53 protein-coding genes (1 of these 53 only partly in view) are annotated in these 55,893 nt (G+C 75.2%); 24 read left to right on the top strand and 29 right to left on the bottom strand.

The features are described from left to right. Positions 1–674, top strand: a 674-nt coding sequence (locus tag amrb99_RS32965) for an SMC family ATPase (protein ID WP_190863544.1), incomplete at its 5' end; no start/stop codon positions are given. Between the two features lie 45 nt (positions 675–719). Here the strand turns inward: amrb99_RS32965 and amrb99_RS32970 are convergent. Both amrb99_RS32970 and amrb99_RS32975 read right to left on the bottom strand, forming a co-directional pair. Then, a complete protein-coding gene (locus tag amrb99_RS32970) occupies positions 720–1,511 on the bottom strand; it encodes an SAM-dependent methyltransferase (protein WP_190863546.1) in 792 nt (263 codons plus the stop codon). Between the two features lie 166 nt (positions 1,512–1,677). Further along, positions 1,678–2,046 carry a PH domain-containing protein gene (locus amrb99_RS32975; RefSeq protein WP_190863549.1) on the bottom strand — a complete coding sequence of 123 codons (369 nt, stop codon included), beginning with the start codon at positions 2,044–2,046 and terminating at the stop codon, positions 1,678–1,680. 259 nt (positions 2,047–2,305) lie between these two features. Here amrb99_RS32975 and amrb99_RS32980 point away from each other — a divergent pair, with 259 nt between their 5' ends. The 5 genes from amrb99_RS32980 to amrb99_RS32995 all read left to right on the top strand — a co-directional run bounded on the left by amrb99_RS32980 (position 2,306) and on the right by amrb99_RS32995 (position 5,324). After that, positions 2,306–2,503, top strand: coding sequence for a hypothetical protein (locus amrb99_RS32980; protein WP_347256956.1), 198 nt, complete (start codon positions 2,306–2,308; stop codon positions 2,501–2,503). Positions 2,504–2,536: 33 nt separating this feature from the next. Continuing rightward, the gene (locus amrb99_RS32985; protein WP_190863554.1) at positions 2,537–2,767 is read left to right on the top strand and encodes a hypothetical protein; all 231 of its coding nucleotides are present in this window, start codon (positions 2,537–2,539) and stop codon (positions 2,765–2,767) included. A gap of 119 nt (positions 2,768–2,886) precedes the next feature. Beyond that, on the top strand, positions 2,887–3,546 hold the full coding sequence (locus tag amrb99_RS32990) for an alpha/beta hydrolase (protein ID WP_206700198.1): 660 nt from the start codon (positions 2,887–2,889) through the stop codon (positions 3,544–3,546). 24 nt (positions 3,547–3,570) lie between these two features. Next, complete coding sequence (locus tag amrb99_RS50235) at positions 3,571–3,744, top strand: hypothetical protein (protein WP_206700199.1); 174 nt, start codon at positions 3,571–3,573, stop codon at positions 3,742–3,744. 158 nt (positions 3,745–3,902) lie between these two features. Further along, on the top strand, positions 3,903–5,324 hold the full coding sequence (locus amrb99_RS32995; protein ID WP_190863556.1) for an amidase: 1,422 nt from the start codon (positions 3,903–3,905) through the stop codon (positions 5,322–5,324). A 28-nt stretch (positions 5,325–5,352) separates the two neighbouring features. On the opposite strand, the gene amrb99_RS33000 is transcribed toward amrb99_RS32995, so the two are convergent. Continuing rightward, a complete protein-coding gene (locus amrb99_RS33000) occupies positions 5,353–6,540 on the bottom strand; it encodes an ROK family transcriptional regulator (RefSeq protein WP_190863558.1) in 1,188 nt (395 codons plus the stop codon). A gap of 193 nt (positions 6,541–6,733) precedes the next feature. Between amrb99_RS33000 and amrb99_RS33005 the strand changes: the two genes are divergently transcribed. Then, positions 6,734–10,246 carry an alpha-N-acetylglucosaminidase TIM-barrel domain-containing protein gene (locus amrb99_RS33005; RefSeq protein ID WP_190863560.1) on the top strand — a complete coding sequence of 1,171 codons (3,513 nt, stop codon included), beginning with the start codon at positions 6,734–6,736 and terminating at the stop codon, positions 10,244–10,246. Positions 10,247–10,340: 94 nt separating this feature from the next. Here amrb99_RS33005 and amrb99_RS33010 read toward each other — a convergent pair whose 3' ends face one another. The 6 genes from amrb99_RS33010 to amrb99_RS33035 form a co-directional block, all read right to left on the bottom strand. After that, on the bottom strand, positions 10,341–10,661 hold the full coding sequence (locus amrb99_RS33010; protein WP_190863563.1) for a co-chaperone GroES: 321 nt from the start codon (positions 10,659–10,661) through the stop codon (positions 10,341–10,343). 10 nt (positions 10,662–10,671) lie between these two features. After that, positions 10,672–11,580 (bottom strand): NAD-dependent epimerase/dehydratase family protein, encoded by a 909-nt coding sequence (locus amrb99_RS33015; protein WP_190863565.1) that lies wholly within the window; start codon positions 11,578–11,580, stop codon positions 10,672–10,674. A 72-nt stretch (positions 11,581–11,652) separates the two neighbouring features. Further along, the gene (locus amrb99_RS33020) at positions 11,653–12,474 is read right to left on the bottom strand and encodes a serine protease (protein WP_190863567.1); all 822 of its coding nucleotides are present in this window, start codon (positions 12,472–12,474) and stop codon (positions 11,653–11,655) included. A 17-nt stretch (positions 12,475–12,491) separates the two neighbouring features. Then, complete coding sequence (locus tag amrb99_RS33025; protein ID WP_190863569.1) at positions 12,492–13,448, bottom strand: DMT family transporter; 957 nt, start codon at positions 13,446–13,448, stop codon at positions 12,492–12,494. 122 nt (positions 13,449–13,570) lie between these two features. Further along, positions 13,571–14,338 carry an SDR family oxidoreductase gene (locus amrb99_RS33030; RefSeq protein ID WP_190863571.1) on the bottom strand — a complete coding sequence of 256 codons (768 nt, stop codon included), beginning with the start codon at positions 14,336–14,338 and terminating at the stop codon, positions 13,571–13,573. A 22-nt stretch (positions 14,339–14,360) separates the two neighbouring features. Continuing rightward, positions 14,361–15,818, bottom strand: coding sequence for an NAD(P)/FAD-dependent oxidoreductase (locus amrb99_RS33035; RefSeq protein WP_190863573.1), 1,458 nt, complete (start codon positions 15,816–15,818; stop codon positions 14,361–14,363). A gap of 113 nt (positions 15,819–15,931) precedes the next feature. Between amrb99_RS33035 and amrb99_RS33040 the strand changes: the two genes are divergently transcribed. Genes amrb99_RS33040 through amrb99_RS33055 form a run of 4 tightly spaced genes read left to right on the top strand, consistent with a single transcriptional unit; the run spans position 15,932 to position 22,702 of the window. Continuing rightward, positions 15,932–18,424 (top strand): DUF4132 domain-containing protein, encoded by a 2,493-nt coding sequence (locus amrb99_RS33040; protein WP_190863575.1) that lies wholly within the window; start codon positions 15,932–15,934, stop codon positions 18,422–18,424. A 50-nt stretch (positions 18,425–18,474) separates the two neighbouring features. After that, positions 18,475–19,986: a DUF4132 domain-containing protein gene (locus tag amrb99_RS33045; RefSeq protein WP_190863577.1), complete on the top strand. Its 1,512-nt coding sequence runs from the start codon at positions 18,475–18,477 to the stop codon at positions 19,984–19,986. Then, positions 19,986–22,313, top strand: a complete 2,328-nt coding sequence (locus amrb99_RS33050; protein WP_190863579.1) for a DUF4132 domain-containing protein — start codon at positions 19,986–19,988, stop codon at positions 22,311–22,313. The genes amrb99_RS33045 and amrb99_RS33050 overlap by 1 nt, the downstream gene beginning before the upstream one ends. Further along, positions 22,310–22,702, top strand: coding sequence for a hypothetical protein (locus amrb99_RS33055; RefSeq protein WP_190863581.1), 393 nt, complete (start codon positions 22,310–22,312; stop codon positions 22,700–22,702). The genes amrb99_RS33050 and amrb99_RS33055 overlap by 4 nt, the downstream gene beginning before the upstream one ends. Before the next feature lie 57 nt (positions 22,703–22,759). On the opposite strand, the gene amrb99_RS33060 is transcribed toward amrb99_RS33055, so the two are convergent. After that, positions 22,760–23,422, bottom strand: coding sequence for a response regulator transcription factor (locus amrb99_RS33060; protein WP_190863583.1), 663 nt, complete (start codon positions 23,420–23,422; stop codon positions 22,760–22,762). 90 nt (positions 23,423–23,512) lie between these two features. Between amrb99_RS33060 and amrb99_RS33065 the strand changes: the two genes are divergently transcribed. Beyond that, complete coding sequence (locus tag amrb99_RS33065) at positions 23,513–24,385, top strand: aldo/keto reductase (RefSeq protein WP_190863585.1); 873 nt, start codon at positions 23,513–23,515, stop codon at positions 24,383–24,385. On the opposite strand, the gene amrb99_RS33070 is transcribed toward amrb99_RS33065, so the two are convergent. Next, complete coding sequence (locus tag amrb99_RS33070; protein WP_190863588.1) at positions 24,382–24,813, bottom strand: hypothetical protein; 432 nt, start codon at positions 24,811–24,813, stop codon at positions 24,382–24,384. The two genes, amrb99_RS33065 and amrb99_RS33070, sit on opposite strands and share 4 nt — an antisense overlap. Positions 24,814–24,953: 140 nt before the next feature. Between amrb99_RS33070 and amrb99_RS33075 the strand changes: the two genes are divergently transcribed. Together amrb99_RS33075 and amrb99_RS33080 are read left to right on the top strand one after the other, a co-directional pair. After that, on the top strand, positions 24,954–25,511 hold the full coding sequence (locus amrb99_RS33075; RefSeq protein ID WP_241756161.1) for a PadR family transcriptional regulator: 558 nt from the start codon (positions 24,954–24,956) through the stop codon (positions 25,509–25,511). 24 nt (positions 25,512–25,535) lie between these two features. Then, positions 25,536–26,645 (top strand): P1 family peptidase, encoded by a 1,110-nt coding sequence (locus amrb99_RS33080; RefSeq protein WP_190863590.1) that lies wholly within the window; start codon positions 25,536–25,538, stop codon positions 26,643–26,645. Positions 26,646–26,687: 42 nt separating this feature from the next. Here amrb99_RS33080 and amrb99_RS33085 read toward each other — a convergent pair whose 3' ends face one another. Further along, positions 26,688–27,674 (bottom strand): diacylglycerol kinase family protein, encoded by a 987-nt coding sequence (locus amrb99_RS33085; protein WP_190863592.1) that lies wholly within the window; start codon positions 27,672–27,674, stop codon positions 26,688–26,690. Positions 27,675–27,837: 163 nt separating this feature from the next. Between amrb99_RS33085 and amrb99_RS33090 the strand changes: the two genes are divergently transcribed. Together amrb99_RS33090 and amrb99_RS33095 are read left to right on the top strand one after the other, a co-directional pair. Next, on the top strand, positions 27,838–28,767 hold the full coding sequence (locus tag amrb99_RS33090) for an alpha/beta hydrolase family protein (RefSeq protein ID WP_190863594.1): 930 nt from the start codon (positions 27,838–27,840) through the stop codon (positions 28,765–28,767). 42 nt (positions 28,768–28,809) lie between these two features. Continuing rightward, the gene (locus tag amrb99_RS33095; protein ID WP_190863596.1) at positions 28,810–29,697 is read left to right on the top strand and encodes an amidohydrolase family protein; all 888 of its coding nucleotides are present in this window, start codon (positions 28,810–28,812) and stop codon (positions 29,695–29,697) included. A gap of 41 nt (positions 29,698–29,738) precedes the next feature. Here amrb99_RS33095 and amrb99_RS33100 read toward each other — a convergent pair whose 3' ends face one another. Genes amrb99_RS33100 through amrb99_RS33110 form a run of 3 tightly spaced genes read right to left on the bottom strand, consistent with a single transcriptional unit; the run spans position 29,739 to position 32,325 of the window. Then, positions 29,739–30,791 (bottom strand): cation diffusion facilitator family transporter, encoded by a 1,053-nt coding sequence (locus amrb99_RS33100; RefSeq protein WP_190863598.1) that lies wholly within the window; start codon positions 30,789–30,791, stop codon positions 29,739–29,741. Next, the gene (locus amrb99_RS33105) at positions 30,788–31,177 is read right to left on the bottom strand and encodes a metalloregulator ArsR/SmtB family transcription factor (RefSeq protein ID WP_190863600.1); all 390 of its coding nucleotides are present in this window, start codon (positions 31,175–31,177) and stop codon (positions 30,788–30,790) included. Before amrb99_RS33105 ends, amrb99_RS33100 begins: the two co-directional genes overlap by 4 nt. 23 nt (positions 31,178–31,200) lie before the next feature. Further along, the gene (locus amrb99_RS33110; RefSeq protein ID WP_190863602.1) at positions 31,201–32,325 is read right to left on the bottom strand and encodes a DUF6777 domain-containing protein; all 1,125 of its coding nucleotides are present in this window, start codon (positions 32,323–32,325) and stop codon (positions 31,201–31,203) included. 132 nt (positions 32,326–32,457) lie between these two features. Here amrb99_RS33110 and amrb99_RS51630 point away from each other — a divergent pair, with 132 nt between their 5' ends. Further along, the gene (locus amrb99_RS51630) at positions 32,458–34,371 is read left to right on the top strand and encodes a serine/threonine-protein kinase (protein WP_241756162.1); all 1,914 of its coding nucleotides are present in this window, start codon (positions 32,458–32,460) and stop codon (positions 34,369–34,371) included. Here the strand turns inward: amrb99_RS51630 and amrb99_RS33120 are convergent, their stop codons facing one another. The 7 genes from amrb99_RS33120 to amrb99_RS33150 all read right to left on the bottom strand — a co-directional run bounded on the left by amrb99_RS33120 (position 34,372) and on the right by amrb99_RS33150 (position 43,639). Continuing rightward, entirely contained in the window at positions 34,372–35,514 is a 1,143-nt protein-coding gene (locus amrb99_RS33120) for a VWA domain-containing protein (RefSeq protein WP_190863682.1), read from the bottom strand. It abuts the gene before it with no gap. 77 nt (positions 35,515–35,591) lie between these two features. Next, entirely contained in the window at positions 35,592–37,877 is a 2,286-nt protein-coding gene (locus tag amrb99_RS33125) for a DUF5682 family protein (protein WP_190863605.1), read from the bottom strand. Continuing rightward, the gene (locus amrb99_RS33130) at positions 37,874–38,983 is read right to left on the bottom strand and encodes an AAA family ATPase (protein ID WP_347256957.1); all 1,110 of its coding nucleotides are present in this window, start codon (positions 38,981–38,983) and stop codon (positions 37,874–37,876) included. Before amrb99_RS33130 ends, amrb99_RS33125 begins: the two co-directional genes overlap by 4 nt. Continuing rightward, the gene (locus tag amrb99_RS33135) at positions 38,980–40,566 is read right to left on the bottom strand and encodes a DUF5691 domain-containing protein (protein WP_190863607.1); all 1,587 of its coding nucleotides are present in this window, start codon (positions 40,564–40,566) and stop codon (positions 38,980–38,982) included. Before amrb99_RS33135 ends, amrb99_RS33130 begins: the two co-directional genes overlap by 4 nt. Next, entirely contained in the window at positions 40,563–41,861 is a 1,299-nt protein-coding gene (locus amrb99_RS33140) for an SWIM zinc finger family protein (protein WP_190863610.1), read from the bottom strand. The genes amrb99_RS33135 and amrb99_RS33140 overlap by 4 nt, the downstream gene beginning before the upstream one ends. Positions 41,862–41,961: 100 nt before the next feature. After that, complete coding sequence (locus amrb99_RS33145; RefSeq protein ID WP_347256958.1) at positions 41,962–42,714, bottom strand: M50 family metallopeptidase; 753 nt, start codon at positions 42,712–42,714, stop codon at positions 41,962–41,964. Positions 42,715–42,997: 283 nt separating this feature from the next. Continuing rightward, positions 42,998–43,639 (bottom strand): hypothetical protein, encoded by a 642-nt coding sequence (locus amrb99_RS33150; RefSeq protein ID WP_190863614.1) that lies wholly within the window; start codon positions 43,637–43,639, stop codon positions 42,998–43,000. Positions 43,640–43,657: 18 nt separating this feature from the next. Here amrb99_RS33150 and amrb99_RS33155 point away from each other — a divergent pair, with 18 nt between their 5' ends. The 4 genes from amrb99_RS33155 to amrb99_RS33170 all read left to right on the top strand — a co-directional run bounded on the left by amrb99_RS33155 (position 43,658) and on the right by amrb99_RS33170 (position 47,804). Beyond that, positions 43,658–43,852 (top strand): hypothetical protein, encoded by a 195-nt coding sequence (locus amrb99_RS33155; RefSeq protein ID WP_190863616.1) that lies wholly within the window; start codon positions 43,658–43,660, stop codon positions 43,850–43,852. Further along, complete coding sequence (locus amrb99_RS33160) at positions 43,849–44,781, top strand: pyridoxal-phosphate dependent enzyme (protein ID WP_190863619.1); 933 nt, start codon at positions 43,849–43,851, stop codon at positions 44,779–44,781. Before amrb99_RS33155 ends, amrb99_RS33160 begins: the two co-directional genes overlap by 4 nt. A gap of 244 nt (positions 44,782–45,025) precedes the next feature. Further along, positions 45,026–46,528 (top strand): hypothetical protein, encoded by a 1,503-nt coding sequence (locus tag amrb99_RS33165; RefSeq protein WP_190863621.1) that lies wholly within the window; start codon positions 45,026–45,028, stop codon positions 46,526–46,528. Positions 46,529–46,661: 133 nt separating this feature from the next. Further along, positions 46,662–47,804, top strand: coding sequence for a CaiB/BaiF CoA-transferase family protein (locus tag amrb99_RS33170; RefSeq protein ID WP_190863623.1), 1,143 nt, complete (start codon positions 46,662–46,664; stop codon positions 47,802–47,804). Between the two features lie 45 nt (positions 47,805–47,849). Here the strand turns inward: amrb99_RS33170 and amrb99_RS33175 are convergent, their stop codons facing one another. Together amrb99_RS33175 and amrb99_RS33180 are read right to left on the bottom strand one after the other, a co-directional pair. Further along, positions 47,850–48,230, bottom strand: a complete 381-nt coding sequence (locus amrb99_RS33175; RefSeq protein WP_190863625.1) for a cupin — start codon at positions 48,228–48,230, stop codon at positions 47,850–47,852. Continuing rightward, entirely contained in the window at positions 48,227–49,663 is a 1,437-nt protein-coding gene (locus amrb99_RS33180) for an MFS transporter (protein ID WP_190863627.1), read from the bottom strand. The genes amrb99_RS33175 and amrb99_RS33180 overlap by 4 nt, the downstream gene beginning before the upstream one ends. A gap of 54 nt (positions 49,664–49,717) precedes the next feature. Between amrb99_RS33180 and amrb99_RS33185 the strand changes: the two genes are divergently transcribed. Continuing rightward, complete coding sequence (locus tag amrb99_RS33185) at positions 49,718–50,377, top strand: TetR/AcrR family transcriptional regulator (protein WP_190863629.1); 660 nt, start codon at positions 49,718–49,720, stop codon at positions 50,375–50,377. 290 nt (positions 50,378–50,667) lie between these two features. After that, positions 50,668–51,525 carry an alpha/beta fold hydrolase gene (locus amrb99_RS33190; protein WP_190863631.1) on the top strand — a complete coding sequence of 286 codons (858 nt, stop codon included), beginning with the start codon at positions 50,668–50,670 and terminating at the stop codon, positions 51,523–51,525. A 73-nt stretch (positions 51,526–51,598) separates the two neighbouring features. On the opposite strand, the gene amrb99_RS33195 is transcribed toward amrb99_RS33190, so the two are convergent. After that, a complete protein-coding gene (locus amrb99_RS33195) occupies positions 51,599–52,738 on the bottom strand; it encodes an acyl-CoA dehydrogenase family protein (RefSeq protein ID WP_241756163.1) in 1,140 nt (379 codons plus the stop codon). Between the two features lie 84 nt (positions 52,739–52,822). Beyond that, the gene (locus tag amrb99_RS33200) at positions 52,823–53,473 is read right to left on the bottom strand and encodes a TetR family transcriptional regulator C-terminal domain-containing protein (protein WP_190863636.1); all 651 of its coding nucleotides are present in this window, start codon (positions 53,471–53,473) and stop codon (positions 52,823–52,825) included. 40 nt (positions 53,474–53,513) lie between these two features. On the opposite strand from amrb99_RS33200, the gene amrb99_RS33205 reads away from it, so the two are divergent. Continuing rightward, the gene (locus amrb99_RS33205) at positions 53,514–53,663 is read left to right on the top strand and encodes a hypothetical protein (RefSeq protein WP_190863639.1); all 150 of its coding nucleotides are present in this window, start codon (positions 53,514–53,516) and stop codon (positions 53,661–53,663) included. Here amrb99_RS33205 and amrb99_RS33210 read toward each other — a convergent pair. From amrb99_RS33210 to amrb99_RS33220, 3 genes are all read right to left on the bottom strand, one after another. Next, the gene (locus amrb99_RS33210; RefSeq protein WP_190863641.1) at positions 53,660–54,913 is read right to left on the bottom strand and encodes an aminotransferase class III-fold pyridoxal phosphate-dependent enzyme; all 1,254 of its coding nucleotides are present in this window, start codon (positions 54,911–54,913) and stop codon (positions 53,660–53,662) included. The genes amrb99_RS33205 and amrb99_RS33210 overlap by 4 nt on opposite strands. Positions 54,914–54,984: 71 nt before the next feature. After that, a complete protein-coding gene (locus amrb99_RS33215) occupies positions 54,985–55,644 on the bottom strand; it encodes a GntR family transcriptional regulator (RefSeq protein WP_190863643.1) in 660 nt (219 codons plus the stop codon). 16 nt (positions 55,645–55,660) lie between these two features. Then, positions 55,661–55,893: the final stretch of a maleate cis-trans isomerase gene (locus amrb99_RS33220; protein WP_190863646.1), read on the bottom strand. 550 nt of this gene lie beyond the right edge of the window; only the last 233 of its 783 coding nucleotides appear in the window; its start codon lies beyond the right edge, outside the window — the gene reads right to left on this strand; the stop codon is at positions 55,661–55,663.

Consider the following 55,893-nt stretch of genomic DNA (forward strand, 5'->3'; position numbering starts at 1 on the left):
CCCGGACCGGCGCGGCGTCCGCCGCCGACCGGGCCCGGCACCGCTGCGAGCGGCTCGCGCGGCTGCGCGCCGACCTCGGCGCCGCCGTCCGCGACTGGCGCCCGGCGGCGGACCGGTACCGGACCGCCGAGCGGCTCGCCGGGCTCACCTCGGGCAAGCACGCCGCGAACCGGCGCTCGATGTCGCTGTCGGCGTACGTGCTCGCCGCGCGGCTGGAGCAGGTCGTGGCCGCCGCGAACGAGCGGCTCGGCCGGATGTCGGGCGGCCGCTACGCGCTCGTCCACACCACCGACAAGGCGGCGGGCGACCGCAGCCACGGCGCGGGCGGGCTCGGGCTGCGCGTCGCCGACGCGTGGACGGGCCTGGAACGCGACCCGGTGACGCTGTCGGGCGGCGAGTCGTTCATCAGCTCGCTGTCGCTGGCGCTCGGCCTCGCCGACGTCGTCACCGCGGAGGCGGGCGGCGCGGAGATCGGCACGCTGTTCGTCGACGAGGGCTTCGGCACCCTCGACGAGGACACCCTCGACGAGGTGATGGACGTGCTGGACGGCCTGCGCGACGGCGGCCGCGCCGTCGGCATCGTCAGCCATGTCGCGGAGCTGCGGGCCCGGATCCCGGCGCAGCTCCGCGTCACCAAGGAGCGCACCGGCTCCACCGCCCGCATCGTCGTCTGAACCGCCGGCCGCCGCCTGGCTCAAGGCCTGCGGCGGCCGCCGGAGTCAGGGCTTGCGGCCGACGCCCGCCACCAGCCAGCCCGTCGCGGGCTCGTGCGGGCGGTCGGGGCGCCACTCCGGCGCGGGGACGAGACCGGGGTCGACCAGGTCCAGGCCGTCGAAGAACGCGGCGATCCGGGACCGGGGCCGCGCGGTGAACACCAGCCCGTTCTCGGTGAGGATCCGGTCCTGCAGGGCGCGCTCGCAGGACGTCATCGCGTCGTCGGCGAAGTCGCAGATCGCCAGGTGCGAGCCCGGCGCCATCGCGTCGGTGAACGCGCGGACGATGCCCTCCGGGTCCTCCTCGTCGAGGATCGCGTCGAGCGTCGCGGTCATCAGCACGCCGATCGGGCGGCTCAGGTCGATGAGCGCGGTGACCTCCGCGTCGGCGAGGATCGCGTGCGGCTTGCGCGCGTCGCCGTGCACCGCCGTCGCGTTCGGCACGGCGTGCAGCAGCGCCTGGTAGTGGACGACGGCGACGCGGTCGATGTCGATGTACACGACACGGCCGGCGGCGTCGCGGGCGTGCACGACCTCGTGCACGTTGCCCTTGCCGGGCAGGCCGCAGCCCACGTCGAGGAACTGGCGGACGCCCTCGTCCAGCATGTGGCGGACGGCGCGGCGCAGGAACTTGCGGTTCTCGCGGGGCAGCAGCCGGGCGGCCTGGAAGGAGCCGAACGCCTCGATGGCGACGGCGCGGTCGGCGCAGTAGTTGTCCTTGCCGCCGAGAGAGTAGTCGTAGATGCGGTTGAGGGCGGCGCCGGAGAAGCCGGGGCCGGGGGAAGGACGCTCTGTCATGGTGTCCCCTCGACTGGGAGCGGGGGTGGGTCGAGGAGCCTCCAGTCTAGTGGATCGCGATCACCGTACGCAGGTCCGACGTCGCGGAAAGCCACCATCGATCCGGGCGGCGGAGGCCGGCGCGCGGCCCGGGCGGGACCGGGCACCGGCTCCGGCGCGGAGGCGGTCAGCGGGAGATGAAGTCCAGGATCACGTTGTGCACGTGGTGGCTCTTGTCGGCGCCGCGGAACTCGACCTCGTAGGAGATCGTCCCGACGTTGATCGCGATCGAGCCGGAGGAGAAGTAGGGCCCCGCCCACGACCTGTTGCTGACCACGCTGACCGAGGTGATCTTGGAGTACGGGATGCTGGTGATCGCGTACTTCTTGCCCGCGAAGCTCTTGTCCTGGATGATCACCCGCCGGTCGGTGAGGCCGACGAACCCGGTGCCGGTGCCGATCGCGTCGTAGACCGCGATGACCTGCTCGCCGGGCAGCAGCCCGCTCTCGATCTGCTTGAGCTGGCCCGACCTGTCGTGCTCGACGTCGTCGCCCATGTCCGTCCTCCGTGCTCGTGGGTGGTCCGACACGTTTCGACGAGCGTAGACCGCCGCCCGTTCCCGCCGCCCGCCGTTCCCCGCGCCCGCGCGGCCGCTCGCCGTCCGGTCCGCCGCATGCCCGGAACGGTGCGGAAGGCGGCACATTCCGGACCAGGGCGTTAGGTCCGGTTCCGAGTGGGCACACCACACACACCCCCGGCCGCCGATCATGACCCGACCAGGAGAGCGCGGCGGCCCCGTCCCCCCGGAGGCAGCCGTGCGCGTCGGAACCGCCATCGTCCTGATCTGGCTGGTCATCGGTGCCATCGCCGCCGGCCAGCGGCACTACTACGACGACCGGAAGGCCAGCTGCGCCAAGGTCGGCACGGTCCTCGTGACGATCGTGGCCGGCCCGCTCAACTACGTGGGAGCGAACCCGAAGGTCCACTGCAAGACGCCTCAGCCGAGCAAGTGATCCGGCGCGCCCGCCGGCCCCGCCGCGATCTCCATGGTCACGAGGCGTCTCCGCGACGGCGTCACCGACGCCGCTCCGGCCCTGCTGGCGGAGTGCGCGCGGGTGAACGCGCGGGGCGTGACGATGGTGAGCGAGATGGCGTTCGACCCGAGCGCCCGGCCGCTGCTGGAGAACGTCCCGCTCACCACCCGGCTCCGCCTCTACGAGGTGTCGACGCCCGCGCTGCGCAGCGACGCCGGTGGGCGCCGATCGGCACCGCCCTGAGCACCGGGATGCGGGTGTCCCTCCGCAACGACTCGCCGGTCACCCCCGCGAACCCGCTGCACAACGTCGCCGTCGCCGCGACCCCCTGGGGTGACGGCGGCCGGAGTAAGGTGCGCGCCATGAGCGGGTATCGCAGGACGACCGTCGCCGTCCCCGGCGGCGACCTCACCGTGGGGATCTGGGGCGAGGGGACGCCGTCGGTCCTCGCCGTCCACGGCATCACCGGGTCGCACCTGGCGTGGGGCCCGGCCGCCGGCCGGTTCGCCGCCGCGGGCGGCGCCCTCGCCGCCGTCGACCTGCGCGGCCGCGGCCGCAGCGGCGCGCTGCCCGGCCCGTACGGCATGGCCGCGCACGCCCGCGACTGCGCGGCCGTCCTCGACGCGCTCGGGATGGACCGGGCGGTCGTCGCCGGGCACTCGATGGGCGGGTTCGTCTCCCTGGTCCTCGGCGACCTGTATCCGGACCGGGTGGAGCGGATCGTGCTGGTCGACGGCGGGCCGCCGCTGCCCGTCGCGCCGGGCAGGACGCCCGCGGAGCAGGTCGCGGACACCATCGGCCCCGCCGCCGCCCGGCTGCGGATGCGGTTCGCCGACCTGGAGGCCAACCGCGACTTCTGGCGCGCGCACCCCGCCTTCACGGTCTGGACGCCCGCGATCGAGGCGTACGTCGACTACGACATGACCGGCGAGGAGCCGGAGCTGCGCAGCCGGGTCTCGCTGGACGCGGTCACCGAGGACTCCACCGACCTGCTCACCGGGGACGCGCTCGCGGGCGCGTGACGGCGGCTGCGCCGTCCGACGGAGATGCTGCGGGCCGGGCGCGGGATGCTCGACCAGCCGGTGCCGCTGTACCCCGATCCCGCGCCGATCGCCGAGCGGATCCCCGTCCGCACGATTGACGACGCCAACCACTACACGATCCTGCTCGCCGACGGCCCGGCCGCCGAGGTCGCCGCGGCCCTGCCCCGTCCCGCCTGAACCGGCCCGCCTGATCCGGCCCGCCTGATCCGGCCCGCGCGATCCCGGTGGCGCCGGGTTCCGCGATGACCCTCCTGACATACCGACCGGTCGGTATTAGGGTGGCGATGATCGTGGCATCGCGGGGCGGACGCCTCCGCCGTCGAGGGAAGGCGCGCATGACGGAACCGCACGAGCTCACCGCACTCGACCAGGCCGCGGCGGTACGGGCGGGCGAGGTCTCCCCGGCGGAACTGGTCCGCCACTACCTGGACCGCGTCGAGCGCCTGAACGATCGCTACGGCGCGTTCATCACCGTCACCGCCGACCAGGCGATCGCGCGGGCCGAGGCGCTCGCGAACGGAGCGGCGGCGAGCGGGCACACCACGCCGCTGTTCGGAGTGCCCACCGCGATCAAGGACCTGACGCCGACCGCCGGCGTCCGCACCACCTACGGCTCCCGGGCCTACGCCGACCACGTCCCGGACCGCGACGCGCACCTCGTGACGCTGCTGCGCCGCGGCGGCATGATCAGCCTCGGCAAGACCAACACCCCCGAGTTCGGGCTCTGCTGCTACACCGACAACGACCTGGCGGGCCCGGCGCGCAACCCGTGGGACCGCGCACGCGCCGCGGGCGGCTCCAGCGGCGGCGCGGCCGCCGCCGTGGCGCTCGGCCTCGCGCCGGTCGCGCACGGGAGCGACGGCGGGGGCTCCATCCGGATCCCCGCGAGCTCCTGCGGGCTCTTCGGGCTCAAGACGTCCCGGGGCCGGATCAGCGCGGGACCGGACGGCGCCGACGTGAGCGGCCTCGCCGTCCAGGGCCCGCTGGCGCGCACCGTCCGGGACGCCGCCGCGATGCTCGACGTGATGGCGGCGCCGATGCCCGGCGACCCGCACTGGGCGCCGCCGCTCCCGGACGGCGAGACCTTCCTCGGCCACGCCGGCCGCGAGCCCGGACGGCTGCGCATCGGCCGCTATGCCCGGCCCGCCGTGCCGGGCGTCGACGTCGACCCGGCCTGCGTCGAGGCGTGGGAGCACGCCTCGCGCGTGCTGGAGGCACTCGGGCACGACGTCGAGGACATCCCCACGCCCTTCGGCCCCGAGGTCTCCGACCTCTTCGTCACCGTCTGGAGCGTGCAGTCGCTCGGCCCCGCCGTCGCACCGGGCGCGGAGGAGGCGCTGCGCCCCGTGACCCGCGCCTGGCGCGCGTACGGGCGCCGGATGGACGGCGCCGCCTTCGCCGCCGCGATCGGCGGGATGCAGCGCGCCGCCCGCGCGTCCATCGAGGCCACGGCCCGCTACGACGCCGTCCTGACGCCCACGCTGGCGGCGCTGCCGCAGCCGGTGGAGTTCTTCGACGAGAAGGACACCGAGCCGCTCGACAACCTGCGCAGGCAGAGCGCGTTCAGCGCGTTCACCAGCGTCTACAACATGACCGGCCAGCCCGTCGCCAACCTGCCGCTGCACCGCACCGGCGCCGGCCTGCCGGTCGGCGTCAGCCTGGTCGGGCGCCCGGCGGGAGAGGCGGCGCTGCTCGCGCTCTGCGCCCAGGTCGAGGCGGCCGACCCGTGGATCCGGCACCGCCCGCCCGAGTGGTGACGCCCGGCGTCCCGCGCGCCGCGGCCGGTCAGACGGGGAGCCGCCCCCAGACCTCGTCGAGCGCGAGCCGCAGGGCGCCGGTGAGGACGGTGTCCTCGGCCAGGCCGGAGAACTCGACGGCGGGCGGGGTGAGGGTCAGCCCGCCGAGGTGCCGGGTGATGGCCGTCAGCAGCACCGACCCGGCGCGGGCGACGCCGCCGCCGATCACGACGGCGTCGGGGGCCAGCACGAGTACGGCCGGGGCGATGGCGTGCGCGAAGGACGCGGCCACCTCGTCGACGACCTCGACGGCCGCCTCGTCGCCGCCGGCGGCCGCGGCGAAGACGGCCGCCGCGTCGAGCCCGTCGGCCCGGAGGGCGGTGCCGGGGCGGTAGCGGGCGGCCCGGCGGGCCCGCTCGGTGATGGCCTCCGCGCCGATGGCCCGCTCCAGGGGCCCCCGGCCGTCGCCGGTGTCGGGGACGTCGCCGGGCGGCCGGATGAAGCCGATCTCGCCGGCGGACCCGGTGCCGCGGTGCAGCCGGCCGCCGATCACGACGCCGGCGCCGAGCCGCTCGCCCCACTGCACGGCGAGCAGGGTGCCGGCCCCGCTGCGCTCCCCGGCGACGGCCAGCGCCGCGAGGTTCGCGTCGTTCTCCACCTGGACGGGGCAGCCGAAGCGGCCCCGGAGGTGCTCGGACAGGTTCACCGACGTCCAGCCCGGGACGCTGGGCGCCAGCAGGATCCGGCCGGACGCGGGGTCGACGATGCCGGGCGTGGCGACGACAACGGCGGCGATCTCGTCCGCGCCGAGCCCGGCCTCGGCGAGGGCGCGCGCGACCGCCTCGTCGACGACGCCGAGCAGCCGTCCGGCCCCGGTGTGGTCGACGGGGAGGCGGACGGCGGCGAGGCGGTGGGCGGCCAGGTCGTCGATCCCGGCGCTGACGGTGTGCGGGCCGACGTCGAGGCCCAGCACGGGGGCGGCGCGGCCGCGCAGCGAGACGCGGACCGCGGGGCGGCCGCCCTGCGGGGAGGCCGCGGCCGGGTCGTGCTGCTGCAGCCACCCCTCCTCGACCAGGTCGTCCACCGCCTGGCCCACGGTGGGGCGGGTGAGGCCGGTCAGCCTGACCAGCTCGGCCAGCCGCACGGGCTCGGGCGCGCAGTCGCGCACCGCGCGCAGCACGGCGGCGGTGTTGAGGCGGCGCAGCACCGGGGTCCCGACCGCCCGTTCGTCTCCCATCGCCCCTCCGAAAGATCGTCCGGACCCCTTGACCGGAGGGCCCCGCGCATCGATTATGAACTTCGTCTGGTATTGCAAGGACTTTAACAAACCCCCGCGCGGTGGAGGTTCCGCCATGGTGTTGGGCCGTAGACCGGACAGACGACAGGCAAGACCACGGGGCAGACGACGAGACGCCGGGCGGCGCTCACGGGTGCTCGCCGTCGCGGTGGCGGCGGCACTCGCGGTGCCGTTCGCCGGGGCGGTGCCGCCGGCGGCCGCCCGGACCGGCCCCGCCGGGGCACCGGCCGCGGCCCCGCGGACCGGACCCGCGGCGCAGGCGCTGGAGCGGATCCTCGGCCGGCAGCGGGCCGCGCAGGTCACCCTCCAGACGATCGGGAAGGGCGCCGGCGCCGATCGGTTCCGCATCTCCGCCGCCGGCGGCCGGCTGGTGATCGCCGGGACGTCCCCGGCGGTCCAGCTCACCGGCTTCGGCTGGTACCTGCGCAAGGTCGCGCACGCCGACTACGCGATCGGCGGGGCGCAGCTCGACCTGCCCGCCCGGCTGCCGCTGCCGGCCGCGCCGATCGAGGAGGACGCCTCCGTCGCGCACCGGTTCGCGCTCAACGACACCAACGAGGGCTACGCCGGCGCGTACCTGAGCTGGGACGAGTGGCAGCGCCGCATCGACGCCCTCGCGCTGCACGGCGTCAACGAGGTGCTGGTGTACGAGGGCCAGGAGGCCGTCTACCAGCGGGCCTTCCAGCGGTTCGGCTACAGCGCCGAGGACATGCGCAAGTGGATCCCGCAGCCAGCGCACCAGGCGTGGTGGCTGCTGCAGAACATGTGCTGCACCGGCTCGCCGATCTCCCAGCAGCTGATCGACCGGCGCGCGGCGCTCGCCCGGCGCATCGTCGACCGGCTCCGCGAGCTCGGCATCACGCCCGTCCTGCCCGGCTACTACGGCACCGTTCCGACGGACTTCGAGACCCGCAACCCGGGCGCGAACACCGTCCCGCAGGGTACGTGGAACGGTCTAGAGCGTCCCGACTGGCTCGACCCGACCGGGCCCGAGTTCGGGAAGGTCGCGGCGGCGTTCTACCAGGCGCAGACCCAGCTCTACGGCCAGAGCACCATGTACAAGATGGATCTGCTGCACGAGGGCGGCAGGGCCGGGTCGGTGCCGGTGGGGCCCGCGTCGAAGGCCGTCCAGGACGCGCTCGAAGCCGCCCACCCGGGCGCGCTCTGGGTCATCCTCGGCTGGCAGAGCAACCCCCGCAAGGAGACCCTCGAAGCCGTCGACCGGTCCCGGATGTTCATCGTGGACGGCATCACGGAGCAGCCGAGCGTCACCGACCGCGAGACCGACTTCCTCGGCACCCAGTACGCCTTCGGCACGATCTGGAACTTCGGCGGCCACCAGAACTTCGGCGCCGGGCTCACCGTGTGGAACGCCAAGTTCCACGCCATGCGCACCAAGCCGGGCAGCGCGCTGAACGGCATCGCGCTGATGCCCGAGGCCATCGACAACAACCCCGCCGCGGTGGCGTTCTTCACCGACATGCCGTGGGAGGACGGGCCGGTCGACATGGACGCCTGGCTCTCCGAGTACGCCGCCGCCCGCTACGGCGCGGCCGACCCGCACGCCGTCGCGGCCTGGCGGATCATCGGCCGCACCGCCTACGCGTGGCCGGCGGGCAAGGACACCCGGCACGTGACCGCTCTGTTCGACGACCAGCCGAGCCTGAACGACACCGGCACGGCCCTCCAGTACGACCCCGCCGAGTTCGAGCGGGCGCTGCGCGAGCTGCTGCAGGTCGACCCGCGGCTGCGGCGCTCCGAGGCGTACCGCTACGACCTCGTCGACGTCGCCCGGCAGGTCCTCGCCAACCGCAGCAGGTCGCTCCTGCCGAAGATCCGCGCCGCCTACCAGGACGGCGACCGGGCCGCCTTCGACCGGCTCACCGACCGGTGGACGGCGGAGATCGGGCTCATGGACCAGGTCCTCGGCACCGACCCGAACTTCCTGCTCGGCACCTGGCAGAGCGAGGCCGCCCGCCAGGCGGCGGACCGGAAGGAGGCCGCGGCCCTCGACTACGACCTCAAGTCGCTCGTCACGCTGTGGCAGACCGAGAGCCCCGGCCTGCAGGACTACGCGCGCCGCGAGGTCAACGGCCTGGTCGGTGGCTACTACGGCGAGCGCTGGACGATGTTCTTCGACGAGCTGAAGCGCGCGATGAGGACCGGTGCGCAGCCCAAGGAGATCGACTGGCGCGCCGTCGCCGAGAACTGGGCCCACGCCGGAACCCGCTACCCCGACCGTCCGCACGGCGACGCCTACCGGCTGGCCGCGCGGATCGCCGAGGAGCCCGCGGGCGCGCTGGCCCTCGCCTCCGACCGGAAGGGGATCACCGCGGGCGGCACCGTCCGCGTCACCGCGACCTACACCAACGAGTCGACGCTGAGCGCCGCGAGCGGCGTCCGGTTCGCGCTGTCGGCACCGTCCGGCTACACCGTCCGCGAGGCGGCCGCCCCGTCCGGAGCGGGCGATGTCGCACCCGGAGCCACCGCCACCTCGACGTGGACCGTGACGGCCCCCGCCGACGCCAAGCCGGGCGCGCTGCCCGGCCTGGACGCGACCGTGTCGTGGCGCAGCGGCAAGGGCGGGACCGAGCAGGCGAACGCGCACTCCCTGCTGATGGTCGGCGGAAGCACGATCGGCGCGCCCTACAAGACGACGGCCTCCGCGCCCGCCGAGTACGCGCAGGATGGCGGGACGATCGGGATCGCCGCCGGCGGCGAAGACGTCTGGGGCGCCACCAACGAGCTCGCCACCGTCTACACCGAAGGCGGGCTCGCCTCGGGGCACGCGGTGTCCACGAAGGTGACGCAGTTGGACGGCGCCTCGCCGTACTCCCGCGCCGGGCTGGTGGCCGCCGCCGACCTGACCAAGGCCGGCTCCGGCGGTTACGCCGACATCGCCGTCACACCCGAGCACGGCTGCGTCTTCTCCTACGACGCCGACGGCGACGGCAGGCTCGACCATGTCACCGAGGTCGGCGGGTTCACCGCCGGCGACGTCCGGGTGCGGCTGCGCAGGGACGGCGACCGGATGACCGGCTCGTGCAGCTCCGACGGCGAGAACTGGACCGTCGTCGGCTCCGGCGCGGTGTCCGGCGCGTCCGGCGCCGAGGACGTCGGCATGTTCGTCAGCGCGGTGAACCGGCACACCGGCCAGGAGGCGATCGCCCGCTTCGACGGCGGCGTCACCGCCGCGCCGGACACCTCGCGCGACGGGTCGGGCGACCAGCTGCAGAGCCTGCGCAAGCCGGTGACGGCGCTGTCGTCGGAGTCCGGGCGGCCGCCGGAGGCCGCCAACGACGGCAGCCGCGCCAACTCGCCGTACTGGGGAGGGCAGCTGACCTACGGCGAGACGTGGTGGCGCGTCGACCTCGGCGCCGTCAACGCGGTGTCCCGCGTCAACGTCCGCAACTACGTCGACGGGACCCGCTACTACACCTACCGGCTGGAGGGCAGCCTCGACGGCGAGCACTGGTTCACCCTCGGCGGCCGCAACGGCCCCGCCCCCGCCACCGACGCGGGCGACACGATGAACACCGAGGCGAAGGCCCGCTACATCCGCGTCGTCGGCCTCGGCAACACCGCCAACTTCACCTTCCACCTCACGGAGGTCAGCGTGTACGGCACGCCCGTCGCGAAGACCTGACCGCCCGACCGGAGGGCGGGGCGCGGGACGGCCGGACCGTCCCGCGCCCCGCCCTCGCCGGTACGGGCCGCTCGCCGTTACGGGCCGCTCGGCGTCAGAGGTAGAGGCCGGTGCCGTGCTCGGGGCGCTCGCTGGCGACCGCGTGCAGGTCGCGCTCCCGCATCACCAGGTAGTTCTCGCCCTGGATCTCGACCTCGTACTGGTCGCCGGGGTGGAACAGGACGCGGTCGCCCACCTTGACCGTGCGGACATGGTGGCCGACCCCGCACACCTCGCCCCACACCAGCCGGTTGGCCTGCTCGACGGTCGCCGGGATCACGATGCCGCCGGTGCTGCGGCGCTCGCCGGCGTCCTTCTCGACCTTGATCATGACACGGTCGTGCAGCATCTGGACTTCGAACTTCGGGTCGGACACGCTGGAGAGTTTATCCGTCCCCGCGGGTGAGGGCGGACCACGAGCCCCGGATGATCTCCCGGAGGCCCGACCGCTCCGGCCGCCAGCCGAGTTCGGCGCGGATCGCGGCGGAGTCGCAGACCAGCACCGGCGGCTCCGGCTGCGGCGGCCGCCGCAGCGTCGGGACGGGCCGCCCCGTCACCTCCTCGACCGCCGAGACGACCTCGTGGACGGCCGTGCCCGCGCCGCCGCCGACGTTGTACACGCGGTCCTCGCCGAGGGCGACCGCCTCCAGCGCGGCGACGTAGGCAGTGGCGAGATCGTCCACGTGCAGGAACTCGCGGACGGCCAGCCCGTCGCCGTTGATCTCCAGCCGGGGCGCGCGGCCCGCCGCCACCGCGAGCGCCTTGGGGATCAGCCGGGTCTCGTCCGGGTCGATCCGGCCGTCCACCGAGCCCGCGACGTTGAACGTCCGCAGCACCACCGCGCCGATCGCGCCCGTCCGGGCGTGGTACCGGACGGCCTGCTCGGCGGCCAGCTTCGACGCCCCGTACGGGTTGGACGGCGCGGTGGCCTCCGTCTCGGGGATCGGCTGCCGCTCGGGCGTCCCGTACACGGCGGCGGTCGACCCGAACACCACGCGCGCCCCGGCGGCGGCGTGCAGGACGTTGACCGTGCCCTGCACGTTGGCGGTGAAGAAGCGCAGCGGTTCCTGGAACGACTCGCGGACGCGGGTGAGCGCCGCGAGATGGCACATCCCGTCGTACGGTCCGGATGGCAGCGAACCCGGGTCGAGGACGTCGCCGCGGACGGGCCGCACCCCGTCCGGGAGCGCGGCGTCCCGCCGGGTCAGCCCGTCGACGTCGTGCCCGGCGGCCGCCAGCCGCCGCGCCACCGCGTACCCGATGTAACCCGCCGCCCCCGTCACCAATACGCGCATGCGTCACAGCATCGCCGCAGGCGGGGTCGCGGCGCCAACCGCTGCCCGCTTCCGGCCGGGCGCCGCGCGCGGCTAGGGCAGGTCGGTGACGCGCGTGTAGACGCCGGGATAGCCGGGCTTGGCGCAGCCGTAGGCCCAGGAGGTGAGGGCGACGACGCGGCCGCCCACCAGCAGCGGGCCGCCGCTGTCGAACTGGCAGGTGTCGGCCTTCGGCGACCCGGCGCACGCCATGTCGGACGCGTCGTAGGAGCCGCCGTACGCCTTCTTGCAGGCGTCGTCGCCGGGCAGCGGCACCTGCGCGGAGCGCAGCCGGGTGTTGAACCAGTCGGACTCGGACGTGGTGCCCCAGCCGGCGACCACGCCGCTCGTGGCGGACCCGGGGGAGCCGAGCGGGACGGTCGGCCGGTCCACCCGCCGCGAGAGGGTGAGGACGGCGACGTCGTGGTGGCTGACCGTCTCGCCCTTGAAGGACGTCTCGCTGTACTTCGGGTGCAGCTTCACGGACGTGACGGACACGCTCTCGCCGCCGCCGCCGGACAGGTCGTCGCGGCCGAAGGTGACCTTGAGCAGGCCGGGGACGCCGCGCAGCACCGACACGCAGTGCCCGGCGGTGAGGAGCCGGTCCGGCTCGATGAGGACGCCGCCGCAGAACTGGCCCGCCGGGCGCACGAAGAAGACCGGCGAGCCGACGGCGGCGAGCCACGGGTAGGAGGCGGCGGAGGCGGGCGCGCCGCCGACCACGGCGGACGCGGGGGAGGCGGCGAGGGGCAGGAGGGCGGCGCCGAGGGCGGCCGCGGCGAGCGCGGCCGAGCCGAGGGCCCTGCCCGGCACCCGTCTCCGGGCGGGCGCCCGGCGGGGCGCCGCCCCCGGAGACGACGGGAGGAAGGGGGCCATTCCGGCAATGTAAGGGATCAGGGGAGGGCGCGCACGCCCTTCCGGCGCGGAGCCCGCGCCGGCAGCGGCCCGGTGGCGCCCGGATCCTCGTACCGCGGGAAGGTCACCAGCGCGACCAGCGCCAGGACGAACCCGCCGGCGCGCAGCAGGAACGGCAGCGCGTCCCGGGGCCACTCCTCACCGAACAGGACGGTGCTGCTGACGATGAGGTAGGTGCGGCCGATGACGGTCAGCACCACCGCGACGATCGCGACGCGGCAGCGCTGCAGGGCGATCTGCAGCTGCCCGAGCGCGATCGCGGCCAGCCCGAGCGTCAGGTACGGGTAGGCCGACTCCAGGACGGCGCGCAGGCTGCCGGTGTCGGCGTAGACGAGCGAGATGCCGCGGATGCCGGCCTCGGCGAGCCCCGCGCAGGCGCCCGCGCCGATGCCGTAGGCGACCCCGGCGAGCTTGCGGGCGTGCCGGCCGCCGGCGCGCCGGTCCCCGACCAGCCACACCAGCCCCGCGATGATCACGGCGGGCGCGCAGATCGCGAGCATCGTCCAGGGGGACTCGAGCGTGCCGACGAGCGTGGCATGCGCCGCCGGGGACCCGTCACCGGTGGCCGACAGCCCGATCAGCACGGTCGCCAGCACGAACAGCGCGACGCTCGCCCACTCCCGGACGCCGAGCCGCTCGCCGAGGAACCACACGGCGTAGCCGACGAGGAACACCAGGCTGACCGCGAAGATCGGCTGCGCCACGGCGAGCGGCATCTGCTGGAACGCCACCACCTCGTAGCCGAGGCCGAGGAACAGCAGCAGCCCGCCGCCCAGCCACACCGGATCGGTGAGCATGAGCCGGGCGACGCGGAACGGGCGGCTCCCCCTCAGCGGCTCCATCCGGCGCGCGGAGACACGGAAGACGAGGAAGGCGATGTAGTAGACGGTGGTCGCGATCAGAGCGAGGGCGGCGTAACCCAGGTCGTGACCCATCGGGGTCCTCTCGGCGGATTGGGGGCGGGCGGAACCGGGGTTCCGCGCGCCTGAGAACCGCCGGGAGTCCAACATGCCCCGTCGGACTCCGCGTGACAAGACCGTGACGCTTGACTACTTGATCAATCGTAGTGACGGCCCGTGTCGGACGAGAGCCGCGCGACCAGCCCGCGGGGCACCAGCCGGCTGAGCCCCACGATCGCCTTGTACTGCGCGCCGGGCACGCTGATCTGCAGGCCGCGCCGCAGGTCGCGCAGCGCCGCGTCGACGACGTCGGCGTCCTTCAGCCACATGAACTCCGGCAGCCCGGACATGTCCATGCTCGCCCGCTGGTGGAACTCGGTGTGCGTGAAGCCGGGGCACAGCGCCATCACCCGGACGCGGCCCCGCGAGCGGCCCCGGATGTCGGCGGCCACGCCCTGGGAGAAGTTGACCACCCACGCCTTGGACGCGCCGTAGGTGCCGCGCGTCGCGAACGCGGCGACCGACGCGACGTTGACGATCCCGCCCCGGTCGCGCTCCAGCATCCCGGGCAGCGCCGCGTGGGTCAGCCGCAGGACGGCCTCGCAGTGCACCTTCAGCATCGTGATCTCGTCCGCCACCGGCACGTCGAGGAACACGCCGTTGTGGCCGAACCCGGCGTTGTTGACCAGCAGGTCGACGCCCTCGCGGGCGCGCTCCTCGGCGGCGGCGAGGCCCGCCTCGGTGGCCAGGTCGGCGGTCAGCGTCTCGGCGCGCACCCCGTACCGCTCGCGCAGCCCGGCGGCGGCCCGCTCCAGCCGCTCGGTGTCGCGGGCCAGCAGCACCAGGTCGAACCCGTCGGAGGCGAGGCGGCGGGCGAACGCGGCGCCGATGCCCGCGGTCGCGCCCGTGATGAAGGCGGTCGGCATGGCTCCGAGCCTAGCCTGCCGCCTACCGGGCGGTAGCCCTCCGTGCGGTGAAGTGGCGGGGATCGGGGCGGCGGGTCGCGTTGCGGTAGGCGAAGGTGAACCCGGGCCAGTTGTTGACGACCCGGCCGTCCTCGGTCATGTACCAGCTCTGGCAGCCCGCCTCCCACACCGTCGTCCGCATCCGCTCCCGCATCTCGCGGGTGAACGCCTCCTGCACGTCGGGCTTCACGTCGATCCAGTCCAGGCCGTGGCGGCGGAGCGCCTCGACGCAGCCCAGCACGTACCGGAACTGCGACTCCAGCATGTAGATGATCGAGTTGTGGCCCAGGTTGGTGTACGGCCCGTACAGCAGGAACAGGTTGGGGAAGCCGCTGACGGTGATGCCGAGATGCGCCTGCGCGCCGTCCCGCCACGCCTCGTTCAGCTCCCGCCCGTCCCGTCCGACGATCTTCATCGGGGACAGGAAGTCGGTGGACCGGAACCCCGTCGCGTAGACGATCACGTCCACGTCGTGGTGCTCGCCCGCGGTCGCGACGCCGGACGGCGTGACGCGCTCGATCGGATCGGTGACCAGCCGGACGTTCGGCCTGTTCAGCGCCGGATAGTAGGTGTCGGACAGCAGGATCCGCTTGCATCCCATCCGGTACCCCGGGACGAGCCGGTCGCGCAGTGCCGGGTCGGCGACCTGCTCCTCCAGGTGCTTGCGGAAGCCCTTCTCCATCAGCCCCATCAGCTTCGGGTACTTGACGAAGCCGAGGGCGCGCGACTCGAACATCGCGTAGATCCGGGCGCGGCTCAGCGCGTACGCGCCGGGCACCGTCCGCAGGACGGCCTTCTCCCACGCCCGGTACGGCCGGTCCGGCTTCTCGATCACGTAGGGCGCGGACCGCTGGAACAGCCGCAGCTCCGCCGCCTCCGTCGCGATCTCCGGGACGATCTGGATCGCGCTCGCGCCCGTCCCGACCACCGCGACCCGCTTGCCGCGCAGGTCCGTGCCGTGGTCCCAGCGGGAGGAGTGGAAGCTCGCGCCGGCGAACGACTCGCGGCCCTCGATCGGCGGCAGCGCGGGCCGGTTCAGCTGCCCGCACGCCGACACCAGCACCCGCGCGTCGAGCTCGCCGGTCGTCGTGGAGACCCGCCACAGCGCGGCGTCCTCGTCGAACCGCGCCTCGGTCACCTCGGTGCCGAACCGGATCCGGCCGACCAGGCCGTACTTGCGGGCGCAGTGCCACAGGTAGTCGAGGATCTCCGGCTGCGGCGGGAACCGGCGCGTCCAGTCCGTCTTGCGCTCGAACGAGAACGAGTACAGGTGGGACGGGACGTCGCAGGCGGCGCCGGGGTAGGTGTTGTCGCGCCAGGTCCCGCCGAGGCCGTCCGCCCTCTCCAGGATCACCACGTCGTGGACGCCGGCCTCCCGGAGCCGGATCGCCATGCCGATCCCGCCGAACCCGCTTCCGATGATCACCACGCTGTGCGCCATGGGCCGTCCCGAATCTCGTTCTGTCCCGTTGTCCCGAGCGTAGGTGACCGGAAGGTCACTGACCAGATGCCCGCTCGCCGGTTTTGTCGGTCGCCCCTGCCACCCTCACGGCCATGCTCTACGACACCCTCGTGGCGGCGGCGCGCAGGGGCGACGCCCTCGACGACGTCCGCCTCGCCGCCCTGGCCCGCGGCCGCGCCCTCGTCGACCTGCTCGACCGGGCGCGAAGGAACACCTGGGACATCACGAAGGCCCCGGAGGACTACGCGGCGTACGCCGCCGAGGAGATGGCCGTCCGGGTCGACTCCGACCGGTGGCTGGAAGGCTGCGCGGGGGCCGACGCCCGGGCCGCGCTGCTGACCCTCATGCTGGCCGCCTGCCACGACGACTCGCCGCTGTGGCGCCATCAGCGCGACATGTCCCGTCTGGCGGCGCGGACGGGCGGCTGGGCGGCCGCCGAGGTCGAGGTCCTGCTCGAATGCGCCGCCGAGCGTCGCGACGGGTCGTGGTTCGCCGAGACCCTGAAGATCGCGCTCACCGCCGCGGACGCGCTCGACGCCGGAGGGCGCCGGGCCGTGGCACCGCGGCTCCGCCTCGCCCATGACGCCTTCATGGGGAGCTACGTCGGATCGCACGAGCGCCCGGCGATCGCCAAGCGGCTGCGCGCGCTCTTGGCCGACGTCGGCGACTCCCTCCCGGCCGGTCTGGTCCCGAAGCACGACGCGTGGGCGGCGCCGCTGCGTGAGCATGTACGGAAAGCGATGGGCGGTGATGTGGCGTCGTTCATCCGGCACCTGGACGGGCTGTCGGCGCCGCGCCCGTCGCAGAAGTGGCGGCGGACGTGCGTCTTGCTCGCGGACGCGGCGGACGCGAGGACCGTCGTGGCCGAGTGCCTGCGCCTCCTCGCCCGGGACGAGCCCCTGTGCAGCCGGGAGCACGGCGGCCACGCCGGATGGGTCGGCGACCAGTACCACTACCACTACGTCGTCCACCAGAACCACGGGGATCTGGCGCGGGGCGTCGTCTGGGCGGCGACGCTGACCGGCGGTGCGGAGACGGTGCCGTTCCTGGGGGCGCTGGCGCTGCGCACGGGGTCGCACGGCGGCGACGTCGCGCAGGATCTCAAGCTCGCGGGGGCGGCGATCAACGCGCTGGGCGCCGTCGAGGACGCCTCGGCGCTGGCGGAGCTGGGGCGCCTCCAGCTGAAGATCAAGGACCGGGCGCTGCGCAAGCAGATCGGCGCCGCGCTCCTGACCGCCGCCGAACGGCAGGGGATCACGCCCGAGCAGCTGGTCGAGCGCAGCGTCCCCGACCACGGGCTCGGCCCGGACGGCGCGCTGGAGCGCGCGCTCGGGGAGCACGTCGCGCGGATCGCGATCGAGGACGCGGCGACCGTCCGGCTCACGTTCACCGGCGCGGACGGGCGCGCGTCCAGGACGGCCCCGGCGGCGGTCAAGGACGGGTTCGCCGGCGAGCTGAAGGAGCTGAAGGCGCTCGCCAAGGAGATCCGGGCGACGCTGTCGGGGGAGCGGGCGCGCGTCGAGGCGATCATGTCGGACGGCGCGCGGTCCTGGCCGTTCGCCGAGTGGCGGGAGCACTACCGCGACCACCCGGTCACCGGGGCCGTCGCGCGCGGCCTGATCTGGGAGTTCCAGAGCGAGGACGGCACCTGGCGCGCCGCGATGGAGACCCCGGGCGGCGGGGCGGCGAACGTCCGGCTGTGGCATCCGGCGCGCGCCGCGCTGGACGAGGTCCGCTCGTGGCGGGAGCGGGTCATGGACGCCCGGGTCCGGCAGCCGTTCAAGCAGGCGTTCCGGGAGATCTACCTGCTCACCCCGGCGGAGGAGGAGACCGGGACGTACTCCAACCGGTTCGCGGCGCACATCGTGCACTACCGGCGCCTGTACGCGCTGTTCAAGGAACGGGGCTGGCAGAGCAACTTCCTCGGTTCCTACGACGGCGGTTACTCCGGGGAGGCGCGGGGCGAGTTCGGCGGCGGCACATGGCGGGCGTGCTTCTACCACGAGCCGGCCGAGGAGGGGTTCGACTACGCACCCGAGTACGCCGCGACCGACCAGGTGCGGTTCGAGCGCAGGCAGGGCCGCCGCTGGGAGGAGGCGCCGCTGTCCGAGGTCCCGCCGCTGGTGTTCAGCGAGGCGATGCGGGACGTGGACCTGTTCGTGGGCGTCACCTCGATCGCCGCCGACCCGGCCTGGACCGACCGGGGCGAGGACCGGTACGCCGCCTACTGGCGCGCGGCGACGTTCGGCGAGCTGACCGCGAGCGCGGAGGTGCGGCGGGCGGCGCTGGAGCGGATCCTGCCCCGCACGAGGATCGCCGGCCGGTGCTCCCTGGACGGGCGGTACTTGGTCGTCCGCGGCGACCTGCGCACCTACAAGATCCATCTGGGCTCGGCGAACATCCTGATGGAGCCGGACGGCGCGTACCTGTGCATCGTGCGGGGCGGCCGCACGACGGGCGGCACGGTGTTCCTGCCGTTCGAGGACGAGCGGCTCTCGCTGATCCTCAGCAAGGCGTTCCTGCTGGCCGCCGACGCGCGGATCACCGACGAGACGATCCTCCGCCAGCTGTCACCGTCGCGATGATCCTTACCGAATGGCCCGGCTCGGGCGGAACGATCTGCCAAGATCACGACATGTTCGACGACCTCCGTGCGCACCTCGCCGCGCTCGACGGCCCGTGGCCCGCGAGGAAGCGGCCCGCCGGGAAGCGGCCAGCGACGGCGTGGGCCGGACCCGCGGCGGCCCCGCCCCCCGACGACGGCGCGTCCGGCGTCCCCGAGCCCACCGGCGTCCCCGAGCCGGCCGGCGCACCCGACGTGCCCGCGCACGGCCTCGGCGGCGACGGTTCCCTCGCCCGCGACGTCGGCGGCTACCAGGCCGTCCTCACGATCGAGGACCCGCTGACCGTGCGGCTGGCCTACGTCGGCGCGGACGGGTACCCGCTGCCGACCGTCCCCGGGGCGCTGAAGGTCCCGCACGCCGCGGAGATCAGGGAGCTGAAGGCGCTCGCGAAGGGCGTGCGCGGCACCCTCGCGGACGAGCGGGCCCGCGCCGAGGAGCTGATGGCGGCGGACGAGCGGTCCTGGCGGCACGGCGCGTGGCGGCGCGAGTGGCTCGACCACCCGGTGAGCGGCGCCGTCGCCCGCGGCCTGATCTGGGAGTTCCAGGACCCGGACGGGGTCTGGCACGCGGCGACGCCGGGCGAGAGCGTGCTGGTGACGGTGGACGGCCGGGCGCTGCCCGCGCCCGCCGACGGCGCGCGGGTGCGGCTGTGGCATCCGGCGCGGGCGCGGCCCGGCGTCGTGCGGGCCTGGCGGGACTTCGTGGTCGACAACCGGATGGTGCAGGCGTTCAAGCAGGCGTTCCGGGAGGTGTGCGTCCTCGCCCCCGACGAGGAGGGGGCGCTGCGGTCCGACCGGTTCGCGGGGCACATCGTCCGGTACGCGCGGCTGCGGGAGCTGTTCCGGGAGCGCGGCTGGCGGCCCGACCACCGCGGCCGCCTGCACGGCGGCGCCCCGCCGGCGGCGCGGCGCGTCCTCGGCGGCGGGTGGCGGGCGGTGCTGCGCTACGACCCGGCGGAGGCGGCGGGCCAGGGCGACCATGTCGTCACCGGGCATGTGCGGTTCGAGCGCCGGGACCGCCGGCACTGGAGCCGCGCGGGGCTCGCCGACGCGCCGCCGCTGGTGTTCAGCGAGGCGATGCGCGACGTCGGCCTGTTCGTGGACGCGGCGTCGATCGCCGCGGACCCGGACTGGCCGGACGGCGAGGACCGCCACCACCTGCACTACCGGCGGGAGGCGGCGTTCGGCCGGCCGGGCGCGGCGGCGGAGGCGCGGCGGGCGGCGCTGGAGCGGATCCTGCCGCGCACGAGGATCGCCGACCGGTGCGCGCTGGGCGACCGGTTCCTCGACGTCCGGGGCGAGCTGCGCACCTACCGGATCCATCTCGGCACCGCGCACGTGCGGATGGAGCCGGAGGGGACGCTGCTGAGGGTCGTGCCGTCGCGCCGCAAGGGGCAGTCCGGGCTGTTCCTGCCGTTCGAGGACGAGCGGCTGTCGCTGATCCTCACCAAGGCGGTGCTGCTCGCCGCCGACCACAAGATCGCGGACGAGCCGCTGCTGCGGCGGATCAGGACGGGGCTCTGATGGACGGAACGGCGGCGCGGCTGCTGCGCGCCTTGACCGACCCGGCGCCGGAGGAGCAGGGGTTCCACGACTGGTGGGCCGACGTCTCCCGGGTCTCCGACGAGGATCTCGGCACGCTGCTGCCCGCCGCGTACACGGCGGGGAACGGACAGGTGTCGTCGGGCGCCCGGTTCGCGGTCGAGGACGAGGGCAGGGAGCGGCAGCCGAGGTACACCCCGGACGCGTGCCGCCGGATGTTCGACGCGCTCGTCCAGGGCCTGGAGCAGCGCAAATGGGCGGACGTGCGGCTCGGAGCCGGGGCGCTGCTGCGCTGCACCGGGCCATGGCCGGACGTCGCCGGTCAGGCGCGCACGCTCGTTCGCTTCCTCCTGGACGAGGGGCGGCTCGACCAGCCGTACGCGCTGCTGGCGGTCGCCGGTCTCGCCGGACCCGGCCTGCTGCGCGAGGTCGCGGACCGGCTGGCGGACGGCGGCGGCCCGATCGCGCGCGACGAGATCGACGTCATCGCCGGGCTCGGCGCGCAGGAGCGCGTGGTCGTCGCCGAGTTCACCGCCGACGATTCCTACACCGGCCCGCCGACCGCGGAGGACGCCGCCGGGAGAGCGGCCGGGATCCCCGCCTACGCCGCGTTCGCGCGCCGCGCGCTGGAGGCGGCGGCCGAGCGGGCCCGCGCCGTCCAGGACGGGACCGTCCCCTACCGCGCCGACAAGGCGTTCGCGTCCGGCGAGGTGAAGGCGCTCGGGCACGCCGCCCGGATCGCGCTGCTGCGGGACGAGCCGTGGCTGCCCGCGCTGCTCGACCGCCTGCTGCCGGACGTGTCCGTCGCGCCGACGCTGGCGAAGACGCTGCCGTCGCAGGCGCTGCTGTACGAGATCGTCCGCGCCGCGCAGGACTTCCCCATTCCCGAGCTCGTCACCACGATCCGGACGGTCCGCGGCTCCGTCCGGCACGCCGGGGTGCCCAAGCAGCTCGACAAGATGCTGAAGCGGGTCGAGGCGGCGCTAGCGGAGCGGGCCGACGTCGCGCTCCGCCTCCCGGACCTCGGCTTCGGCCCGGACGGCGCGTACCGCCGCGACCTCGGCGCGCACACCGCCGTCATCACCGCCGGCGAGAAGGCCGTGCTGGTCTTCGAGAAGGACGGCAAGGCGCTGAAGGGCGTCCCCGCGGCCGTCCGCCGCGACCACAAGGCCGAGGTCAAGGAGCTGCGCGAGCTCGCCAAGCGGGTCGACGCGCACCTGACCACCCTCGTCCGGGCGCTGGAGGCCGGGTACACGGCCGGTGCCGTCCACGGGTTCGGCCGGTGGCGGGACGGCCTGGCCCAGCACCCGGTCGCCGGCCCGACCGTCCGGCGGCTGATCTGGGAGATCGAGGAGGCGCCGGGGGAGTGGCGGGCGGTGCTGCCCGAGACGGGCGGCGTCCCGGACGCGCCGGACGCGGCGGGCGTCCGGCTGTGGCACCCGCTCCGCTCCGCCCCGGACGAGGTGCGGGCCTGGCGCGACCTGCTCGTCGAGCGGCGGATCCGGCAGCCCTTCAAGCAGGCGTTCCGCGAGGTGTACCTGCTCACGCCCGCCGAGGAGCGGACGGGCGCGTACTCCCACCGGTTCGCCGCGCATCTCGTCCACTACCGCAGGATGTTCGCGCTGTTCCGGGCGCGCGGCTGGACGAGCCGCCTGCTCGGTCCGTGGGACGGCGGCTACGAGGACGAGGCGGTGCGGGTGCTCGGCGCGGGGGAGTGGCGGGCGCGGTTCGCGCACGTCCTCGCCGACTGGCAGGACGAGCTGGTGCTGGCCGGCACCGACCGGGTGTCGTTCGAGCGCCGGGTCGACGGCGCGTGGCGTGAGGCGCTGCTGCGGGAGGTCCCGCCGCTGGTGTTCAGCGAGGCGATGCGGGACGTGGACCTGTTCGTCGGCGTCACCTCGATCGCCGCCGACCCGGAGTGGAGCGGCGACGGCGAGCCGCGCCGGTACTGGGAGCGGTCCGGGTTCGGGGAGCTGACCGAGAGCGCCGCCGCCCGCCGCGACGCGCTGGAGCGCATCCTGCCCCGCACGAGGATCGCCGGCCGCTGCTCCCTGGACGGCCGATTCCTCGTCGTCCGCGGCGACCTGCGCACCTACAGGATCCACCTGGGGTCGGCGAACATCCTCATGGAGCCGGACGACGCCTACCTGTGCATCGTCCCGGGCGGCCGCGCGGCCGGCGGCACGGTGTTCCTGCCGTTCGAGGACGGCCGGCTGTCGCTGATCCTCAGCAAGGCGTTCCTGCTCGCCGACGACGGCGGCATCACCGACGAGTCCATCCTCGCCCAGATCAAGGGAGGCGCCCGATGACCGCCGTGACGTTCCGCGACGAGACCGCGACCGGCACGCCCGTCGCCGCGTTCGAGGTCGGCGGGCTGCCCGCGCGGATGACCGTCCGCGAGCTGATCCGGCTCCGGGTCCGCGAGGAGGTCGCCCGGTTCAACGCCCGCCCGTCCACCCGGTTCAACGGCCTGGTCCGCCCGGACGACGCCGAGACCGAGCTGAACGGCTACCGGATGCGGGACCGCCGCCCCATCGACTGGGAGCGGCAGGCGGAGATCGCCGAGCGGGCGTTCCTCGGCAACGGGTTCTTCGTGCTGGCCGGGGACCGCCAGGTCGAGGACCTGGACGAGGAGATCGACCTCACCGGCGACCCCGACCTGGTGTTCATCAAGCTGGTCCCGCTGGTCGGCGGCTGACCCGCCCGGCACCGCCGTCCGGGGGGGCGTCGGAGGCCGCAGGGTCGCCCGGGGGCGTCAGAGCAGGCCGAGCTCGTGGGCGCGCAGCCCCGCCTGGAACCGGGACCCGGCATCCAGCAGGGTGAGGATCTCGGCGACGCGGCGCCGGTAGGTGCGCAGCGACATGCCGAGCTGCCGGGCGGCGGCCTCGTCCTTCAGGCCGCCGGCGAGCAGCCGCAGGATCCGCCGGCTCTCCTCGCTCAGCGCGGGCGGCCGCTCGCGCCGGTAGTCGGCGAGGTCGGCGGAGGTCTCCCAGGTCGCCCAGAACAGCGACACCACGCCCTTCACCACGCTCGGCGACCGGACGACGGTGTACTCGCGCACCCCGTTCTCCGGCGGCCCGGCGAGGATCGCGGTCCGGCGGTCCACGATGATCGTCTCGTGCGGCAGCGGCGTCGTGCAGATCCGCACGCTCGCGCCGCCCTTGGCGATCTCCACGAGCCGCCGCTCGGACTCCTCGTCGGCGAGCGCGGCCGGGTTGTGCAGCTTGTAGGCGGCGGGCCGGGGCACCAGCCTCCGCCGGTCGGCGGCGATCCGCTCCCGGATCTCCGGCATGGCCCAGGTGCGCATGTCCGTCGCCGCGCACGCGAACTCCTCGCGCGCCAGGAACAGCCGCCACGCCCGCTCGAGCAGCTCCCGCTCGCCGCGCAGGATCACGTTCTGGTCCAGGTCGACTGTCATCACCCGCCAGTCTGCCACGCGGCCGGGACGGGGTGGCAGCAAGATGCCAGCGGCTCGTCCGGGCGGGACCGGCGCAGCACAGTGGGACGCATGACGACACCGATCACCCGTGACGGCCACTTCGACCTCGGCGGCGACCTGCGGATCTCCCGGATGGGCTTCGGCGCGATGCGGCTGCCGGCGAGCACCCGCGGCGGCGCCCCCAACGACCGGGACACCTCCCTCGAGGTGCTGCGCCGCGCCGTCGAGCTCGGCGCCGACCACATCGACACCGCCGCGTTCTACTTCCACCCCTCCGGCCTCGCCGCGAACGAGATGATCCGCAGCGCCCTGTCGCCCTACCCGGACGGCCTGGTCATCGCCACGAAGGTCGGCCCCTACCGGGCGCCGGACGAGCCGTACCCGAGCGGCCAGCTCCCCGCGTCCGGGCTCCGCGCCGAGGTCGAGCGCAACCTGCGCGAGCTGGGCCGCGACAGCCTCGACCTGGTCTACCTGCGACCCGGCGGTCTGGAGACGCCGCTGGACGAGCCGATCGGGGAGCGGTTCGAGGTCCTCGCCGGGCTCCGCGAGGAGGGCCTCATCCGGCATCTCGGGCTCAGCCACGTCAGCGGGGCCCAGCTCGCGGAGGCCCGCGCGATCGCGCCGGTCGCCGCCGTCCAGAACAGGTTCGACATCACCCGGCCGGCGGACACCGAGCTGCTCGCGATCTGCGAGCGCGACGGCATCGGCTACGCCCCGTACTTCCCGCTCGGCGGGTTCGGCATCCCCGACGACGACCGCGTGAAGGCCGTCGCCGCGCGCCACGGCGCCACCGTCCCGCAGGTGCTGCTCGCGGGGCTGCTCGCGCTCTCCCCGGTGATGCTGGCGATCCCCGGCACCGGCTCACCGGCGCACGTGGAGGAGAACATGGCCGCCGCGCGGCTCGAACTCACCGCCGCGGACCTCGCCGAACTGCGCGCCTAGCCCCTGCCCGCGGCGCCCGCGCCCGTGCGGCCGGGGTCCGGGAGGGCCGCGGCCGTCAGGTCGATGATCGGGTCGGGCTCCGGCGGGACGGCCTCGATCGCCGCGGCGCCCGGCGCCGGGACCGGCCGCCGGGGGACCGGGGCCCCGGACGACCCGCCGCGGCCCCGGTACACCACCAGCCCGTTCACCGGGTCCGGCACGGCTTCCAGGGCCGCGCGCACGACGGGCAGGGCCCGCCACGCCTCCCACTGCTCCTCGTCCTCGAAGAACACCTCGAAGACGACGCCCCACGTGTGCGTGTGCCACTCCCAGTGGACCGCGCCGTAGGTCAGCGCGGTCTCCGCCAGCGTCTCCTGCCAGGACCGCTGCCAGGCGGACGCGGGCAGGGACGCGTCGAACACCTCGATGGACCACCATTCCGCTGCCATGGCACGACGCTAGGCCGGGCCCCGCCCAGGGGCCAGTGCCCGCCGGGGAAGAACACCCTCCCGGTGCGCCCGCCGGGGGGCGTGCCACCGGCGCCCGCCGCAGGCTCTACCCTGAACGTCGGCTCGGACAGGGAAGGGTGATGATGTCGGCGACGCGGCTGCTGGTCCTCGGCGGGGTGCGGCGGTTCGGCCGGGCCCACGGGTACGAGATCCGCAGGGAGCTGATCTCCTGGGGCTCGGACGAGTGGGCCCACGTGAACCCCGGCTCGATCTACCACGCGCTGCGGCAGCTGGCCAAGGAGGGCCTGCTGCTCGCCCACGACGTGGAGGAGAGCGACGCCGGGCCGCCGCACACCGACTACGAGATCACCGGCGCGGGCCGGGAGGAGTTCTTCCGCCTGCTGCGCTGCGCGATCTCCACCGTCGACATCCGGCACCCGGAGATGCTGACGGCCGGGCTCGCCTTCCTCGCCGAGCTGACCCGCCCGGAGGCGATCGAGCTGCTCCGGCAGCGGCTGGACGGCCTGGCCGCCCGGCGCGCCAACGTCATGCCGCTGTACGAGGCGCCGGCGGACCCCGCGCACCTGCACGAGCTGCTCGGCTGGTGGGTGCACTCCGCCGACGCGGCCATGCAGTGGGCGTGCGGCCTCATCGAGCGCCTGGAGGCCGGCGACTACGTCATGGCCGACGAGCGCTAGACCCTTCGACCCGGAAGGCGGCACATGACCCGCGCCCGCGCCCTCGGCCTGCCGATGCCCGGCGACACCGGCCCGCTCAACGCGATCACCGACGTGCCCGGCGTCGAGGTCGGCTGCGTCACGCTGGTCTCCGGCGACGGCCCGCTGCGTCCGGGCGAGGGCCCCGTCCGCACCGGCGTCACGGCGCTGCTCCCGCGCGGACGCGCGGGCCTCGCCGACGCCTGCGCGGCCGGGGTGCACTCGCTGAACGGCAACGGCGAGATGACCGGCTCGCACTGGCTGGCCGAGACCGGCGCCCTGAACACGCCCGTGCTGATCACCAACACGCACGCGGTCGGCGCCTGCCACCGGGGCGCCATCGAGTGGATGCTCCGCGAGAGCCCCGGCTCGCAGGACTGGATGCTGCCCGTCGTCGCGGAGACCTGGGACGGTTACCTCAACGACATCGGCGGCGCCCACGTGCGTCCCGAGCACGCGGTCCGGGCGCTGGACGCGGCGCGCGGCGGCCCCGTCGAGGAGGGCAGCGCCGGCGGCGGGACCGGCATGAACTGCTACGGCTTCAAGGGCGGCAACGGGACGTCCTCGCGGGTCGTGCGGTACGGCGGCGACGCCTACACGGTCGGCGCGTTCGTCCAGGCGAACTTCGGCTCCCGCAAGGACCTCACCGTCCGCGGCGTCCCGGTCGGCGCGGCCCTCGCCGACGACAATCCCATGGAGGACACCGACTGGCTCGGGCTCGCCGGCGCCGGCTCGGTCATCGCGGTCGTCGCGACGGACGCGCCGCTGATCCCCGGGCAGTGCACCGCGCTCGCCCGCCGCGTCCCGCTCGGCCTGGCCCGCACCGGCACCTACGGGCAGCACTCGTCCGGCGACATCTTCCTGGCCTTCTCCACCGCCAACGCGGGCGCGCTCACCGGCGGCTTCCCGGCGGGGGAGGAGGGCTACGAGACGCTGCGGTTCGTCCCGTGGAACCGGATCGACCCGTTCTACGAGGCCGTCGTCCAGGCGGTCGAGGAGGCCGTGCTGAACGCGCTGCTGGCGGCCCGCACCATGATCGGCCGGGACGGGCACCGGTCGCCGGCGCTCCCGCACGACCGGCTCAGGGACCTGCTCGCGGCGCGCGGCGTGCTCTGACCCGCGACCCGGCCCGCCCGCACCGGGCCGCCGCGCGGCGGATCAGGTGTCGTCGAACGTCTGCGGGACGATCACGCGCAGCGCGTTGCCGCGCAGCCGGATCGTCACCGGCGTCCGGCCGCGGACCTCGCCGTCCACGTCCACCCGCATCGGCGGATCGGTCTCGATCTCCACGTGCGCGGTGGTGAGGAACGCGTCCTCGTCCAGCGTCCGCCACGGGCCGGTCAGCACGTGCCGGGCCGTCGCGGACGCCAGCCGCAGCCGCCGCTCGTCGCCCAGCCGGTAGACGGCCAGCAGCCGGTCGTCGGGGCTCGCGTCCCGGGCGATCCGCTGCCCGCTGTGGTGCGCGCCGTTCGCGATGTTCAGCTGGTGCGTCCGGAGGGACGTCGTCTCCCCGTCGATCGTGATGCGGGCCGTGAACGCCTTGTGCCGGGGCAGCAGCCCCGCCGCCGTCAGCGCGTACGCGGGACGCCCGAGGTACCGCTTCAGCAGGTGCGGGACCTTCCCCGCGACCTGCACCGACAGGCCGAGGCTGACCATGTTCGCGAAGATGTGCTCGCGGTCGGCGCCCGGCCCCTCGCCCTGCGGGTCGCCGGTGCTCTCGAACCAGCCGACGTCCACGTCGGCGACCTTCCCGCCGCCCGGGCCGGCCAGCGCCACGGTCCGGACCGCGCCGGGCAGGTCCAGCGGCAGCTCCAGGCTGCGCGCGAAGTTGTTGGTGGTGCCGAGCGGCAGCACGCCGAGCGCGATGTCGCGGTGCGCGAGGTGCCCGACGGCCTCGGCGACCGTCCCGTCCCCGCCGCCGACCACGACGAGGTCGGGCTCCAGCGCCAGCACGTCGCCGAACAGGTCGCGCAGCCGGGTCGGATCGGTCACCGGGAACACCTGGTCGAAGGCGATCCCGGCCTCGTCCAGCAGGCGGCGCGCCCGGCCGTACAGCCGGCGGCCCCGCCGCGACCGCGAGTTGATCACCAGGACCGCGCGGCCGCCCTTGCCGATCGCCGACTCCAGCTCCGCTTTGCTCCGCATCTCGACTCGGTCGCCCTCCACTCGTTCGCGCCACCCTACCGGCGGCCGCCCGGGAACCCGGGTCCGCTGCTTTATAAACCCATTACTTCACGTTGAAACATGGCCGGAAGTGGGGACATTACCGGTGAACCACAGCTGAATGACCGGGACGGAAAATATGTCCATGGCCACCGGGGGCGCCGCCCCGTCCGCAGCACCCGCCGACGACGGTGCGACCGTCGTCGGCGAGCACCGGCCCCGCCGCCGCGTCCTGGACCTCGCGGTCCGCTCGCCCGTCCTCCCCGGCGTCGCGCACGCCCGGCTCCTGCTGCCTCCGGGCTGGTCGCGGGACGCCTCCCGGACCTGGCCCGTGCTGTGGCTGCTGCACGGCTCCGGCGCCGGGCACACCGCCTGGACCGACCACGGCGGCGTCGAGGAGCTGACCGGGGACGGCGAGGTGATCGTCGTCATGCCGGACGGCGGCCCGTGCGGGAATTACACCGACTGGTGGAATCGCGGCGACGGCGGGGCGCCGAAGTGGGAGACGTTCCATCTGGCCGAGCTGCGCCAGATACTCGAACGCGGATACCGCGCCGGAACGCGGCGCGCCGTCGCCGGGAATGGGACCGGCGGGATGGGCGCGCTGTCCTACGCCGCCCGGCACCGCGGCCTGTTCCGCGCCGCCGCGTCGTTCAGCGGCCCGGTGCACACCCTCCACCGCGACCCGCGCGGCCTGGACGTCGCCGACCTCGTCGAGCTGACCGTCGCGATCGGCGAGCCCGCCCGCGACTGGACGGACGTGTGGGGCGACCCCGACGAGCAGCGCGTGGTGTGGCGCCAGCACAACCCGTTCGACCTGGCCGACCGCCTCGCCGGCGTCCAGCTGCACGTCAGCGCGGGCGACGGGCGTCCCGGCCCCTACGACCCGAAGCCCGGCACCGGCCACGACGTGGTGGAGGCGCTCGCCGGCACCGTCACCCGCGAGTTCGCGGGCAAGCTGAAGAAGCTCGGCATCCCGATCTCCACCCACTTCTACCGCGGCACGCACACCTGGCCGTACTGGCGGCGGGAGCTGCGCGCCGCGCTGCCCGCCCTGCTGGCCGCGATCGCCTAGCACCTGTCGGCGGCCCGCCCGCCTCCGGCTAGGGTTCGGGGCGTGACTGAACCCCGTTCGGATTCCGCCGTCCCCGCGTTCTGGCAGGCGCTCGGGCTGCCCGGCATCATCGACGCGCACGTCCACTTCATGCCGCCGCGGCTGATGAGCGCGGTCTGGGCGTACTTCGACGACGCCGGACCGCTGATCGGCACGGAGTGGCCGATCCGCTACCGGGACTCGGAGGAGGAGCGGCTGGCGTTCCTGCGCGGCCTCGGCGTCCGCGCGTTCACCGCGCTGGTGTACCCGCACCGGCCCGGCATGGCCGAGTCGCTGAACGAGTGGGGCGCCGAGTTCGCCGCCCGCGTCCCCGACTGCCTGCAGACCGCGACGTTCTTCCCCGAGCCGGGCGCCGCCGCCTACGTGCGCCGCGCCCTGGAGTCGGGGGCGCGCGTGTTCAAGGTCCACCTCCAGGTCGGCGGGTTCGACCCCCGGGACAAGGAGCTGGACGAGGCGTGGGGGATCCTCGCCGAGGCCGGGGTGCCCGCCCTGGTCCACGCCGGGTCCGGCCCGGTCGCCAACGGGTTCACCGGCCCGGACCCGTTCGCCGGGGTGCTGGCCCGCCACCCCCGCCTCACCGCGATCATCGCCCACCTCGGCGCGCCCGAGTTCGGGGGCTTCTTCGACCTCACCGACCGGTACGGCGGCGTCCATCTGGACACGACGATGACCTTCACCCGGTTCGCGGGCGGCCTGGGCTCGTTCCCCGAGGCGCTCCTGCCGCGGCTCCGCGACCTCGGCCTGGAGGGCAGGATCCTGCTCGGCACCGATTTCCCCAACATCCCCTACGCCTACGCCCATCAACTGGAGGCGCTGGCCGATCTCGGCCTCGGCGACGACTGGCTGAGGGCCGTCTGCTGGAACGCCGCCGCCGAGCTCTTCGACCTCTGACATTGGGGCCCTGACGCCCAGGGCCTGTGACGTACGGCGGGTCAGTGGTCGCAGGGGGCCGAGCCCGCGTGCTGGTGCGGCTGGTCGGCCTCGCCCACGTGCCGGGGGCCGTGCGAGTCCTCGCAGTGGCCGTGCCGGGACGGGCCGTCCACGTGATCGACCTCCAGCGTCGTGTGGGTGATCCCGTACGAGGCGCGCAGCAGGTCCTGCATGTCGCGGCGGACGGCGTGGCAGTCGCCCTTCGCGTCCACCAGCACGTGCGCCGACAGCGCCGGATAGCCGGACCCGACCTCCCACACGTGCAGGTCGTGCACCTCCTCGACGCACGGCCGCTCGGCCAGCCGGGAGCCCAGCTCGGACGGGTCGATGCCCGCCGGGGCGGCCTCCATCAGCACCCGTCCCGCGTCCCGCAGCAGCCCGTACCCGGCCTTCAGCATCAGCGCCGCCACCACGAGCGACGCGATCGCGTCCGCGCGGGCGACCCCCGTCGTCCACACCACCAGTCCCGCGACGGCGGTGCAGACGAACGCGAACAGGTCGTTCAGGATGTGCTGGAACGCGCCCTCCACGTTCAGGCTCGTCCGGTTCGCCCGGCTCAGCAGCCAGCTCGCGCCCAGGTTGACCACGATGCCCGCGAGGGCCGTCCAGAAGACGAACTGACCGTCGACCTCCGGCGGGCTGATCAGCCGGTGGACGCCCTCGTAGACGAAGAACGCCGCGAGCAGGATCAGCGTCAGCCCGTTCAGCTGCGCCGAGAGGATCTCCGCGCGGCGCATCCCGAACGTGAAACCGCCTTGCGGCGGGCGCGCCGCGATCCGCATGGCGACCAGCGCCAGCGCGATCGCGAACGCGTCGGTCAGCATGTGCGCGGCGTCGGAGAGCAGGGCGAGCGACCCGGCCAGCAGGCCGATCACGACCTCGCCCGCCATGTAGGCGACGATCAGGGCGAGGGCGCCGCCGAGCAGCCTCCGGTCCGCGTTGGCGGAGATGCCGTGCCCGTGGCCGTGTCCATGCCCATGGCCTTGGCTCTGGCCCTGGGCGTGCTCATGGCCGTGCCCATGCCCGTCCGGCTCGTTCCCCGGCTTCGCGGTCATGCGCCTTCCTCCCCGTGGCCGACGTGGGCGAGGGCGAGATCGAGCAGCATCCGGACGTGCGAGTCGTCCAGCCGGTAGTAGGCCATCCGGCCGGCCCGGCGGACCCGGACCACGCGGTTGGCGCGCAGCAGGCGCAGCGCGTGCGACACCGACGACTCCGACTGCCCGCAGGACGCCGCGATGTCGCACACGCACATCTCTCCCCCCTCGAGCAGCGCGGTGATCACCCGGAGCCGGCCCGGGTCGGACAGCAGCCCGAACACCTGCGCGAGCTCCCCGACCGCCTCCGCGCCCGGCATCGAGGCGGACACGAGGGCGACCTTCTCCGCGTCGACCACGCGGACGGCGCACGCCTCCGCGGGGATGACATCTGAAGCACTGCTCATATGAACAAATGTAGCAGCAGGGGTCAGAAGGCCGGGGACGACCCCGCGGAACCGCCGGGCGGCGCCATCGAGATCACCGGGCTCTGCGGCTCGTCGCCGGGCGTCCCGGCCCCCGTCCCGCCGGTGGCGCCGCCGGTCCCGGTGCCGCCCGACCCATCATCGCCGGTGCCGGTGCCGGTCGCGGTCCCCGTGCCCGGTCCGCCGCCGGGCGACACCCCCGGCTGCGAGATTTCCGGCGCCGGGGACCCCGGCGCGGGCGATCCCGGATCGGAGATCCCAGGCTCCGGCGACCCGGGGGCCGGCGACCCGTCGCCCGGCGCGGGGGAACCCGACGACCCCGAGTCGACCGGCGCCGGGGAGTCGCTGGGCGTGCCGCCCGACGGCTCCGTCTCGGTGGCCGGAAGCGGCAGCGGCGGCCCGTCGTCGCCGCCCGTGGTCGCGCGCGGCCGCTCGAAGCCCATCGTGGCGCCCGGATCGACGAGCACGAAGACCGTGATCGTGCCCTTGCGGGAATCCCGCGGCCGGATCCGCGTCACATTCCGCTTCTCGAATCCCGGCCACTTTCGGCCACTGTACCGCGCGTTCGACGTTTTGATCTTGCCCGCCGGCGCGGTCAGCGGATTCCCGCAATTGCACTTCACCGCCGGGACCCCGTAGCCATTGACCAGAACGCCCATTCCGGCCTGGAGCACGGCGCTCTCGCTCGTCGCCCTGCCGTCCCGGTAGCCGTGGTTGGTCACCAGGGTGTCGGTGCGCAGCAGCACCGGCGTCAGCCGCGACACGTACCGCGGGATGTCGCTCACCGGAATGCCCTGCACGCCCGCCCACGCGCGCGCCTTGTCCGGGTTGGCCTGCAGGAACGCGACGAGCCTGCGCTGGTCGCAGCTCGAGATCCGGCGCGTCCCGCCGTACAGGCCGGGCGCGTCGCCGTCCTTCGTGCCGCCCCGCGCCGGGCGCGTCGCCACCTTGACCTGGTCGGTGTTCGCCGCCAGGGTGTACGGGTCGCGCCCCGGCGAGCCCACGGTCAGCCGGGTGATGGTGGCCCCCGCGTCCCCGCAGCCCGCCAGCGTCCCCGCCGCCAGCACCAGCGCGCCGGCCGCCATGATCGGCATCCGGCCCCGCGCCATTCGTGAATTGATCTCGAGCATGCGTCGTCTCCCGCTCCGGGTTCGGTGAACCTATACTCTTGGATGCCGGGCGGCACCGATTAGTGCCCGGGAGAATACGGAATTCTTGCGCCCGGCCGGCGGCCGGCATTGCGGGACCTGACGGGGGTCACAATGGCGAGCCCGCTTCCCCTCACCGCCGCGGATCCCACCCGCCTCGGCGGCTACGAGATCCTCGGGCGGCTCGGCACCGGCGGCCAGGGCGTGGTCTACCTCGGCCGCCCCGCCGGCGCGGGCGACCGCGCGCCCGCCGCGCCGGGCCCGTCCGGCGCGCCGCCGCGCGTCGCCGTCAAGCTGCTGCACGCCCAGCTGCTCGGCAACGCCGCCGCGCGCGGCCGTTTCGTCCGCGAGCTGGCGCTGCTGCAGCGGGTCGCGGGGTTCTGCACCGCGCAGGTCCTCGCCGCCGACATGGACGGCGACCGCCCCTACATCGTCAGCGAGTACGTGCCGGGCCGGTCGCTGCGGGAGCTCGTGCTCGAACAGGGCCCGCGCACCGGCGCCGACCTGGACCGGCTGGCGATCGGCACGGTCACCGCGCTCACCGCGATCCACCGCGCGGGCGTCGTGCACCGCGACTTCAAACCGCAGAACGTGCTGATGGGCCTGGACGGGCCGCGCGTGATCGACTTCGGCATCGCCCGCGCGTTCGACGCCGGCGCCACGATGACCAGCCAGGTCGTCGGGACGCCCGCCTACATGGCCCCGGAGCAGTTCGCGGGACGGGTGTCGCCCGCCACCGACCTGTTCGCGTGGGCGGCCACGCTGCTGTTCGCCGCCACCGGCCGCGACCCGTTCGCGGGCGGCGCGCTGCCCGCCGTGATGTACCGGATCATGCACGAGACCCCCGACCTCGGCGCGCTGCCGGGCCCGATCGCCGAGGTCGCCGCCGGCTGCCTCGCCAAGGACCCCAAGGCCCGCCCCACCTCCGAGGACGTCCTGCTCCGCCTCCTCGGCGACCGTCCGGGCCCGCCGCACCCGCGCCTCGACCCGTCCGCCGCCCCCGCCACGGCGGCCCTCCCCGAACCCCCGACCGCCACCTGGACCGGCACCGCCGGCCCGGGCTCGACCCCTGCCCGAGGCGGCCGGCCCGGCGCTGCCTTTGCCTACGGCGCCCAACCTGGCGCCGTCCCTGCCCAGGACGCCCGACCCGGCTCGACCTCTGCCTCTGGCGCCCGGTCCGGCGCCATCCCTGGCCGAGGCGTCCAGCCTGGCGGCGCCGCCGGTGGCGCCCGGCCCGGTCCGTCTGGTTCCGGTGAGACCCCGCCTGGCGCCGCTCTGCCGGGCGCCGTTCAGCAGGGGCCGGCGCAGGTCGGGCCCGGGCCCGGCGCGTACGGCGCGGGGGAGGCACCGACCGCCGTGGGCTCCGGCGCCGGTCCCGGCTCGACCGAGGCCGCCGCGCCGGGCCTCCCGGCCGGTTCCGGCAGCCAGCCGGCGTGGGACGCCGCCGGGACGCAGGGCGCGGGCGCGGAGACCGCGTCCGCGGCCTACCGGCCGTCGCCCGAGAACTTCGCCCCCTCCGGGTACTCGCAGCCCATCGAGTACCGGCAGCCACTCCAGCCTCAGGGGCCACCTGACGCTCACGAGCCGTCCGGCCATCCGGGCCCGTTCGGTGACAGCGGGCGCCCGGGGCCGCAGGCGGCGCCCGCGCGGACGTACCGGCGGCTGCGGCGCGGACCGGGAGTCGTCACCGGTCTGGTGCTCGCGATGCTGCTCGCCGCGCTGGACGTCGTCGCGCTCGCGATCCTGATCGCCCGGCCGTCGCTCAGCGCCGGCCACCGGGGCGGGCTCCTCCCGCTGGTCGCGTCGTCGTTCACGCTGGTCGCGGTCGTCACGCTGGTCGCGGTGATCGTCGCGTGGCGGGGCAGCCGGGCGGCGGCGTGGACGGTCGTGGCCGCGCGGGTCGCCCGCGTCGCGATGTGGGCGGCGTGGGGCGGGCTGGTCCACGTGGAGCCCGCCGCGCTCGCCGGGCACGCCGCCCTCACCGCCCTGGTGGTGCTCCTGCTCGCGCAGGGCCTCTGGGCCTCCTGATCAGCGCCGCTCCGCCCACTGCCCGAGGTCGCGGCGCTCGATCGCGGCGGCCATCAGGTCCGGGAAGGCGTCCGGGGTGCAGGCGAACGCCGGGACGCCGAGCGCCGCGAGGGCCGCGGCGTTGTCGTGGTCGTAGGCCGGCGCGCCGTCGTCGGACAGCGCCAGCAGCACGACGACCTGCACGCCCGCCGCCGTCAGCGCCGCGACCCGCTGCAGCATCTCGTCCCGGACCCCGCCCTCGTACAGGTCGCTGACCAGTACCAGGATCGTCTCGTTCGGCCGGGTCACGAGGCCCTGGCAGTACGCGACCGCGCGGTTGATGTCCGTGCCGCCGCCGAGCCGGGTCCCGAACAGGACCTCGACCGGATCGTGCAGCTGGTCGGTCAGGTCGGCGACGGCGGTGTCGAACACCACCAGCGACGTCCGCAGCGACCGCATCGACGCCAGCACGGCGCCGAACACGCTCGCGTACACCACCGACGCCGCCATCGAGCCGCTCTGGTCGATCGCGAGGACCACGTCCCGCTGCACCGCCTGCCGGCGCCGCCCGTACCCGATCATCCGCTCCGGCACGAGCGTGCCGTGCTCGGGCAGGTAGTGCCGGAGGTTCGCGCGGATCGTCCGGTCCCAGTCGACGTCCGCGAGCCGCTTCGGCCGCCGCACCCGCGCGGACCGGTCGAGGGCGCCGCCGACCGCCGAGCGGGTCCGCTGCGCGAGCCGCCGCTCCAGCTCGTCGACGACCTTGCGGACGACGGCCCGCGCCGACTCCCGCGCCCGGTCCGGCATGACCTTGTTCAGCGACAGCAGCGTCCCGACCAGGTGCACGTCCGGTTCGACGGCCTCCAGCATCTCCGGCTCCAGCAGCAGCCGGGTGAGGTCGAGCCGCTCGATCGCGTCCTTCTGCATCACCTGGACGACCGTGGACGGGAAGTAGGCGCGGATGTCGCCGAGCCAGCGGGCGACCGACGGTGCGGAGTCGCCGAGCCCGGCGCCGCGGCGGCCCGGCCGGGGCCGGCTTCCTCCGGCGTCGCCGGCCCCGTAGAGCTTCTCGAGCGCCGCGTCCATCCGGACGTCGTCGCCGGTCAGGGACACCCCGGTGCCGTCGGCGCGCTCGCCGCCGAGCACCAGCCGCCACCGCCGCATCCGTTCCGGCCCGCCGTTCGCGGTGCCGTCGTTCGCGGTGCCGTCGTTGGTGGTGCCGTCGTTGGTGGTGTCGTCGTTCACGGGGCCTCCCAGCCGAGGACGCGCAGCGCCGTCGCGACGGCGGGCGCCGCGCGCTTCCCGTCGAGGTCGTCGCCGGGCGGGCGGGACGGCCCGGCGGCCCCGGCCCGGCGGACCCGCTCGCCGATCGCACGCCGCTCGGCGGCGGCGTACGCGCCGAACGTGCGGCGCAGCAGCGGCAGGACGTCGGTGAACGCGCCGGCGGGCAGCCCGGCGATCCAGCCGTCGACCAACCGGAGCAGTTCCTCGTCGTGTACCAGGACGAGCCCGCCGCCGGACAGGAACCCCTCCACCCAGGCGGCGGCGCGGGCGGGCGCCGCGCCGACCGACACGGCGCGCGCCATCCGGGCGGGGACGTCGTCCAGCCGGGCCGCGTCCAGCAGCAGCCGGGTGATCCGGCCTTCGAGCAGGCCGTGGAGGGTCTTGGGCCGGGCGATCAGGGCCGTCAGGGCCGCGCGCCAGCGTTCGAGGTGGTCCTCGTCGGCGAGCAGGGCGAGGGCGCCGTGCACGGAGTCGATGTGCCCGAGGAAGTCGCGGGCCGCGTCGTCGTCGAGGCCCGACACGGCGGGCGGCAGGCCGACGCACACCCGGACGACCAGGCCGTCCACTACGGTGCGCAGCGGGCCCGTCGCGGTGCCGCGCACGTCGCCGTAGCGGAGCGCGCGCACGAGCGCGGGCAGCGCCGCCATCAGGTGCGCGACGTCGGTGTCGAGCGCGGCCCGGTCGGCGAGGGCGCGCATCACCGTCGGCAGCGCGTCGCCGAGGTCGGCGAGCAGGCAGCGCTCCGCGACGGACGTCAGCTCCGGCAGCGTCCCGGCCTCGGCGGCCATGGCCTCAGCGCGGGCCGTCGTCGCGTCCCGCACGGTCGTGCCCCACGCGCTCGCCTCGATCAGCTCGACGTCGAACTCGGGCCGCCACATCAGCGTCCACGTCTCCCGGAACGTGCCCTTCGACCGGCTCTCGGCGGGCACGCCCCAGTCGACGTCGAGCAGCCGGAGCCGGTGCAGCAGCCGGCTGCGCTCCAGGTCGGTGGGCTTGCGGAGGTCGAGGTCCTGCTCCTTGCCGAGCGCGGACGGCTTGAGCCGCAGCCGCCGCTGCTCGGCCTGCAGGTCGCGCTGGAGCGGCACCATCGGGGTCCGGTCCGGGACGGCGCCGAGCCGCTCCCCGACGACCATCCGCTCGCGGATCAGCTCGACGGGCGCCTCCGCGCCCTCGCACAGCACCGCGCGGGTCGCCTCGGTGACCTCGTCCAGCCCGGCCAGCGGGCGGCCGCGCAGCGCGGCGAGCGCCTCCGCCAGCCGGACCGCCTCGATCACGTGGGCGGACGAGACGTGCAGGTCCTCCTCGCGCAGCAGCCGCGCGGCGGCGGCGAGCCACCGCTCGACCGGCCGGTCCGGCGCCGCGAACAGGTGGTGGTACCAGCCGGGGGAGCGGACGCCCGCGCCGTACCCGGAGCGGCCCGCGAGCCGCCCGTGCGTCCACGGCACCCACGTCATCGCGACCTTCGTCTTCGGCAGCCCGCGCAGCGTCCGGTCGTCGTGCGTCGCGGGGACCCTCGCGCGCAGCGCGGGGACGTGCCAGGCGCCGCAGACCACCGCGACCCGCTCGAACCCCTCCTTGAGGGCGCGGCGCACGGTCCGGCGCATGTGGGCCTCGCGCTGCTCCTCGCGGCGGTCGGCCCGGGACGGCTCCACCCGCTCGCGCAGCTCGGCCATGGCCTCCGCGATCGCGGGGAACGGCGAGGGGCCCTCGTGGCGGTGCTCGACGACGTCGTCCCACCAGCGTTCGGTGTCGTCGTAGCCCGCCGCCTTGGCCAGCGTCCCGAGCGGATCCAGCCGGACGTCCTCCGGCGGCGCGGCGCCCGCCGCCCCGTCCCCGGGCTCCTCGCCGCCGGGTCCGGCGCCGGTGGGGTCGGCGCCGTCCGGTTCGGGCGGGACGAGCTGCTGCGCCGCGGGCAGGTCGCAGAACCGGACGGCCGCGCCCGCCGCCAGCCCGTACCGGATCGCCTGCCATTCCGGGCTGAACTCCGCGAACGGCCAGAACGCGGCCTTCCGGTCGTCCTTCCCCGCCGCGCCGCCGGGCGGGCCGGCGGGGGAGTAGGCCAGCAGCGCGACCGGCGGGACCATGCCGGGGTCGCCGGCCAGCTCGACGATCGCGTCGGCCTCCGGCGGACCCTCGATCAGGACCGCGTCCGGACCGAACTCCTCCAGCGCGCCGCGCAGCGCGCGCGCCGAACCGGGACCGTGGTGGCGGATCCCGAAGACCTCGACCCGTCCAGCCGTCAAGACACCTCCCGGCAGGCGCGGTAGAAGTCCCGCCACTCCGGGCGGTCCCGCACGACCGCCTCCAGGTACTCCTGCCACACCACCCGGTCCGACACCGGGTCCTGGACGACGGCGCCGACGAGGCCGCCCGCCACGTCCGCGGCCCGCAGCACCCCGTCGCCGAAGTGCGCGGCCAGCGCCAGCCCGCTGGTGATCACCGAGATGGCCTCGGCGGTGCTGAGCGTCCCGCTCGGCGACTTCAGCTTCGTGCGGCCGTCGGACGTCAGGCCCGAGCGCAGCTCCCGGAACACGGTGACGACCCGGCGGATCTCCTCCAGGCCCGCCGGCGCCTGCGGCAGCTCCAGCGACGCGCCGATCCGGTCGACGCGGCGGGCCACGATGTCCACCTCGTCCTCGACGGTGTCGGGCAGCGGCAGCACCACCGTGTTGAACCGCCGCCGCAGCGCGCTGGACAGCTCGTTCACGCCCCGGTCGCGGTCGTTCGCGGTCGCGATGACGGTGAAGCCCTTGCGCGCCTGCACCTCGGTGCTCAGCTCCGGGACCGGCAGCGTCTTCTCCGACAGCACCGTGATCAGGGCGTCCTGGACGTCGGACGGCATCCGGGTCAGCTCCTCGATCCGCGCCACCGACCCGCGCCGCATCGCCCGCATCAGCGGGCTCTCCACCAGCGCCTTCTCCGACGGGCCCTCCGCGAGCAGCCGGGCGTAGTTCCAGCCGTAGCGGATCGCCTCCTCCGCCGTCCCGGCCGTCCCCTGCACCAGCAGCGTCGAGTCGCCGCTGATCGCCGCCGCGAGGTGCTCCGACACCCACGTCTTCGCGGTGCCGGGCACGCCGAGCAGCAGCAGCGCCCGGTCGGTCGCCAGCGTCGCCACCGCGACCTCCATCAGCCGCCGCCGGCCGACGTACTTCGGCGAGACGATCGTGCCGTCGGGCAGCTCCCCGCCCAGCAGGTACGTCGTGACGGCCCACGGCGACAGCCGCCAGCCGGGCGGCCGGGGCCGGTCGTCGTGCTCGGCCAGCCGGGCCAGCTCTCCGGCGTACTCCTGCTCGGCGTGCGGGCGCAGCACTCCGGCGGGTACGGGGTCTCCGGTCACGGGTTCGGTCACGGGGCGAGCTCCTTCAGCATCTCGTCGCGGAAGCGCAGGGTGGTGATCAGGGCCGGGACGGCGCGCGGCAGGGCCCGCCCCGGCTCCTCGGGCGGGCGCCGGGCGAGCAACTCCTCCAGCCGGGACGCGGCGGACGGGTCGAGGCGCTGCTCGGCGAGCCGGCACAGCTGGGTCAGGGCGTGCTCGTCGCGGCGGGTGGAGGCGGGCCGCCCGGCGGACGCGGCGAGCGTGCCGACCACGGCGGCCGCGAGGTCGCCGGTCCACGGTCCGGGCACCCGCTCCAGGATGGGCGGCAGCTCGGACCGGCCCTCGACCCAGCGGATCAGCCCCGCCGCCGCGGCGTCCCGCTCGCCGGCGGGCAGGACCGCCAGCAGGTCGGCGAGCGCGCCGGGCTCGTCCACCATGACGCCGCCCTTCAGCAGCGCGCGCGCCCACGCGGCGTCCTGCTGCTTCAGCGCGGCCCGCGCCCACCCGATGTGGACGTCGCGGGCGTCGCCGTCGTGCTCGTCCCGGCCGGACCGCCCCTCGGCCGCCCCGGCCGCCGCGACCGGCAGGCACACGATCTCCATCGGCGGCAGCCCGAACAGGTCCGTCCAGGTGCCGAGCGGCGTGCGGGCGAGGATCTCGCGCAGCCAGGCCGCCCGCGTCCCCACCGGGCGCCCCCCGCCGCCGGGCGCGAACGACCCGCCGGGATGGAACGGGACCCCGTCGCGCGCCAGGTCCTCGTCGTGCGCGGTCGGCGGCTCGACCATGATCCATGTCTGCTCGCGGCCCCGGACGGTGCGGACCCGCGGGACCAGGCAGGCGCGGGCGCGCGCTGCCATCCGCCGCCCGTACGCCGAGCCGGGCAGCCGGGCGAGCAGGTCGGCGGCGAGCTGCCGGACGTCCTTGCCGCGGTCCTCCAGCGCCGACTCCAGGAACTCCTCGTCGTCGGGCGACAGCCCGGCCCGGAACGTGCCGAGGAAGGCGGCGCGGTCGGGCGCGGGCTCCTTCGCCCACGTCTCCCCCAGCGCCTCGCGCGCGGCGGCGGGATCGGCATGGCGCAGCGCGGTCAGGTACGCGGCCCGCTGGTTGCGGGTGCCGGTCTCCCACACCTCGGCGCCGCCGCCCGGATCGCCGCCCGCCCCGACCAGGTACGCCCAGTCGGTGTTCCGCAGCGCCAGCCACACGCCGCGCCGCCCGGCCGCGCGGCTGATCGACGGCCGCAGCATCCGGTCGCCGCGGCCGCGTTCGAGCAGGTCGGGCAGCAGGCGCGCCGGAACCCGCAGCCCGCGCTCCGCCGCCGCGTCCAGCCATTCGGGCAGCACCTGGACGTACTCGCCGCGCAGGATCCGGCCGAGCCGGTCGGCCGCCGCGGGCGGCACGACCGGCGCCTCCTCGGCGGGCGCCGGGGCGATCACCTCGGCGGCTCCGCGGCCGGGGACGCGCCCGGCCCGCCGCGCGACCGTCAGCAGCGCGGCCTGGTCCAGCAGCCGGCCCGCCTTGTCGGGGTCGGGGCCGTCCGGCGCCTCCGGCAGGACGGGCGGGTCGCGGCGCTCGGTGCCGAGGAGCGCGGCGGTGACGTGCTCGTTCCAGCCGGTCACAGCAGCACGGCCCCTTCGTCGGCCTGCCAGGCGGTCAGCGGCCGGAGCCCCTCCGGCGTCCACTCCCCGGCGAGCGTGACGGGCCCGCCGCCGGACACCGCCAGCAGCCGCCAGGGATCGGCGGTCCGCAGCGGCAGCGCGTCGCCCGCCTCGTCGACCACGTGCAGGCCGCCGCCCTCGCCGCGGGCGAGCCGCACCCCGTCCAGCGTCGCGGGCCAGCGCTCCAGCCACGGGTCGCTCGCCAGCGCCGCGGCGTGGTCGTCCAGGAACCCGGCGACGGACGTCCCGCCCGGCGCCGCCGGGACGGCCGGGCCGTGGCGTTCGGCGACCAGCGCCCGCAGCGGCCGGGCCCCCGGATAGAAGGCCAGCTCGGCGTCGACCTCCGTGCCGACGGCCAGCGAGGAGTCCAGCGCCGCGCCGGGCGCGGCGAACGACAGCACGAGCGCGGGACGCCCGCTCTCCCGCCCCCGCAGCCAGATCCGGCGGGTGGTGAGCTGGTCCTGCACGGTGTCCCGCGCCCCCGTCACGCACCAGCGGTCCCGGACGCGCTCCCCATGACCCAGCACGTCGTCCTGCGCGACGGTGAAACCGACCCGCGAACGCACGGTGTCGCGCAGCCCGTCGGGCAGTTCCTCCCGCCGCCGGTAAGCCCGGACGAGCAGCCGCAGCAGCGCGTACTCCTCCAGCAGCCGGTCGGGCCAGCCGGGCTGCCGGGGGATCGCCGCGAGCGCCCTGACCTGCCCCGCCAGCGCACCGGCCTGCGCGTCGACGAGCCGGCGCGCGGCGTCGTCCCACAGCCCGTAGGGCGCCTTCTCCGCCTGCGCGAGCCCGTGGGTCACCTGGTCGCGGAACCACTGGTCGAGCTCGGCGAGGCCGTCCTCGACCCGCCGCTCGCGCCGCTCCACCGTCTTCGGGTCACGCGCCTTCGCCGCGCCCGCCGCCTTGCGCTCGAGCGCCTTCCCGGCCCGGTCGCGGCGCTGCTCGATCCACTCCGCGGCCCAGCCGGGGCGCGCCCCGGCCGCGACCGCCCCGTCCGACCACAGGAGCAGCAGCCCGAGGACGTGCTTGCACGGAACCTTGCGGCTCGGGCACGAGCAGCGGAACGCCGGCCCGGCCAGGTCGGCGCACGCCCGGTAGACACTGCTGCCACTGCCCTGGCACTCGCCCCAGACGGCCTCGTCGTCGCAGCCCGTCCCGCCCCACCGGGCCGGCCGGGCGACGCCGCCGGCCGCCTTCGCGGACGCCGCGTCCGGCGCCAGCGCGGCGACCCGCCCCCGATCCCATCGACCGCTCACCCCCCGAAACTATCCGCCCCGTCCGACATTCTCAGCGTGATGTTCCCCCGGCCGCGACCGGGAGCCGCCTGGTAGGCGGTCCGCGCGACGGGCGGTCGGCTCACTGGCCGGGGAGGGTGGGGAGGTGGAGGGAGACGTCGGGGAAGAGGAGGGCGCCGCCGGCGAGGAGGGCGACGAGGGCGGTGGCGCCGAACAGGGTGACCCACGCCAGGCCAGGGACGCCGGTGAGGTGCGCGAGCTGGTCGGCGTCGGAGCTCGGCGCCATGTGCCGGGCGCGCATCCGCTGCAGCTCGATCACCGGCCGCGTCGCGGCGAGGAGCAGGAACCAGGCGGCGAGGTAGGCGAAGCCGGCCTGGACCTCGGCGCCGCCGAACCAGGACACCAGGAAGACGACCGCGCCGGTCGCGACGACCGACAGCGCGCCGTAGGCGTTGCGGATCATCACGAGCATCGCGGCGAGCAGGGCGAGGGTGAACCAGAGCATCAGCGTGATGCGGCCGGCGGCGAGCAGCAGCGCGAAGAACAGGCCGAGCAGCGGCGGCGTCACGTACCCGGCCATCGCGGTGAAGATCATTCCGGGGCCGTGCGGCTTGCCGCGCGACACGGTGACGCCGGAGGTGTCGGAGTGCAGCTTGATGCCGTCCAGCTTGCGGCCGGTGAGCAGGGCGATCAGCGCGTGCCCGCCCTCGTGCGCGATCGTCACGGTGTTGCGCGCGACCCGCCAGGTGGGGCCGTGCAGCACCGCGGCCAGCGCGACGACGCCGACGAGGACGACGAGCCACCACGGGGGGTCCGGCTGCGTTCCCGTCACGCGGTTCCACAGGTCGGCGATGCTTGCGTGTTCCACGTCCACCTCGGGGTCGTCGGTCGGGGGATGCCCAACATTAGGACGTCGGGGATAACGTTCGCGTTCGGTTCGTGACGCTAGGGATGCGGCGAAGTCCACCGGAACCGACATCGGACGGCACGGGTGATCGGCCGGTTGTGTTCCACGTCACGCCTACTGTCGCGTAGCTCGCGCTTTATCGAGACTCGCCGGATATGGCGTGACCGCGCCGCCGGGAGAGACGTCCGCGGGGCTCGGCTGGACGCGGTTCGACCCGCTCCCGGACGTCCGCCCGCCCCGAGTCGCCGCGCTAGGGACGCGGGGGCAGGCCGACGGCGATCTCGCCGCCGAGGACCGCGCCCGACTCCAGGTCCAGGTCGTCGCCGCTCCAGAACCGGCCCGGGTCGAACCAGTTCGGGCGGCGGCCCTTCGGCAGCAGCCCCATCGCCTGGTACGTCACCGCGACGATCTCCGCGCAGAACGCCGTCTCCAGGTTCATGTCGCGCTCGGCCGGGCGGCGGATCGGGACCCGGCCGCGCAGCCACCGCGACGCCAGCCGCGACGTGGACGGGAACGGCGTGCCGTCCAGCCGGGCCACCGCGCGCAGCGCCGCGTCCTCCATCTCCCCGGACGCCGGCGGGTCGAGCTGCCGCAGCCAGGCCCGCTGCCCGTACCGGTCGCCCCATGTCAGCACGGCGTCGCGCAGGTCGTGGAGCTGCGCGCCGCGCTGGTGGCCGCCCGACCACAGGTCCGGCAGCGAGCGGCCGAGCTCGGCGTGCCACATCAGCGGCGGCAGGTCGTCGATGACCAGCGACATGCCGACGTGGTTCACCGGGCTGTTCGTCGTCATCTGGATGGCGCGGTCGGCGACCGTCCGGCCGCGGAACAGCCACACGTCGCCGGTGCGGGTCAGGTCGGCGGCCTCGTCGAGGGAGATGCTCGTGCCCGGCATGGTCGATACCGTAGCCGCATGCGGTGGTGGAGAAGGGCCGGCCTGTGGAAGGCGCTGGGCATCGCGGGGTTCCTCGGAGTGGCGGCGACCGGGGCGGTGATCGTGCGCTCCGAGCGGCGGCGCCGCGCGTACACGCCGGAGGAGATCCGGAGCCGGCTGCACGAGCGGCTGGACCGCACCGGGCAGGACGGAACGCCGGGGGACGGCTCGTGACGGCCCGCCGGGTCCGCGTGCCGGGCTCGCTGGACCTGGAGCTGGCCTGGGAGGCGGTGTCCGGGGCGCTCGCGCCGACGCCCGCCGTCCCGTCCGGCCTGGCACCGGACGCGCTGCTGAAACTGGAGACCTTCCAGCCGACCGGCTCGTTCAAGGTGCGCGGCGCGCTCGCCGCCGTGGCGGCGCTGCCGGACGGCACGCCGGCCGTCACCGCGAGCGCCGGCAACCACGGCCTGGGCATGGGGTACGCGGCGGCCCGGTCCGGCGCGGACGTGACGGTGGTCGTGTCGAGGCGGGCGTCCCCGGTGAAGGTGGATCGGATCGGCGCGTTCCCGGTCCGGCTCGTCCTGCACGGCGACACCTACGACGAGGCCGAGGCGCACGCGATGACGCTGCCCGGCCACTACGTCTCGCCCTACAACGACCCGGCGGTCATCGCCGGGCAGGGCACCATCGGCCGGGAGCTGGACGCGCAGGCGGACGGACCGCTCACGGTGATCGCGCCGGTCGGCGGCGGGGGCCTGCTCGCCGGGCTCAGCCTGTGGGCGCGCGAGCGCGGCGGCGTGCGGATCGTCGGGGTGGAGTCGGCGGTGTCGCGCGGCGTGTCGGCGTCGGTCGCCGCCGGGCGGGTGGTCGAGGTGGAGGTCGGCGAGACGTTCGCCGACGGGCTGCCCGGCAACCTGGAGGCCGGCTGCGTGACGCCGGAGGTGATCGGGGCGGACGCGGCGCTGACCGCCGTCACCGACGCGGAGATCCGCACCGCGCTGCGCTGGCTGTTCGCCGAGCACGGCCTGGTCGCCGAGGGCGCGGGCGCGGCGGGCGTCGCGGCGGTGCTGGCCGGCAAGGTCGAGATCACCGGCCGGCCGGTCGTGGTCGTGTCCGGCCGCAACATCACCCTCCCGGCGTACACGGACGCCCTGCGCTCCTGACGCGGGCCCGGGGCCGCCGCGCCTTTTCCGTACGGAAATAGGGGACATTTCTTTTGGCGTTGCCCATCGTTGCCCCAATTCCGCTCCAGCGCGCGCCGGTGCCGCATAACCTCGGTCCCCGCGGCGCGAGGGGCGCCGCGCCCGGGAACGGAAGGGGGAGGGGCCCGCCGTGACGGAGGACGTCATCGCGCAGCCGGCGCCGGAATCGCCGCCCAGGAAATCGCATTACGGAAATCTCGTCCGAATGGCGTATTTCGTTCTTCCGGGCCGCGGAAAGCGCGTCTACCGGCTGGCGGTCGCCCGCCGGATCGTGGACGCCACCGCCCGCGGCCCGCGCGACCGCACCGCCCCCGGCCTCGCCCGCCGCCGCACCCGCGTGCTGCGCCGCGCGCTGCGCCCCTCCCGCCGCCTGCAGATCGGCCTCGGCCCCTGGCTGCGCGCGCTGCCCGCGCGGCTGCCCGACCCGGCGCTGACCGCCGCGCTCGCCGAGTTCGACCCGTACGTGCGGGTCGCCTACGTGCTGCTGCGCATCGAGGGCCTGCCGAAGTACGCCGTCCGCGACCAGCTCCGGGAGCTGCGGGTGCGCGACCCCTGGCCCGTCATCGACGCCGCCTGCGCCGTCTCGATCCCCGTCCCGCACCGCGCCGAGCGGTTCGACCCGGCGCACCTGCGCCCCGTCCGGACCCGCTCGGTGCTGCCGCTGGTGACGGCCGCCGCGCTCACCACCGCGCTGGTCGGCGTGCTGATCCACACCGGGTCGGGACGCCCGGGCGCCGCCGCCCCGAGCCTGCGGCTCGCCGCTGCCCCGCCGTCCGCCTGGACGCGCGGCCCCCGCACCCTGGACGCCTGGCCCGCGCGCGGCGACCTCGCCGGCGACCGCGCGTTCCTCGACCGCGCCGCCGCCGCATGGGCGACGGCCAAGGGCGGCCGGAGCCCCGGCGGCGGCACCGCCCAGCTCCTCTATGCCGGGCACGCGGGCGGCGCGCCGCTCGCGCTGATGCGGCGCGGCGACCGCGTCGCCCGCTACGCCCCGCCCGGCCTGGACGTCGTCACCGCCGGCACCGACGCGTCCGCCCCGATCGCCCTCGGCGGCGGACGCTACCTCCTCGCGCCCTGGGAACCGGCGCCCCGCACCCTCGCGGGCGCCGCCCTGCCCGCCCGCGACGGCGTCGTCGCGCCCGCGCCCGCCGGAACGCCCTGCGGGCGCGGCCCGCTCTTCCACCTCGGCGACCGCACGCTCGGCTACCTCGGCGGCCCGCGCGCCGCCGTCCTCACCTACCACTCGCCCGGCTACGCGCCGGGCGGGGCGCCCGCCGCGCCCGCCCGCCTCGGCCCCGGCGCGGTGCGGACCTGGAACCGCCTCGGCTGCCTCGAACCGCCGCGGAGCCGGCCCGTCACCGACGCCATGGCCTGGGAGTTCTGGTCCGGGACGCTCCCGCACGGCGGCGCGCCCGCCAGCTGGTTCTGCACCCGGACGGCCTACGCCGACGGCGGGCGGGCCGGCGCGTCCATGCTCGTCGCCGACCGGCCGCACGACACCGGCCCCTGCGACGCGCGGCGCCCGGTGTCGGGCACCTGGTGGCAGTCGCCGTCGGGCCGCTGGTACTTCCTCGCCGCCGCCGCGTCCGTGCTCGTCCCGCGGGTGCGGGGGGCGCTCGGCCCCGCCACGACCGATCACCGGCTGCTGGTCGCCCGGCCGGAGCGCGGCCCGAACGTCCCGGTCGCGGTCACCGCCGCGCCCCGCTGAACGGGGCCGGTCAGAACCCACTTACCGCGATCGGGCACACTAGGGTGACCGAACGGGATTCAGCGCCGGCCGCGGGGGGACCGCCCCGGGACCGGCCCCCGGCGGAGACAGGTGGGACCGAAAGGGGCTGCAGATGGGCAAGGGGCCGCTCTCCGGAGTGCGCGTGGTCGAGCTGGCCGGGATCGGGCCGGGGCCGTTCGCCGCGATGCTGCTCGCCGATCTCGGCGCCGACGTCATCCGGGTCGACCGCCCGTCCGCGGTGCGGGACGCCGCCACCGGCGGCACCGACTTCAGCAACCGCGGCAAGCGCTCGATCGCCATCGACCTCAAGAGCGAGAAGGGCAAGGACGTCGTGCTCCGCCTCGTCGAGCGGTCCGACGTCCTGATCGAGGGCTTCCGGCCCGGCGTCACCGAGCGCCTCGGCCTCGGCCCGGACGACTGCCTCGCCCGCAACCCCCGCCTCGTCTACGGCCGGATGACCGGCTGGGGCCAGGAGGGCCCGCTGGCGCGGACCGCCGGCCACGACATCGGCTACATCGCCATCACCGGCGCGCTGCACGCCATCGGCCGCGCCGGCGGCCCGCCGCAGGTCCCGCTGAACCTGCTCGGCGACTTCGCCGGCGGCAGCATGTACCTCGTCGTCGGCGTCCTCGCCGCGCTGCTGGAGGCCAAGACCAGCGGGCGCGGGCAGGTCGTCGACACCGCCATCGTGGACGGCGCCGCCCACCTGTCCACCTTCATCCACGGCTTCCTCGCGGGCGGCATGTGGCAGGACCGGCGCGGCGTCAACTTCCTCGACACCGGCGCCCCCTGGTACGACGTGTACGAGACCGCCGACGGCGGGCACATGGCGGTCGGCGCGATCGAGCCCCAGTTCTTCGCCGAGTTCGTGCGCCGCCTCGGCGTCGACACCGAGGACCTCCCCGACCAGCAGGACCGCGCCCGCTGGCCCGAGATGCGCGAGCGCTTCGCCGCCGCGTTCAAGGCGAAGACCCGCGACGAGTGGACCGAGGTCTTCGTGCCCAGCGACGCGTGCGTGGCGCCCGTCCTGTCGATGAACGAGGCCAAGGAGCACCCCTTCAACACCGCCCGCGACGTCTTCCCCGAGCGCGCCGGCCACCGCCAGCCCGCCCCGGCGCCGCGCTTCTCCCGCACCGCCACCGACACCGACGGGCTCCCCGTCCTGCCCGGCGGCCAGACCCGCGCCGTCCTGGAGGACCTCGGCTTCGACGACATCGACGCCCTCCTCGCCGACGGCGCGGTCGCCCAGGCCTGACGCCCGCGCCGTGAGGGCGCCCGGCCGGGCGCCCTCCGGGCGGTGTCAGCGCCTTTCCTGCCGGGAGCCCCGCCGCAGGGTGATGGACATGACGTCGCTCGGGCCGTCCAGTTCCAGGCGGTGCCAGCGGCCCCGGGGGACGATCACGGCTCGGCCCGCCGGGAGCCGGACCATCTCCTCCTCGCCGCCGGGCCCCTCGGGGCGGAAGTACATGCGGACCCCGCCGCCGGCCAGGCAGCACACCGCCTCCTCGGCCGCCGGGTGCACCTCCCAGTGGTCGGCGTGGACGTCCGCGTCGGTCTCGACGTGGAACGCCGCGACCTGCCACCCGCCGTCGTCGGTGGTCATCCGGCGCTCGCCGCTGCGCACCGCGCCGTCCGGGTGGAAGGTGAGGGCGAGGGCGAACATGTCGATCGGCTGCGTCATGACGGTGTTCCTTCCAGTCGGTTCTCCGCCGGAGCGGCGGACGGTACGGGCGCGGACCGCTCCCGGCGGGGGAGGGCCAGCGCGACGAGCGCGGCCACCAGGAACAGGGCCGCGGAGACGGTGAGGCTCAGGGCGTAGCCGCCGTTCAGCGCGGCGGGGGAGGCCGCGTCGCCGGTGCGGTGCGCGGCGACCGTGGCGAGGGCGGCGAGGCCGACGCAGCCGCCGAGCTGGCGGGAGCTGTTGAGCAGCCCCGACGCCGTCCCGGCCTCCCGGGCCGCGACCCCGGTGGTGGCCGCAGCGGCGACGGGCGCCAGCACGAGCCCGATGCCGATGCTGCCCACCACCGACGGGCCGAGCACGTCGGTGAGGAAGCCGCCGTTCGGGCTGATCCGGGTGAACCAGGCCAGCCCGGCGGCGGCGAGCAGGCTGCCCGGCACCAGCGCCGCGCGGGGCGAGCGGTTCCCGGCGACCCGGGTCGCGAGCAGTGTGCCGAGCACGACGCCGGCCGAGAACGGCAGGAAGGCCAGGCCCGTCTCGGCGGCGCCCATGCCGAGCACCTGCTGCATGTAGAGGGAGACGAAGTAGAACGCGGCGAACTGGCCCGCCGCCGCCAGGAAGACGATCACGTTCGCGCCCGCGACCCAGCGGTTGCGCAGCAGGCCCGGCCGCATGAGCGGCGCGCGGACCCGGGCCTCGACGGCGACGAAGGCCGCGAGGAGCAGGGCGGCGCCGCCGAGGCAGGCGAGGGTGGCCGGGTCCGACCAGCCGACGGCGTCGGTGCGCACCACGCCGAAGACCAGCAGCCCGAACCCGGCGGTCGCCAGCACCGCGCCGGGCACGTCCATCCGCTCGCGGGCGCCCGCGCGCGCTTGGGCGGCCACGCCCGCCGGGACGAACGCGAGGGTGAGCGCGACGAAAGGCAGGTTGACGAGCATCACCCAGCGCCAGCCCGCGTACTCGGTGAGCACGCCGCCCGCGAGGACGCCGAGGGCGCCTCCCGCCGCGTTCATCGCGCTCCACACGCCGAGGGCGCGGACCCGCGCGCGGCCCTCGGTGAACGTGGTGGTCAGCAGGGCGAGCGAGGCCGGGGCCGCGGCGGCGGCGCCGAGACCCTGGCCTGCGCGCGCCGCGACGAGCTGCCACGGCGCCTGGGCGAGCCCGCCGGCGAGCGAGCACAGCCCGAACACGGCGAGGCCGAGGACGAACATCCGGCGCCGCCCGTACAGGTCGCAGGCCCGGCCGCCGAGCAGCAGGAACCCGCCGAAGGCGAGCGCGTAGACGTGGACGACCCAGGACAGGCCGACCGGTGCGAAGCCGAGGGCGGTCCTGATCGCCGGGAGCGCGACGTTCATCACCGCCATGTCCAGCGCGAAGACGAACTGGGCGACGCAGGCCGCCGCGAGCACCGCCCAGGGGCGTTCTTTTTTATACATGTATAAAAACTAACCGGCGGCGGGCCCGGCTGTCGAGTCCGCGATGATGGGGGGATGCCGCAACCGTCCGCCCAGCGGGGCAGGCCGCCCCGGATCTCCCGCGCCGAGATCGTCGAGACCGCGCGCCGGATCGTGGACGAGGAGGGCGTGGACCGGCTGACGATGCGCCGGCTGGCCAAGGAGGTCGGCAGCACGCCGATGGCGCTGTACCACCACGTCCGCGACAAGGAGCAGCTGCTCGTCCTGCTGCTCGACGACTACGCCGCGCGGATGGCGCGCGAGCCCGACCTGCCCGCCGACCCCCGCGAGCGGGTCGTGGCGGCGGCCGCCGCGATCCGGGAGACGCTCGCCGCGTGCCCCTGGGTCGCGGAGGTGCTCACGGCCGACGACCTGATGTCGCGGTCGGCGCTGTGGTTCGTCGAGCAGATCCTGGCCGGCCTGGAGGAGAGCGGGCTGAGCCCCGAGCGGGCCGTCCACGCCTACCGGGCGATCTGGTACTACACCGCCGGGGAGATCATCGTGCGGGCCGCGGCGGCGCGGCGCCGGGCGGGCGACGAGCGGCCGACCTACCGCGAGCGGGTGTTCGCCGACATCGACGCCGCCGAGCTGCCCCGCCTCGCGCGGGTCGCGGACCGCTGGGCGGCGCTGACCGCGCAGGACACCTACGCCGACGGCCTGCGCGCGCTGGTCGACGGGCTCGTCGGCGCCCCCTAGCGCACGGCGCCGCCGCAGAGGCGCGCGCGGCCGCGCCGCGCACGGGTACGCCGCAGGTCGGAGGGCATGCGGGCGGTCCCGGTTGTGAGCCGCCTGACAATTCCTCCGGGCCAAGTGGCGAGTCCTGCTACAAGACCGCGCGGAAACGCGGCCGTACCTTGTCACCACCTCAGCTGATCAGCGCGGCCGCACCCACCCCCGATCTCACGACGATCCGCGGCCGGGGCCCCGCACTCGCCGTCGCGGGGTTCCGGCGCCGTTTCGGCGTGCCCGCTTCCAGGGAGATGAACATGCGTTTCAGGCGACTCAAGTCCTGGGCCGTCATCGCCGCGGCGATCCCCACCGCCCTCGGGCTGTCCGCCGTGGCCGCGCCCGCGGCCCACGCGGAGACGAGCCCGGACGGCGCCAACGACTGGAACTGCAAGCCGTCGTTCCTGCACCCGCGTCCGGTGGTGCTGGTGCACGGCACGTTCGAGAACATGGCGTTCAACTGGCAGAAGCTCTCGCCCGCGCTGAAGAAGGCCGGATACTGCGTCTACGCGCTCAACTACGGCGGCGCGCAGGACGCCCCGATCCAGGGCACCGGTGAGATCGCCGCGTCCGCGGGCCAGCTGTCGGCGTTCGTCGACAAGGTGCTGGCCGCGACCGGCGCCTCGAAGGTCGACATGGTCGGGCACTCCCAGGGCGGGATGATGCCCCGCTACTACCTGAAGTTCCTCGGCGGCGCCTCGAAGGTCAACAAGCTGATCGGGATCGTGCCGTCCAACCACGGGACGAACCTGGACGGGCTGGTGGAGCTCGGCAGCCTGCTCGGCATCACGCAGGCGGTGGTGAAGGCCGCGCCGGCGGCGGGCGAGCAGATCACCGACTCCGACTTCCTGAAGAACCTCAACGCGGGCGGCGACACGGTGCCCGGCGTGCAGTACATCGTGCTGTCCACCAAGTACGACGAGGTCGTCACGCCGTACACCTCGGAGTTCCTGAACGGCACCAACGCGCAGAACGTGCTGCTGCAGGACAAGTGCGCGAACGACACCAACGCGCACGTGGGCATCGCGTTCGACCCGGTCATGATCAAGTTCGTCGAGAACTCGCTCGACGTCTGGGGCCCGTACTGGCCCATCGACTGCGGCAACCCGCTCGGCTGACGTTCCCGGAGAGAGGCGGCGCCCGGCGGTGTCCCCCTTCACCGCCGGGCGCCGCGCCGCGCCCCGCGCGCGCTCAGAGCCCGAGGCGCTTCGCGACGATCTCGTTCATGATCTCGTTGGTGCCGCCGCCGATGCCGAGGAGGCGGGCGTCGCGGTAGTGGCGCTCCACCTCCGACTCCCGCATGTAGCCCATCCCGCCGTGCAGCTGCACCGCCTCGTGGACGACGTGCTCGCACGCGTAGACGGCGGTGTTCTTCGCGTACGCGGTCTCGGTGAGGACGTCCTCGCCGGCGGCGTGCCGTTCAGCGACCGACCGGGTGTAGGCGCGCGCCACGTCCACCTGCCGGGCCATCTCGGCGACCTTGTGCCGGACGAGCTGCCGGGACGACAGCGGGCGGCCGAACGTCTCGCGGTCCCGGATCCAGCTCATCGTGAGGTCGAGGCAGCGCTGCGCGGTCGCGTACGCCTGGACGGCCAGGGACAGCCGCTCGGTGACGAAGTTCTGCACGATCTGCAGGAACCCGCTGTTCTCCGCGCCGATCAGGTTCGCGGCGGGCACCCGGACGTCGTCGAAGGCGAGCTCGGCGGTGTCGGAGCACTGCCAGCCCATCTTCCGCAGCGCCTTGGAGACGGTGAAGCCGGGCGTCCCCTTCTCGATGACGATCAGCGAGATCCCGCCGAAGCCCGGTTCGCCGGTGCGGACGGCGGTGGTGACGAAGTCGGCCCGCACGCCGGAGGTGATGAACATCTTGGCGCCGTTGACGACGTAGGCGTCTCCGTCGCGGACGGCGGTGGTGCGGATGCCCGCGACGTCGGAGCCGGTGCAGGGCTCGGTGACGCCGAGCGCGCCGATCTTCTCCCCGGCGAGCACGGGCCGCGCGAACCGGTCGATCAGGTCCTTGTCGCCGGACGCGATGAGGTGGGGGAGGGCGATGCCGTGCGTGAACAGCGACGCGACGACGCCGCCCGACCCGCCCGCCTGGATGATCTCCTCGGCGACGATGAGCGCGTCGAACAGCTCGCCGCCCGAGCCGCCGGCCTCCTCCGGGAACCCGGCGCCGAGGATGCCCGCGTCGGCGGCGCGGCGGTGCAGGGACCGGGGCAGCTCCCCGGCGTCCTCCCACTCCGGCAGCGACGGGACGATCTCCCGCGCGGTGAAGTCGCGGACGAGCTCGCGCAGCGCCGCGCGCTCGGGGGTCTGCCAGGGGTTCAACGCGCCCTCCTCGTGATTAGAACGAGGTTCGGAATCTAGCAGCCCCCCGGCCGCCACCTCCGCGGGCGCTCCCGGCATGCGCTCCTAGCGGGCGCCGTGCCCGTCCTCGGTGGGGATCGCGGTGAGCTCGCCGATGTGCCGGCGCAGGATCGTCCGCATCTCGTCCGGGCCGGTGCTCTCCGGTTGCAGGACGGCGTGCAGCGTCAGCCCGTCGACCAGCGCGTGCACCCGCGCCGCCTCCGCACCGATGTCGAGGCCCGGTCGCAGGATGTCGACGCGGCCGGCCGCCTCCAGCACGCGCACCGCGATCGAGCGCAGGTCGTCGTGCATCTCCCGGGCGAGCGGCCGCAACTCGGGGCGGGTGCGGGCGCCGACGGTGAACGCCAGCCACACCTCGGCCTCCTCGCGCCGCTCGGCGTCCAGCGGCAGCAGCTCGGCGAAGAGCGCCTCCACCGTCGCGACGTGCTCGGCGGGAGGGGCCGCAGGGTCGGGGACGGCGAGCCGGCCCGCGCGGCGCCGCATCCGCTCGCCGGCCCGCTCGGCGAAGTACCGCATCGCGAAGATCATGATGTCGGCCTGGCCGCCGAAGTAGTGCCGCACGGACCCGATCGCGAGGTCCGCCTCGGCGGCCACGTTGCGCAGCGACGCCTGCTCCAGGCCGTCCCGGCGGGCGACCCGGAACACGGCCTCGGGCCGTCCGGGCTCGGCCGGCTCGCCGTCCGCGGCGCCCTGCACTACCTGGACCGCGCCGAGACCCGCCGGACGGAGGGAACCGATGATCGTCGCGACCGGTGACGGCGAACTGCTCACCGAGCTGCTGCTGGACCGGCTGCTCAAGGGCGCGATCGTGCTGGCGGCCTTGATCGTGCTGGTGGTGGTCCTCACGATCGTCTACCGCAGGACCGGCCCGAAGGACCCGCCCTAGCCGGCCGCGTTGGCGACCGCCTTGGCCCACAGCGCGAGTGCGTCGTCGATCTGGGACGCGTCCACCACCAGCGGCGGGATCATCCGGACGACGTTGCCGAACGCGCCGCAGGTGAGCAGCAGCAGCCCCTGCTCGGCGGCGGCGCCGTGGGCGCGCTGGGCGGCGGCCGTGTCGGGCTCGCCGTCCGGCGTGCTGAACTCGCACGCCTGCATCAGCCCGAGGCCGCGCACGTCGCCGATCTCCGGATGGCCGGCCGCGACCTCGCGCAGGCCCGCGTTCAGCCGGGCGCCGAGCACCGCCGCGTTCTCCACCAGGTTCTCGTCCCGGATCACCTCCAGCGTGGCGAGCGCGGCGGCGCACGCGACCGCGTTGCCGCCGTAGGTGCCGCCCTGCGACCCCGGCCACGCCTTCTCCATCAGCGCGGTCGGCGCCGCGATCGCCGACAGCGGGAACCCGCTGGCCAGGCCCTTCGCGGTGATCAGCACGTCGGGACCGACCGCCGCGTGCTGGTGGCCCCAGAAGCGGCCCGTCCGGCCGTACCCGGTCTGCACCTCGTCCACCACGAGCAGGATCCCGTGCCGGTCGGCGCGCTCGCGCAGCCCCTCCAGGAACGCGGGCGGCGCCGGGATGTAGCCGCCCTCGCCGAGCACCGGCTCGACCACGAACGCGGCGGTGTCGGACGCGGGGCTGGACGTCGCGAGCGCGTAGTCCAGCTCGCGCAGCGCGAACCGGGTCGCCTCGTCCTCGTCCCACCCGTACCGGTAGGCCTGCGGGAACGGCGCGACGGCGACGCCCGGCATCAGCGGGCCGATGCCCGCGCGGAACTTGGTGCCCGCGGTGGTGAGGGCGGCGGCGCCCATCGTCCGCCCGTGGAACGAGCCGTGGAAGACGACGATGTTCTGCCGCCCGGTGGCGTGCCGGGCGAGCCGGATGGACGCCTCGACGGCCTCGCTGCCGCTGTTGAGGAAGAACAGCGAGTCCAGGCCGTCCGGCAGGACGTCGCCGAGCGCCTCGACCAGCCGCAGCAGCGGCCGGTGCATCACCGTCGTGTACTGGCCGTGGATCAGCGTGCCGACCTGCTCGCGCGCCGCCTCCACGACGCGCGGATGGCAGTGCCCGGTGTTCGTGACGCCGATGCCCGCGGTGAAGTCCAGGTGGCGGCGGCCGTCGGCGTCGTAGAGGTAGACCCCCTCGCCGCGCTCCGCCAGGACGGGGGTGGCCTGCTTGAGCAGGGGTGAGAGCTGAGCCATCGCGTCCTCCGGTAGATTGTCGACAATCTGCACGCTAGGTCGCCCGGGACCGGATGTCCAGGGGACCCCTCCTACGTGGAGCGCAGGCGCCGGATCGAGTCGGTCATGTGCTCCTCGATCAGCTGGAGCAGCCGCTCCTCCTCGCCGTCGCCGATCGCGTCCACCAGCCGCCGGTGCTCCTCGACCAGCTCCGACGGCTCGGGATAGGTGTCCTGCAGCGCGTTCAGGCACATCCGCGTCTCCACCAGCAGCGTGTGCGCCATCCGCTCCAGCCGCGGGCTGCCGGACGAGCTGACCAGCACCTCGTGGAACGCCTGGTCGGCGTCGCTCATCGCGACCCGGTCCCGCTCGCGCGCCGCGTCGATCAGCGCCTCCAGGGCCTCGGTGAGCCGGGCGACCGCCTCGCCCCGGTTGCGCTGCATGATCAGCTCGCAGGCGGCCCGCTCGATCGCCAGCCGGGTGAGGTAGACGTCCTCGACGTCGCCCTCGTCCAAGGTGATCACGAAGAGCCCGCGGTGCGGCTCGCTGACCAGCAGGCCCTCCTGGACGAGGCGCTGCATCGCCTCGCGCAGCGGGCCGCGGCTGATGCCGAGCCGGGCCGCCAGCTCCGCCTCGCCGAGCTGCGCGCCCGGCTCCAGCGCCCCGTACATGATCGCCGAGCGCAGCTCGTCGGACACGATCTCGACCGTCGACCTGCGCGGGACGGGTTCCAGCTCACCCAACCGGCCCATCGGCGGGCCCCTTTCGTCATAGCTGCCAGGGATCTGCTCCCGGCGCCGGGGCGGGGACGGCGAACAGCCGGCCGAGCCCGGCGCGCGGCTCGAGCCCGGCCGGGCCCGCGGCGAGCCGCAGCCCCTCCCACACGCTCACCTGGTTGGCGGTGAGCACCGGCTTGCCGACCCGCCGCTCCAGCTCGTCGAGCCAGGCCACGGTGTGCAGCGCGGTGTCGGGCACCAGCACCGCCTCGGCGTCGGGATGGT

Source organism: Actinomadura sp. RB99, from assembly GCF_014706005.1.
Lineage (GTDB): Bacteria > Actinomycetota > Actinomycetes > Streptosporangiales > Streptosporangiaceae > Spirillospora.

Coding starts and splice junctions, on each gene's coding strand:
- amrb99_RS32990 (WP_206700198.1), top strand. CDS start 2,887: ATGAGCGGGTATCGCAGGACGACCGTCGCCGTCCCCGGCGGCGACCTC.
- amrb99_RS33205 (WP_190863639.1), top strand. CDS start 53,514: ATGATCGTCGCGACCGGTGACGGCGAACTGCTCACCGAGCTGCTGCTG.
- amrb99_RS33090 (WP_190863594.1), top strand. CDS start 27,838: ATGGCCACCGGGGGCGCCGCCCCGTCCGCAGCACCCGCCGACGACGGT.
- amrb99_RS33075 (WP_241756161.1), top strand. CDS start 24,954: ATGATGTCGGCGACGCGGCTGCTGGTCCTCGGCGGGGTGCGGCGGTTC.
- amrb99_RS51630 (WP_241756162.1), top strand. CDS start 32,458: ATGGCGAGCCCGCTTCCCCTCACCGCCGCGGATCCCACCCGCCTCGGC.
- amrb99_RS33025 (WP_190863569.1), bottom strand. CDS start 13,448: ATGGGTCACGACCTGGGTTACGCCGCCCTCGCTCTGATCGCGACCACC.
- amrb99_RS50235 (WP_206700199.1), top strand. CDS start 3,571: ATGCTGCGGGCCGGGCGCGGGATGCTCGACCAGCCGGTGCCGCTGTAC.
- amrb99_RS33215 (WP_190863643.1), bottom strand. CDS start 55,644: ATGGGCCGGTTGGGTGAGCTGGAACCCGTCCCGCGCAGGTCGACGGTC.
- amrb99_RS33185 (WP_190863629.1), top strand. CDS start 49,718: ATGCCGCAACCGTCCGCCCAGCGGGGCAGGCCGCCCCGGATCTCCCGC.
- amrb99_RS33100 (WP_190863598.1), bottom strand. CDS start 30,791: ATGACCGCGAAGCCGGGGAACGAGCCGGACGGGCATGGGCACGGCCAT.
- amrb99_RS32975 (WP_190863549.1), bottom strand. CDS start 2,046: ATGGGCGACGACGTCGAGCACGACAGGTCGGGCCAGCTCAAGCAGATC.
- amrb99_RS33000 (WP_190863558.1), bottom strand. CDS start 6,540: ATGGGAGACGAACGGGCGGTCGGGACCCCGGTGCTGCGCCGCCTCAAC.
- amrb99_RS32985 (WP_190863554.1), top strand. CDS start 2,537: ATGGTCACGAGGCGTCTCCGCGACGGCGTCACCGACGCCGCTCCGGCC.
- amrb99_RS33190 (WP_190863631.1), top strand. CDS start 50,668: ATGCGTTTCAGGCGACTCAAGTCCTGGGCCGTCATCGCCGCGGCGATC.
- amrb99_RS33120 (WP_190863682.1), bottom strand. CDS start 35,514: ATGCGGCGGTGGCGGCTGGTGCTCGGCGGCGAGCGCGCCGACGGCACC.
- amrb99_RS32970 (WP_190863546.1), bottom strand. CDS start 1,511: ATGACAGAGCGTCCTTCCCCCGGCCCCGGCTTCTCCGGCGCCGCCCTC.
- amrb99_RS33105 (WP_190863600.1), bottom strand. CDS start 31,177: ATGAGCAGTGCTTCAGATGTCATCCCCGCGGAGGCGTGCGCCGTCCGC.
- amrb99_RS33155 (WP_190863616.1), top strand. CDS start 43,658: ATGCGGTGGTGGAGAAGGGCCGGCCTGTGGAAGGCGCTGGGCATCGCG.
- amrb99_RS33060 (WP_190863583.1), bottom strand. CDS start 23,422: ATGACAGTCGACCTGGACCAGAACGTGATCCTGCGCGGCGAGCGGGAG.
- amrb99_RS32995 (WP_190863556.1), top strand. CDS start 3,903: ATGACGGAACCGCACGAGCTCACCGCACTCGACCAGGCCGCGGCGGTA.
- amrb99_RS33030 (WP_190863571.1), bottom strand. CDS start 14,338: ATGCCGACCGCCTTCATCACGGGCGCGACCGCGGGCATCGGCGCCGCG.
- amrb99_RS33045 (WP_190863577.1), top strand. CDS start 18,475: ATGTTCGACGACCTCCGTGCGCACCTCGCCGCGCTCGACGGCCCGTGG.
- amrb99_RS33170 (WP_190863623.1), top strand. CDS start 46,662: ATGGGCAAGGGGCCGCTCTCCGGAGTGCGCGTGGTCGAGCTGGCCGGG.
- amrb99_RS33110 (WP_190863602.1), bottom strand. CDS start 32,325: ATGCTCGAGATCAATTCACGAATGGCGCGGGGCCGGATGCCGATCATG.
- amrb99_RS33175 (WP_190863625.1), bottom strand. CDS start 48,230: ATGACGCAGCCGATCGACATGTTCGCCCTCGCCCTCACCTTCCACCCG.
- amrb99_RS33040 (WP_190863575.1), top strand. CDS start 15,932: ATGCTCTACGACACCCTCGTGGCGGCGGCGCGCAGGGGCGACGCCCTC.
- amrb99_RS33150 (WP_190863614.1), bottom strand. CDS start 43,639: ATGCCGGGCACGAGCATCTCCCTCGACGAGGCCGCCGACCTGACCCGC.
- amrb99_RS33070 (WP_190863588.1), bottom strand. CDS start 24,813: ATGGCAGCGGAATGGTGGTCCATCGAGGTGTTCGACGCGTCCCTGCCC.
- amrb99_RS33065 (WP_190863585.1), top strand. CDS start 23,513: ATGACGACACCGATCACCCGTGACGGCCACTTCGACCTCGGCGGCGAC.
- amrb99_RS33050 (WP_190863579.1), top strand. CDS start 19,986: ATGGACGGAACGGCGGCGCGGCTGCTGCGCGCCTTGACCGACCCGGCG.
- amrb99_RS33210 (WP_190863641.1), bottom strand. CDS start 54,913: ATGGCTCAGCTCTCACCCCTGCTCAAGCAGGCCACCCCCGTCCTGGCG.
- amrb99_RS33015 (WP_190863565.1), bottom strand. CDS start 11,580: ATGCGCGTATTGGTGACGGGGGCGGCGGGTTACATCGGGTACGCGGTG.
- amrb99_RS33180 (WP_190863627.1), bottom strand. CDS start 49,663: ATGTATAAAAAAGAACGCCCCTGGGCGGTGCTCGCGGCGGCCTGCGTC.
- amrb99_RS33035 (WP_190863573.1), bottom strand. CDS start 15,818: ATGGCGCACAGCGTGGTGATCATCGGAAGCGGGTTCGGCGGGATCGGC.
- amrb99_RS33055 (WP_190863581.1), top strand. CDS start 22,310: ATGACCGCCGTGACGTTCCGCGACGAGACCGCGACCGGCACGCCCGTC.
- amrb99_RS33165 (WP_190863621.1), top strand. CDS start 45,026: ATGGCGTATTTCGTTCTTCCGGGCCGCGGAAAGCGCGTCTACCGGCTG.
- amrb99_RS33080 (WP_190863590.1), top strand. CDS start 25,536: ATGACCCGCGCCCGCGCCCTCGGCCTGCCGATGCCCGGCGACACCGGC.
- amrb99_RS33020 (WP_190863567.1), bottom strand. CDS start 12,474: ATGGCCCCCTTCCTCCCGTCGTCTCCGGGGGCGGCGCCCCGCCGGGCG.
- amrb99_RS33085 (WP_190863592.1), bottom strand. CDS start 27,674: ATGCGGAGCAAAGCGGAGCTGGAGTCGGCGATCGGCAAGGGCGGCCGC.